Source organism: Lysinibacillus sp. UBA6686 (genome assembly GCF_002455205.1).
Classification (GTDB): Bacteria; Bacillota; Bacilli; order Bacillales_A; family Planococcaceae; genus Lysinibacillus; species Lysinibacillus pakistanensis.
Genome location: NZ_DKJS01000066.1, coordinates 1 through 57,671 on the forward strand (window position 1 = coordinate 1; position 57,671 = coordinate 57,671).

Annotated in this window: 62 protein-coding genes, 4 pseudogenes and 2 riboswitches (1 of these 68 running past the window's edge); of the genes and pseudogenes, 50 read left to right on the top strand and 16 right to left on the bottom strand. The window is 36.9% G+C overall.

Translation table 11 applies throughout. The features are described from left to right. Nucleotides 1-57 precede the first annotated feature (57 nt). From B2R82_RS17030 to B2R82_RS17050, 5 genes are all read right to left on the bottom strand, one after another. The gene (locus tag B2R82_RS17030) at nt 58-258 is read right to left on the bottom strand and encodes a hypothetical protein (RefSeq protein WP_286926066.1); all 201 of its coding nucleotides are present in this window, start codon (nt 256-258) and stop codon (nt 58-60) included. Nucleotides 259-404: 146 nt separating this feature from the next. Next, nucleotides 405-1,244 (bottom strand): energy-coupling factor ABC transporter ATP-binding protein, encoded by an 840-nt coding sequence (locus B2R82_RS17035; protein ID WP_286926067.1) that lies wholly within the window; start codon nt 1,242-1,244, stop codon nt 405-407. Further along, nucleotides 1,244-2,014, bottom strand: a complete 771-nt coding sequence (gene cbiQ, locus B2R82_RS17040) for a cobalt ECF transporter T component CbiQ (RefSeq protein WP_286926068.1) — start codon at nt 2,012-2,014, stop codon at nt 1,244-1,246. The genes B2R82_RS17035 and cbiQ overlap by 1 nt, the downstream gene beginning before the upstream one ends. Nucleotides 2,015-2,016: 2 nt before the next feature. Beyond that, complete coding sequence (locus tag B2R82_RS17045) at nt 2,017-2,289, bottom strand: energy-coupling factor ABC transporter substrate-binding protein (protein WP_286926069.1); 273 nt, start codon at nt 2,287-2,289, stop codon at nt 2,017-2,019. A 1-nt stretch (nt 2,290) separates the two neighbouring features. Beyond that, on the bottom strand, nt 2,291-3,037 hold the full coding sequence (locus tag B2R82_RS17050; protein ID WP_286926070.1) for an energy-coupling factor ABC transporter permease: 747 nt from the start codon (nt 3,035-3,037) through the stop codon (nt 2,291-2,293). 136 nt (nt 3,038-3,173) lie between these two features. Beyond that, nucleotides 3,174-3,358: riboswitch (cobalamin riboswitch) on the bottom strand. A 246-nt stretch (nt 3,359-3,604) separates the two neighbouring features. Further along, nucleotides 3,605-3,787, top strand: a riboswitch (cobalamin riboswitch). A gap of 139 nt (nt 3,788-3,926) precedes the next feature. On the opposite strand from B2R82_RS17050, the gene B2R82_RS17055 reads away from it, so the two are divergent. The 26 genes from B2R82_RS17055 to B2R82_RS17180 all read left to right on the top strand — a co-directional run bounded on the left by B2R82_RS17055 (nt 3,927) and on the right by B2R82_RS17180 (nt 27,878). Next, a complete protein-coding gene (locus tag B2R82_RS17055) occupies nt 3,927-4,298 on the top strand; it encodes a (2Fe-2S) ferredoxin domain-containing protein (RefSeq protein WP_313373222.1) in 372 nt (123 codons plus the stop codon). A gap of 5 nt (nt 4,299-4,303) precedes the next feature. Next, nucleotides 4,304-5,974, top strand: a complete 1,671-nt coding sequence (gene cobJ, locus B2R82_RS17060; protein WP_286926072.1) for a precorrin-3B C(17)-methyltransferase — start codon at nt 4,304-4,306, stop codon at nt 5,972-5,974. Nucleotides 5,975-5,988: 14 nt separating this feature from the next. Then, on the top strand, nt 5,989-6,897 hold the full coding sequence (locus tag B2R82_RS17065; protein WP_286926073.1) for a sirohydrochlorin chelatase: 909 nt from the start codon (nt 5,989-5,991) through the stop codon (nt 6,895-6,897). Next, the gene (gene cobK / locus B2R82_RS17070) at nt 6,894-7,655 is read left to right on the top strand and encodes a precorrin-6A reductase (RefSeq protein ID WP_286926074.1); all 762 of its coding nucleotides are present in this window, start codon (nt 6,894-6,896) and stop codon (nt 7,653-7,655) included. Before B2R82_RS17065 ends, cobK begins: the two co-directional genes overlap by 4 nt. Nucleotides 7,656-7,667: 12 nt before the next feature. Then, a complete protein-coding gene (locus B2R82_RS17075) occupies nt 7,668-8,327 on the top strand; it encodes a precorrin-8X methylmutase (protein WP_286926075.1) in 660 nt (219 codons plus the stop codon). Then, a complete protein-coding gene (locus B2R82_RS17080; protein ID WP_286926076.1) occupies nt 8,327-9,460 on the top strand; it encodes a cobalt-precorrin-5B (C(1))-methyltransferase in 1,134 nt (377 codons plus the stop codon). The genes B2R82_RS17075 and B2R82_RS17080 overlap by 1 nt, the downstream gene beginning before the upstream one ends. Further along, nucleotides 9,435-10,637, top strand: a complete 1,203-nt coding sequence (gene cbiE, locus B2R82_RS17085) for a precorrin-6y C5,15-methyltransferase (decarboxylating) subunit CbiE (RefSeq protein ID WP_286926077.1) — start codon at nt 9,435-9,437, stop codon at nt 10,635-10,637. The genes B2R82_RS17080 and cbiE overlap by 26 nt, the downstream gene beginning before the upstream one ends. Beyond that, on the top strand, nt 10,630-11,337 hold the full coding sequence (cobI, locus tag B2R82_RS17090) for a precorrin-2 C(20)-methyltransferase (protein WP_286926078.1): 708 nt from the start codon (nt 10,630-10,632) through the stop codon (nt 11,335-11,337). The genes cbiE and cobI overlap by 8 nt, the downstream gene beginning before the upstream one ends. Beyond that, nucleotides 11,337-12,122, top strand: coding sequence for a precorrin-4 C(11)-methyltransferase (cobM, locus tag B2R82_RS17095; RefSeq protein WP_286926079.1), 786 nt, complete (start codon nt 11,337-11,339; stop codon nt 12,120-12,122). The genes cobI and cobM overlap by 1 nt, the downstream gene beginning before the upstream one ends. After that, a complete protein-coding gene (locus tag B2R82_RS17100) occupies nt 12,115-13,236 on the top strand; it encodes a cobalt-precorrin 5A hydrolase (RefSeq protein WP_286926080.1) in 1,122 nt (373 codons plus the stop codon). Before cobM ends, B2R82_RS17100 begins: the two co-directional genes overlap by 8 nt. Nucleotides 13,237-13,247: 11 nt before the next feature. Beyond that, entirely contained in the window at nt 13,248-14,615 is a 1,368-nt protein-coding gene (locus tag B2R82_RS17105; RefSeq protein WP_286926081.1) for a cobyrinate a,c-diamide synthase, read from the top strand. Next, on the top strand, nt 14,608-15,243 hold the full coding sequence (locus B2R82_RS17110; RefSeq protein ID WP_286926082.1) for a precorrin-2 dehydrogenase/sirohydrochlorin ferrochelatase family protein: 636 nt from the start codon (nt 14,608-14,610) through the stop codon (nt 15,241-15,243). Before B2R82_RS17105 ends, B2R82_RS17110 begins: the two co-directional genes overlap by 8 nt. Beyond that, a complete protein-coding gene (gene cobA, locus B2R82_RS17115; protein WP_283868497.1) occupies nt 15,243-16,010 on the top strand; it encodes a uroporphyrinogen-III C-methyltransferase in 768 nt (255 codons plus the stop codon). Before B2R82_RS17110 ends, cobA begins: the two co-directional genes overlap by 1 nt. A 23-nt stretch (nt 16,011-16,033) precedes the next feature. Further along, the gene (locus B2R82_RS17120) at nt 16,034-16,594 is read left to right on the top strand and encodes a nitroreductase family protein (RefSeq protein ID WP_286926083.1); all 561 of its coding nucleotides are present in this window, start codon (nt 16,034-16,036) and stop codon (nt 16,592-16,594) included. 14 nt (nt 16,595-16,608) lie between these two features. Beyond that, nucleotides 16,609-17,145: a cob(I)yrinic acid a,c-diamide adenosyltransferase gene (locus B2R82_RS17125; protein ID WP_286926084.1), complete on the top strand. Its 537-nt coding sequence runs from the start codon at nt 16,609-16,611 to the stop codon at nt 17,143-17,145. Between the two features lie 66 nt (nt 17,146-17,211). Then, nucleotides 17,212-18,711 carry a cobyric acid synthase gene (locus B2R82_RS17130; protein WP_286926085.1) on the top strand — a complete coding sequence of 500 codons (1,500 nt, stop codon included), beginning with the start codon at nt 17,212-17,214 and terminating at the stop codon, nt 18,709-18,711. Further along, complete coding sequence (locus tag B2R82_RS17135; RefSeq protein ID WP_286926086.1) at nt 18,708-19,544, top strand: class I SAM-dependent methyltransferase; 837 nt, start codon at nt 18,708-18,710, stop codon at nt 19,542-19,544. The genes B2R82_RS17130 and B2R82_RS17135 overlap by 4 nt, the downstream gene beginning before the upstream one ends. A gap of 97 nt (nt 19,545-19,641) precedes the next feature. Beyond that, nucleotides 19,642-20,574, top strand: a complete 933-nt coding sequence (gene rnz, locus B2R82_RS17140; protein ID WP_286926087.1) for a ribonuclease Z — start codon at nt 19,642-19,644, stop codon at nt 20,572-20,574. Between the two features lie 360 nt (nt 20,575-20,934). Further along, nucleotides 20,935-22,929 carry a methyl-accepting chemotaxis protein gene (locus tag B2R82_RS17145; RefSeq protein ID WP_286926088.1) on the top strand — a complete coding sequence of 665 codons (1,995 nt, stop codon included), beginning with the start codon at nt 20,935-20,937 and terminating at the stop codon, nt 22,927-22,929. A gap of 89 nt (nt 22,930-23,018) precedes the next feature. Continuing rightward, on the top strand, nt 23,019-23,249 hold the full coding sequence (locus B2R82_RS17150; protein WP_286926089.1) for an acyl-phosphate glycerol 3-phosphate acyltransferase: 231 nt from the start codon (nt 23,019-23,021) through the stop codon (nt 23,247-23,249). A gap of 95 nt (nt 23,250-23,344) precedes the next feature. After that, complete coding sequence (locus B2R82_RS17155) at nt 23,345-24,742, top strand: hypothetical protein (protein WP_286926090.1); 1,398 nt, start codon at nt 23,345-23,347, stop codon at nt 24,740-24,742. A gap of 120 nt (nt 24,743-24,862) precedes the next feature. After that, nucleotides 24,863-25,483, top strand: a complete 621-nt coding sequence (gene cdaS, locus B2R82_RS17160; protein WP_054772195.1) for a sporulation-specific diadenylate cyclase CdaS — start codon at nt 24,863-24,865, stop codon at nt 25,481-25,483. 137 nt (nt 25,484-25,620) lie between these two features. Continuing rightward, on the top strand, nt 25,621-26,025 hold the full coding sequence (locus B2R82_RS17165) for a MarR family winged helix-turn-helix transcriptional regulator (RefSeq protein WP_376781234.1): 405 nt from the start codon (nt 25,621-25,623) through the stop codon (nt 26,023-26,025). A 53-nt stretch (nt 26,026-26,078) separates the two neighbouring features. Further along, entirely contained in the window at nt 26,079-27,020 is a 942-nt protein-coding gene (locus B2R82_RS17170; protein ID WP_286926092.1) for a ring-cleaving dioxygenase, read from the top strand. A gap of 178 nt (nt 27,021-27,198) precedes the next feature. Beyond that, nucleotides 27,199-27,369, top strand: a complete 171-nt coding sequence (locus B2R82_RS17175; protein ID WP_286926093.1) for a hypothetical protein — start codon at nt 27,199-27,201, stop codon at nt 27,367-27,369. 284 nt (nt 27,370-27,653) lie between these two features. Continuing rightward, nucleotides 27,654-27,878, top strand: coding sequence for a hypothetical protein (locus tag B2R82_RS17180; protein ID WP_286926095.1), 225 nt, complete (start codon nt 27,654-27,656; stop codon nt 27,876-27,878). 399 nt (nt 27,879-28,277) lie between these two features. Here B2R82_RS17180 and B2R82_RS17190 read toward each other — a convergent pair. Further along, nucleotides 28,278-28,546: pseudogene (locus B2R82_RS17190) on the bottom strand (hypothetical protein); the annotation flags it as partial. A gap of 419 nt (nt 28,547-28,965) precedes the next feature. On the opposite strand from B2R82_RS17190, the gene B2R82_RS17195 reads away from it, so the two are divergent. After that, on the top strand, nt 28,966-29,481 hold the full coding sequence (locus tag B2R82_RS17195; RefSeq protein ID WP_286926097.1) for a VanZ family protein: 516 nt from the start codon (nt 28,966-28,968) through the stop codon (nt 29,479-29,481). Nucleotides 29,482-29,868: 387 nt separating this feature from the next. On the opposite strand, the gene B2R82_RS17200 is transcribed toward B2R82_RS17195, so the two are convergent. From B2R82_RS17200 to B2R82_RS17210, 3 genes are read right to left on the bottom strand one after another with little or no spacing between them, the layout of a single operon-like run. After that, the gene (locus B2R82_RS17200) at nt 29,869-30,192 is read right to left on the bottom strand and encodes a hypothetical protein (protein WP_286926098.1); all 324 of its coding nucleotides are present in this window, start codon (nt 30,190-30,192) and stop codon (nt 29,869-29,871) included. A gap of 52 nt (nt 30,193-30,244) precedes the next feature. Further along, on the bottom strand, nt 30,245-30,697 hold the full coding sequence (locus B2R82_RS17205; RefSeq protein ID WP_286926186.1) for a DUF4879 domain-containing protein: 453 nt from the start codon (nt 30,695-30,697) through the stop codon (nt 30,245-30,247). A gap of 3 nt (nt 30,698-30,700) precedes the next feature. Further along, a complete protein-coding gene (locus B2R82_RS17210) occupies nt 30,701-30,841 on the bottom strand; it encodes a hypothetical protein (RefSeq protein WP_286926099.1) in 141 nt (46 codons plus the stop codon). Nucleotides 30,842-31,347: 506 nt separating this feature from the next. Here B2R82_RS17210 and B2R82_RS17215 point away from each other — a divergent pair. The 12 genes and pseudogenes from B2R82_RS17215 to B2R82_RS17270 form a co-directional block, all read left to right on the top strand. Then, entirely contained in the window at nt 31,348-31,932 is a 585-nt protein-coding gene (locus B2R82_RS17215; RefSeq protein WP_286926101.1) for a TetR/AcrR family transcriptional regulator, read from the top strand. Between the two features lie 15 nt (nt 31,933-31,947). Then, nucleotides 31,948-32,727, top strand: coding sequence for an aminoglycoside adenylyltransferase domain-containing protein (locus tag B2R82_RS17220; RefSeq protein WP_286926102.1), 780 nt, complete (start codon nt 31,948-31,950; stop codon nt 32,725-32,727). 374 nt (nt 32,728-33,101) lie between these two features. Beyond that, entirely contained in the window at nt 33,102-33,587 is a 486-nt protein-coding gene (locus B2R82_RS17225) for a DinB family protein (protein WP_286926103.1), read from the top strand. A 194-nt stretch (nt 33,588-33,781) separates the two neighbouring features. Further along, nucleotides 33,782-34,975 carry a winged helix-turn-helix domain-containing protein gene (locus B2R82_RS17230; RefSeq protein ID WP_286926105.1) on the top strand — a complete coding sequence of 398 codons (1,194 nt, stop codon included), beginning with the start codon at nt 33,782-33,784 and terminating at the stop codon, nt 34,973-34,975. A gap of 78 nt (nt 34,976-35,053) precedes the next feature. Next, nucleotides 35,054-35,195, top strand: a pseudogene (locus B2R82_RS17235) (VOC family protein); the annotation flags it as partial. Nucleotides 35,196-35,414: 219 nt separating this feature from the next. Next, nucleotides 35,415-36,008: a hypothetical protein gene (locus tag B2R82_RS17240; RefSeq protein ID WP_286926107.1), complete on the top strand. Its 594-nt coding sequence runs from the start codon at nt 35,415-35,417 to the stop codon at nt 36,006-36,008. An 811-nt stretch (nt 36,009-36,819) separates the two neighbouring features. Further along, on the top strand, nt 36,820-38,754 hold the full coding sequence (locus B2R82_RS17245) for a serine hydrolase domain-containing protein (protein WP_286926109.1): 1,935 nt from the start codon (nt 36,820-36,822) through the stop codon (nt 38,752-38,754). A 431-nt stretch (nt 38,755-39,185) separates the two neighbouring features. Further along, a complete protein-coding gene (locus B2R82_RS17250; protein ID WP_286926110.1) occupies nt 39,186-39,947 on the top strand; it encodes a hypothetical protein in 762 nt (253 codons plus the stop codon). Nucleotides 39,948-40,185: 238 nt separating this feature from the next. After that, nucleotides 40,186-40,410: a hypothetical protein gene (locus tag B2R82_RS17255; protein WP_286926112.1), complete on the top strand. Its 225-nt coding sequence runs from the start codon at nt 40,186-40,188 to the stop codon at nt 40,408-40,410. A 466-nt stretch (nt 40,411-40,876) separates the two neighbouring features. Beyond that, nucleotides 40,877-41,032, top strand: a complete 156-nt coding sequence (locus B2R82_RS17260) for a hypothetical protein (protein ID WP_162832712.1) — start codon at nt 40,877-40,879, stop codon at nt 41,030-41,032. 457 nt (nt 41,033-41,489) lie between these two features. Continuing rightward, a complete protein-coding gene (locus tag B2R82_RS17265; RefSeq protein WP_286926114.1) occupies nt 41,490-41,792 on the top strand; it encodes a hypothetical protein in 303 nt (100 codons plus the stop codon). Further along, nucleotides 41,793-42,255: pseudogene (locus B2R82_RS17270) on the top strand (IS1595 family transposase); the annotation flags it as partial. A gap of 568 nt (nt 42,256-42,823) precedes the next feature. Here B2R82_RS17270 and B2R82_RS17275 read toward each other — a convergent pair. Further along, the gene (locus B2R82_RS17275; RefSeq protein ID WP_286926115.1) at nt 42,824-43,471 is read right to left on the bottom strand and encodes a hypothetical protein; all 648 of its coding nucleotides are present in this window, start codon (nt 43,469-43,471) and stop codon (nt 42,824-42,826) included. A 386-nt stretch (nt 43,472-43,857) separates the two neighbouring features. Between B2R82_RS17275 and B2R82_RS17280 the strand changes: the two are divergent. From B2R82_RS17280 to B2R82_RS17300, 5 genes and pseudogenes are all read left to right on the top strand, one after another. Continuing rightward, nucleotides 43,858-44,229, top strand: a pseudogene (locus tag B2R82_RS17280) (phosphotransferase); the annotation flags it as partial. Nucleotides 44,230-44,452: 223 nt separating this feature from the next. Beyond that, nucleotides 44,453-44,623: a sigma factor gene (locus B2R82_RS17285; protein ID WP_286926116.1), complete on the top strand. Its 171-nt coding sequence runs from the start codon at nt 44,453-44,455 to the stop codon at nt 44,621-44,623. A gap of 285 nt (nt 44,624-44,908) precedes the next feature. Beyond that, complete coding sequence (locus B2R82_RS17290) at nt 44,909-45,004, top strand: zf-HC2 domain-containing protein (protein WP_286926117.1); 96 nt, start codon at nt 44,909-44,911, stop codon at nt 45,002-45,004. Between the two features lie 216 nt (nt 45,005-45,220). Then, nucleotides 45,221-45,784 carry a TetR/AcrR family transcriptional regulator gene (locus B2R82_RS17295; RefSeq protein WP_286926118.1) on the top strand — a complete coding sequence of 188 codons (564 nt, stop codon included), beginning with the start codon at nt 45,221-45,223 and terminating at the stop codon, nt 45,782-45,784. Nucleotides 45,785-45,827: 43 nt separating this feature from the next. Beyond that, nucleotides 45,828-47,234, top strand: a complete 1,407-nt coding sequence (locus tag B2R82_RS17300; RefSeq protein WP_286926119.1) for a serine hydrolase — start codon at nt 45,828-45,830, stop codon at nt 47,232-47,234. 184 nt (nt 47,235-47,418) lie between these two features. Here B2R82_RS17300 and B2R82_RS17305 read toward each other — a convergent pair whose 3' ends face one another. The 3 genes from B2R82_RS17305 to B2R82_RS17315 form a co-directional block, all read right to left on the bottom strand. Further along, on the bottom strand, nt 47,419-47,832 hold the full coding sequence (locus B2R82_RS17305) for a hypothetical protein (protein ID WP_286926120.1): 414 nt from the start codon (nt 47,830-47,832) through the stop codon (nt 47,419-47,421). 16 nt (nt 47,833-47,848) lie between these two features. Continuing rightward, nucleotides 47,849-49,084 (bottom strand): DUF6138 family protein, encoded by a 1,236-nt coding sequence (locus B2R82_RS17310; RefSeq protein WP_286926121.1) that lies wholly within the window; start codon nt 49,082-49,084, stop codon nt 47,849-47,851. Nucleotides 49,085-49,245: 161 nt separating this feature from the next. Beyond that, nucleotides 49,246-50,109 carry a YwqG family protein gene (locus tag B2R82_RS17315; protein ID WP_286926122.1) on the bottom strand — a complete coding sequence of 288 codons (864 nt, stop codon included), beginning with the start codon at nt 50,107-50,109 and terminating at the stop codon, nt 49,246-49,248. Nucleotides 50,110-50,594: 485 nt separating this feature from the next. Here B2R82_RS17315 and B2R82_RS17320 point away from each other — a divergent pair, with 485 nt between their 5' ends. Together B2R82_RS17320 and B2R82_RS17325 are read left to right on the top strand one after the other, a co-directional pair. After that, nucleotides 50,595-51,647 carry a tartrate dehydrogenase gene (locus B2R82_RS17320; protein WP_286926123.1) on the top strand — a complete coding sequence of 351 codons (1,053 nt, stop codon included), beginning with the start codon at nt 50,595-50,597 and terminating at the stop codon, nt 51,645-51,647. Nucleotides 51,648-51,680: 33 nt separating this feature from the next. After that, nucleotides 51,681-52,145, top strand: coding sequence for a DinB family protein (locus B2R82_RS17325; protein WP_286926124.1), 465 nt, complete (start codon nt 51,681-51,683; stop codon nt 52,143-52,145). Nucleotides 52,146-52,209: 64 nt separating this feature from the next. On the opposite strand, the gene B2R82_RS17330 is transcribed toward B2R82_RS17325, so the two are convergent. Further along, nucleotides 52,210-53,115 carry a glycerophosphodiester phosphodiesterase gene (locus B2R82_RS17330; protein WP_286926125.1) on the bottom strand — a complete coding sequence of 302 codons (906 nt, stop codon included), beginning with the start codon at nt 53,113-53,115 and terminating at the stop codon, nt 52,210-52,212. A gap of 273 nt (nt 53,116-53,388) precedes the next feature. Here B2R82_RS17330 and B2R82_RS17335 point away from each other — a divergent pair, with 273 nt between their 5' ends. Then, the gene (locus B2R82_RS17335; RefSeq protein WP_054770814.1) at nt 53,389-53,661 is read left to right on the top strand and encodes a YlbG family protein; all 273 of its coding nucleotides are present in this window, start codon (nt 53,389-53,391) and stop codon (nt 53,659-53,661) included. Between the two features lie 2 nt (nt 53,662-53,663). Here B2R82_RS17335 and B2R82_RS17340 read toward each other — a convergent pair whose 3' ends face one another. Then, a complete protein-coding gene (locus B2R82_RS17340) occupies nt 53,664-54,053 on the bottom strand; it encodes a DUF7147 family protein (protein WP_286926126.1) in 390 nt (129 codons plus the stop codon). Nucleotides 54,054-54,109: 56 nt separating this feature from the next. On the opposite strand from B2R82_RS17340, the gene B2R82_RS17345 reads away from it, so the two are divergent. The 3 genes from B2R82_RS17345 to coaD all read left to right on the top strand — a co-directional run bounded on the left by B2R82_RS17345 (nt 54,110) and on the right by coaD (nt 57,010). Further along, the gene (locus B2R82_RS17345) at nt 54,110-55,531 is read left to right on the top strand and encodes an RNA polymerase II (RefSeq protein ID WP_283871054.1); all 1,422 of its coding nucleotides are present in this window, start codon (nt 54,110-54,112) and stop codon (nt 55,529-55,531) included. A 334-nt stretch (nt 55,532-55,865) separates the two neighbouring features. Further along, the gene (gene rsmD / locus B2R82_RS17350; RefSeq protein ID WP_286926127.1) at nt 55,866-56,426 is read left to right on the top strand and encodes a 16S rRNA (guanine(966)-N(2))-methyltransferase RsmD; all 561 of its coding nucleotides are present in this window, start codon (nt 55,866-55,868) and stop codon (nt 56,424-56,426) included. A 92-nt stretch (nt 56,427-56,518) separates the two neighbouring features. Continuing rightward, nucleotides 56,519-57,010, top strand: coding sequence for a pantetheine-phosphate adenylyltransferase (coaD, locus tag B2R82_RS17355; RefSeq protein ID WP_283871056.1), 492 nt, complete (start codon nt 56,519-56,521; stop codon nt 57,008-57,010). Nucleotides 57,011-57,178: 168 nt separating this feature from the next. On the opposite strand, the gene B2R82_RS17360 is transcribed toward coaD, so the two are convergent. After that, on the bottom strand, nt 57,179-57,671 hold the 3' portion of the coding sequence (locus B2R82_RS17360) for a hypothetical protein (RefSeq protein WP_286926128.1). The gene runs 461 nt beyond the window's last position; the window shows 493 of its 954 coding nt (coding positions 462-954); its start codon lies beyond the right edge, outside the window; it ends in the stop codon at nt 57,179-57,181.

Sequence of the window (57,671 nt, forward strand, 5' to 3'; positions counted from 1 at the left end):
TCCCTCAAAATACGCTCAGGTGGAAAGGCAAAGAGCTCAGCTTCTCTCAAAATACGCTCAGGTGAAAACAAAGAGCTCAGCTTCCTTTAAGACTCGCTCAGGTGAAAAGTCAAAGAGCTCGGCTTCCTTCAAAATTCGATCAGGTGTGAAGTCAAAGAGCTCGGCTTCTCTCAAAATACGCTCAGGTAGAAAGCCAAAGAGCTCAGCTTCTCTCAAAATTCGCTCAGGCGAGAAGTCAAAGAGCTCAGCTTCTCTCAAAATTCGCTCAGGTGTGAAGTCAAAGAGCTCGGCTTCCCTTAAGACTCACTCAGGTAGATGCCAAAGAGCTAACATCCCCCCCAGAAAAAGTTAGGGTACTAAAGCAAAGTACTTCAATTCTCTTAAAACAGCTCAGATACAACCCCTCAAATTTGCTCAATTAGTTTCTGTAAATCCTCTTTTGAACGTGGCAACTTAATGTTTTCCATCAATAATTTTTTACTTTGTAAAGCAAGCGCCATTTCAAAGACCCAGGGACGTTCCAGATGAGCACGTTGAAGTAAATCCTCCCGATAAAACATCTCAACAGGGTCCCCATTATAGATGATTTTTCCACCTTCCATAACGATTATTTGATCTGCCCATTCATAGGCTAATGGGATGTCATGGGTGGCCAATAAAATGGTGCGATTTCCGTTTTCTAATTTCGCTAAATATTGCAAAACTTGTGCAGCATAATAATTATCGAGTCCTGCGGTTGGCTCGTCTAATAGTAATACAGATGGCTCCATTGCTAGTACGCCTGCCATGGCTACCCGTTTTTTTTGACCCACACTTAAAAAATGTATTGGTTTATCGAGTAATGCTTCCACCTCTGTTTGTGCAACTGCCCAAGCCATTTTTTCTTCTATTTTTGTAGTTGTCCAGCCGAGGTTCAAAGGTCCAAATGCAATATCCTGCTTTACTGTACCAGAAAACAGCTGATTGTCTGCATCCTGAAAAACAATGCCAACCTGTTGACGTAATTCTTTTAATGCTTTTCTACTATAATGTAGCTGCTTGCCACAAAAGGCTATCGTTCCAGTAGTTGGTTTAAGAATGCCATTAAGATGCTGAAATAATGTAGATTTTCCCGCTCCATTATGACCTAGTAAGGCAATTTTTTTGCCCTTCGGAATTTGGAGTGTAATATCTGTTAGGGCGTGTGTTCCATCTGCATAGGCGTAAGAAAGCTGATTTAGTTCAAAGTAAAAGTCTGTCGTCATTAGAAAAACCCTCCATACACGATGAGGAATAGTAAGATAGCTGCAATACCTAGCCAGTTTTTCATGCTATAGGTTGCATTCTCCTGCCAATAGACCGTTTCGCCACCTCGCGCTTGCATGGCATTATTAAGTTCGCGGCTTCGTTGGAACATTTCAGCAAATAATGCAGCAATAAGCATAGATATAGAGCGTAGCCACTGGGCAGGTGAATGATAACCAAGTCGTGCCTGCTGAGCAAGATGAATTTTTTGCATACTGTCTAAAAAAATAAAAATAAATCGGTATGTTAATTCCACTAGTTCAACAAACAAGGTAGGAATTCTACATTGTCGTAACACATGACAAATAGACTGTACAGATGTTGTTAGGATTAAAAAATATAAACAACTGACACTACCTAGAACGATGAAAAAAAGTTGCTTTGCTGTAACTAAGCTTGCATTGCCCACAAAAATTGTCCAATCATTGAAAGAAAATGCCCAAATATGTGCAGGTAATTCGTTAGCCGCTGGGGCTATTGAAATTAGAATAGATAGTAAGCTAGATAGTAAAAAAAATCCGGGTAACAATAATAGTTTTAAATAATATTTCACAGGAATTTTAGCGCCTATAATGATAAAGGCACTCATTACAATAAATGTAATGAGTGAAATTCGTTCATCTCTCATGATAAGCGACAATAATAATAGTCCAAAAGAAAACAACATTTTTTCTAGCGGATGAACAGACGCTAGCTTATTCATATATGCATACTTATCAATTAGTAACATACTTAACCTTCTTTATGTTTGCCGCGCATTAAGCCAATAAAGTATCCGATAAATCCAGCACCTATAGCAGCTTGTAGTGCAAATAGTAGGCTTTCAATTTCTCCACTTGGTGGTTCCCATAAGCTTTCAAACCATGGTTCGTAGTCAGCATTTATTTCACCGATTGCTGCCTCTGCTTCACCATCTGCTCCTTCGAATTCTGCACCCTTTTGAATGAATAGAGGGATAATTGCTAATAACACAACGATAGCTAGCAGTAATAAGTTTTTTTTCATTCTAATGTGCCTCCTTTGTTGAAAAAACACGTAATGCTTTTAATTCGCTCACATTGTATTTTTTCAAGAAGTTCATCACAACTACGGTTAAAATCCCTTCACTAACAGCAAGAGGGATTTGTGTTAATGCAAAAATACCTGCAAATTTTGTGAATGACGCCATAAAGCCACCAACCTCAGAAGGAAAAGCAAGAGCTAATTGAACAGAAGTGACAATATATGTACCTAAGTCACCAAGCATAGCAGCTAAAAACACAGCTAAGGAAAATGAAAGACCCATTTTTTGAGAGCCTTTAAATACATAATAAGCAATAATTGGACCAACTACTGCCATAGAAAAGGCATTTGCTCCTAAAGTTGTAAGCCCTCCATGCGCTAAAAGTAAAGCTTGGAATAATAATACAATTGTTCCGATTACACTCATTGCTAATGGACCAAAAAGAACTGTACCAAGTCCAACTCCTGTTGGATGCGAGCAGCTTCCAGTTACTGAAGGGATTTTTAATGCTGATAAGACGAAGGCAAAGGCACCTGATAGTCCTAAAATCATTTTTGTTTCAGGGTTTGCATCGATCGTTTTACGAATTGAACGTAATCCTAAAATAATAAATGGAATAGATACAACCCACCAGAAAATGGCCCACTCAATTGGTAAAAAGCCCTCCATTATATGCATGGCGAATGCACGATTTGGCACAAATAAAAATGCCAATAAGAAATAACTAAGCTTCCAGCCTGAGAATTTCAAAATTTCTCCTCCTTACATATAGTTTTTGAATTAGCGTGCGAAAAATAAAAAACACTTCTCCTTATGGGAAAAGTGCATAGCTAAAACAATTAGAATTCGATTCTACTAAGCCGCACACCTATCCTCGTAGGTTGAAACGTTCACATTCTTTTCGGCAGGTCTCCTGGCTTTAGTTCCTCATTTTATAGGCCTTCCCATCCGTTGGACAGTGACATTCTCTATAAAACTCCCTAGTACAGTGGCGGGACCGCGCCGGACTTGAACCGGCTTCCCTTTTAAGCGAAATGATAAGCACTTCGCACCGAAAAAAGATGAAGTTGTGAGATTTCACGACAAAGTGTAACATAATTTTCCATCATGATGCTATCTTTTTTTAGAAAAAATTTTTAAAATTGAGGTACAATCTAGAAAATTCTGATAAAATAAAAGAGAAATTTTTCTTTTTTCTACGAATTTTTTGATGAAATTTTAATGGAAATGTCACAATTTTAGAGAGAAATATTGAAATTTTAAAATTTTAAGATATGATAGAGACAGTTTTAAATTCATGTTAAACAAACAAATTTGATATAAAAACATACATAAGTGCTTGAATATTTTCAAGATAATAGGGAAATTGGTGAAAGTCCAATACAGCCCCCGCTACTGTAATAGCTGATGAAATCGCAAATGCCACTAGTGCAAACTTGGGAAGGCGCGAAAGTAAATGGAAGCTTAAGTCAGGAAACCTGCTTATGGAATGATGCATGCAAACTTTTCGGAGGGAGAAGTTGAAGCAAAGGCGAATACCTGTAATTTATTCGACTTTATTTGGCTTCTACAAAACCTTTACTCTTCGATTAGAGTAAAGGTTTTTCTTGTTCCTAAACGTATTGAGGGGAGAACAACGATGACTACTTGGAATTTAGAGGGGATGCAGACACATCTTTTTATTTGCAATGGCAGTAGCTGTATGAAAAAAGAAGCAGAGGAAATTACGCAAGCCATTCGTGATGAGATACAGTTGCAGGCACTTGATAAAAAAATACATACAACCCGGACACGTTGCAATGGCAGATGTAAGGATGCATGTGTTGTCATTGCTTATCCGCAAGGGAATTGGTACCGTGTGCCAACAACTGAACATGCGAGGGCACTTGTGCAGGATTTACATCATGAGTCACTGCACCATGAACATGTTTTTACGCTTCGTGAGGGCACATTACAGCGCACAGCACAAACAACAGCCATTAAAGGCATCGAAAAGGTGAAAGAGGGGTAACAAAAATGGCGCAAAAAGGAAAGATTTTTGTAGTTGGCTTTGGGCCTGGTGATTTTAATCATATTACACATCGGGCTGTGGAGGCATTACAACAGAGTGATATGATCATAGGCTATAAAACATATGTAGAGCTAATTCAGGACTTAGTTAGTGCAAAATCTATTGTTAGTACAGGTATGACGGAGGAAGTATCTCGTGCACAGGAAGCGGTACGCCAAGCAGAGGCAGGGAATATTGTTTCTGTTATTTCCAGCGGTGATTCTGGTGTATATGGAATGGCAGGGTTAGTGTATGAGGTATTAATCGAGCTTGGTTGGACGGAGGCAACTGGTGTAGAGGTAGAAATTGTTCCAGGTATTTCTGCTATCAACTCATGTGCAAGTTTACTAGGTGCGCCAATTATGCATGATGCTTGTACGATTAGTTTAAGTGACCACCTAACACCTTGGAATTTAATTGCGAAGCGTGTGGAAGCAGCAGCGATGGCAGATTTTGTGATTGCACTGTATAACCCAAAAAGTGGTCGACGTACAAGACAAATTGTGGAGGCCCAACGAATTTTATTAGAATATCGTTCACCTGATACACCAGTGGGACTTGTTAAAAGCGCTTATCGTGACCGTCAGGAGGTTACCATGACAACTTTAGCAGAAATGCTAGAGCATGATATTGGGATGCTGACAACGGTTATTATCGGAAATTCATCAACATTTTTCTATGATAATAAAATGATTACACCACGTGGCTATCAGCGTAAATACACACTTGGTGAGGAGAAGCAGCCATTACGTCCACACCAACGTTTAAGGGAAGAAAATGAGCCATGGGCAATGAATCAAGAAACAGGGGAGGCACGCAATGACTTTGCGGCAGATCCCAACGCTAATCGTATCGAACCCAGTTTAGCCATTTCTCCTAATCCAAAACAAAAAAAAACTTCACTTGAGATGGCGACAGCAGCCTTAGCGATGGTCAACGGAACAAGTGAGGTAAAGGCAACGCCCAAGCTTGTGCAACAAAAAATCGAATCTATCTTTGAGTTAGCTGTGAGCCCAGGAGTAGCCAATAAATTTTTCACCCCGCAACAGATGATGACGCTAGCAGAGGTTGTCGGGGAGGATGGAACGATGGAATACACGCCAGACCATCAAATCCATTTAAAAATTCCAACAACGGAGCCAGAAAAAATTACAGCAAAGCTACTTGAGGTTGGATTCTTACTGGCTCCGATTGGGGATGTACTATCATTAAAGGCTTGTGACTTCTGTTATGGGGAAAAGGCTGATTCGATTCCATATGCCGAGGAGATTCAGAAGCAGCTTGGCGGAATGTCTTTACCGAAAACGTTGAATATTGGCTTTAATGGCTGTGGTATGGCATGCTATCGAGCAGTATTTGATGATATTGGCATTGTTTATCGTAAAAGTAAGTTCGATGTTTTTATTGGGGCAAAGCCAGTTGGTCGTACAGCACATGCTGCACAGCCAGTTGTAGAGGGACTAGAGCCTGAACAACTTATTCCGCTCATTACGGACATCATCGAAGAGTATAAAGCAAATGCCCATCCAAATGAACGTTTGTTTAAGTATTTTAAGCGTGTGAAAAAGATTCTGCATTTTACGTACCAGGACATGTCTTCAAAAATAAAAGTAGAGCCCGCTCCATGCGGTGACTAGTGAGGAGTAATGAGATGAAAGCAATTTTATTTGTCGGCCACGGGAGCCGTTTAGCAGCAGGAAATGATGAGGTGCGTACATTTATCAAGCAAATGGCACCTCGTATTGATGATAGCTTCTTAGTAGAAACGTGTTTCTTGGAGTTTGCTTCTCCAAACATTGAAGAGGGTATAACAAACTGTGTCAAGAAGGGTGCAACAGAGGTGCATGTGATTCCAATCATTCTTCTTCATGCTGGACATTCAAAGCTACATATTCCAGCAGAAATTGAGCATGCGCGTGAACATTATCCACATATTACATTCACATATGGTCAAACAATCGGTGTCCATGAAGAGATATTTGCAATTTTAGAGGAACGTTTAGCTGAAATCGGCTTCAATGCTGAAGAGGAGCAACAGGATACAGCTATATTATTAATTGCACGAGGCGGCAGTGACCCATATGCAAATGGAGACTTTTATAAAATTACACGTCTGCTGTGGGAAAAATTGCCTGTGAAATATGTAGAAAGTGCCTTTATGGGGGTAACGGATCCTCGTGTCGAAGAGGGAATTGAGCGCTGTGTTAAGCTAGGTGCTAAAAAGATCATTATGCTTCCATACTTTTTATTCACGGGCATCCTAATGGAACGCATGAATGGTATGTGTCAACAATTTAACGACAAATATCCAGAGTGTGATATTCAAATTGCTGACTATTTTGGGTATCATGAACGCTTGCAAAATGTGCTACTTGAGCGTATTGAGCAGGCTGTAAATGGGACATCAACAGGGATGCAGGATTTAGAAAACTATCGAGCTTATGCAGCAGTGCATGGTCATGCGCATCATCATCACCATCATGACCACGACCATGATCACGACCACCATGATCATCATCACGAACATGACCACCACCATGAAGAGGAGTCTGTGAAATGATTTTCATGTTAGCAGGGACAAGTGATGCCAGAAACTTAGCTCTTGAAATACAGTCAGCAGGCTATCAGGTAACAGCAACAGTTGTTACTGAGTCTGCAGCCTCTAGCCTTGCTGAGGTGGGTCTACCTCATTTAGTTGGACGGTTAACAGCTGAGGAAATGGCAGCAATTATGACAGAACAAGGCTATCGTTTAGTTGTAGATGCCTCTCATCCTTTTGCTGAGGAAGCTTCAAAAAATGCCATGGCAGCAGCGGAGCAAGCAAATATACCATATATTCGCTATGAACGCGCGCATGAACATTATTCTCATCCTCTTATAACAATAGTAAAAGATTATGAGGAGGCTGCTCACTTAGCAGCAGAAAAACGTGGTGTCATAATGCTAACAACAGGCAGTAAAACGCTTGCGACATTTACGAAGGTTTTACATGGTCTGGAGAATACAAGGGTGATTGCACGTATGCTACCTAGACTCGATAACATGGAGAAATGTGAGGCACTTGGTGTGGCACAAAGGGACATAGTCGCTATACAGGGACCCTTTTCAAAGGAATTGAACGAAGCGCTCTTTCGTCAATATGATGTGACATTGATGATTACGAAGGAAAGTGGCAAGGTTGGCTCAGTGGATGAAAAGCTAGAGGCAGCACTTGCATGTGGTATTGAGACAATATTAATTGCAAGACCAAATATAAAGTATGGCCAGCAATATTCTACATTTACAGAAGTACTACAGGCAGTACAACACACACTTTAGGAGGCAATTCAGATGGATTTTAAAACAGATTTCAAACCTTTAACGGTGGATCCGGATAAAATTTACGATTACAGTTTTTCAATTATAGCAGAAGAAATGGGCGAGCATGATTTTTCAGAGGATGAGTGGAAGGTTGTTCGTCGTATTATTCATGCATCTGCTGATTTTGAGCTTGGTCGTAGCGTTATTATTACTCCAGGGGCAATTGAGGCAGGTATCAAGTCTATTCTTGCAGGTCGCCATGTGATTGCTGATGTGCAAATGATCGAAAGTGGCTCAGGAAAAAAACGTTTCCAAAAGCATGGTGGGGATCTACATTGCTATATCGCAGATGAAGATGTCTCAGTAGAAGCGAAAAAACAAAATACAACACGTGCTATTATCTCCATGCAAAAAGCTGCTAAATTACATGAAGGTGGAATTTATGCCATTGGTAATGCACCAACTGCATTATTAGAGTTAATCCGTTTAATTAAAGAAGGCTTAGCAAAACCAGATCTAATTATCGGTATGCCAGTTGGCTTTGTATCTGCAGCAGAGTCAAAAGAGGAATTATTAAAATTAGAAGGTATTCCGTATATTACGAATGTTGGCCGTAAAGGCGGTAGTACAGTGACGGTTGCCGCTTTGAATGCTATTTCACTTTTAGCGGATGAACAGGCGAAAAAATAATGGAGCGGAAGCCAAAAAAGGATCCCAAGGACATGCGTCACGGTTATACAACGGGAGCCTGTGCAACTGCGGTGGCAAAGGCAGCATTGCTAGCACTAATTACAAATGAAGAGCAGGAAACTAGTACAATTCATTTGCCAATTGGGCGAGATGCAACCTTTACTATCGAAAATTGTACGTTTGAAAACAATACGGTAAGCTGTGAAACCATAAAGGATGCTGGGGATGATCCAGATGCTACACATAAAGCACTTATTATTGGCACGGTGAGCTGGGCCGATACACCTGGCATTCATCTTGATGGTGGGATTGGTGTCGGGCGGGTAACAAAGCCCGGTTTACCTGTCCCAGTTGGAGAAGCGGCTATTAATCCCGTACCTCGTAAAATGATTCATAGCACTGTACAGGGTGTTCTTGACGATTTTCAAATTAAGCGAGGCGTCAACGTTATTATTTCTGTCCCAGATGGTGAAGAAATTGCGAAAAAGACCTTAAATGGTCGTCTGGGGATCATAGGTGGTATTTCCATTTTAGGCACAAGGGGAACCGTCGTGCCTTTTTCGAGTTCCGCTTATATGGCAAGTATAGTGCAAGCAATAAGCGTTGCTAAGGCAGCTGGCTGTGAGCATTTAGTCATTACAACAGGGGGACGCAGTGAAAAGTATGGAATGGCGCAATACCCTAATCTACCAGAGGAAGCATTTATTGAAATGGGCGATTTTGTTGGCTTTACGTTAAAGCACTGTAAACGTCTCGGCATTAAGCGAGTCTCTCTTGTTGGCATGATGGGGAAATTCTCGAAAGTGGCGCAAGGTGTGATGATGGTGCATTCCAAAAGTGCTCCGATAGATTTTAATTTTTTAGCACAACTGGCTACAGATATTGGTGCAGATAAGGACACAATAGCTGCTGTACAGGAGGCCAATACCGCTTCACAGGTAGGCGAAATTATGGCAGAAAAGGGCTATGATGCATTTTTCCATCATTTATGTGAAGCTTGCTGTTACTCCTCCCTACACCATATTAAAGGCGGTTTAACGCTTTCCACATCGATTTATTCGATGCAGGGACAATTATTAGGAAGGGCTGATGACATTGCATCGATCAATGAAATTGATTGGGATCGGGGATAACGGACTAGAAAGCTTGCTGCCGCAATATAGGCAGTGGATTGAAAACTGTGAGGTACTTGTTGGCGGGGAGCGTGTTCTGGAATTTTTCCCGACCTTTAAAGGCGAAAAAATAATGATTAAAGGTGGCCTTTCTACACTTGTTACTAGATTATCTGAAGAAACAAGAAATACTGTCATCCTAGCATCGGGTGATCCATTATTTTATGGAATCGGCAGTTACTTAGCGAAAAAGCTAGACATAGAGGTTTACCCATATATAAGCTCAGTGCAGCTTGCCTTTGCAAAGATGGGGGAAAGCTGGCAGGATGCCTATGTCACGAGTATTCATGGACGCTCCATGAAGGGCTTAGCGCAGCGTATTGATGGCAAAAAGAAAGTGGCGCTTCTAACAGATGCGGAAAACAATCCGAATGCACTAGCGCGTTATTTAAAGCATTTTGACATGACGGAATACCGAGCATTTGTTGCGGAAAACTTACAAGGTACCAATGAAAGATTCGGCTGGTATTCGCTTGATGAATTAGAAGAAGCTGATTTTTCTCCTTTAAATGTCGTTATTCTTCAGCAAATTTCAGAGCCAAAACATTATGCACTTGGCATTGATGATGAAGAATTCTCACAGCGTAAGCCAGATAAAGGGTTAATCACAAAAAAAGAAATTCGTGTATTAAGTTTGCAGGCAATGCAGCTTCAAAAGGATAGTATTATCTGGGATGTTGGGACTTGTACAGGTTCAATGGCGATTGAGGCTGGCAAGCTTGCGCCAGAAGGTCAAGTGTTTGCAGTGGAGAAAAATGCTCCGGATTTAGAAAATTGCCTGCAAAACCAGCAAAAGTTCCGTGTCGATATTACGGCAATTCATAGTAAAGCGCCAGCAGGACTTGAAAACTTCCCTGACCCGGATGCCATTTTTATCGGCGGCACAGGAGGCGAAATGGTGGAATTATTGCAATTGTGTTGTAAACGATTAAAGCGAAATGGACGTATTGTCCTAAATGCTGCAACCATCGAAAATTTATATAAGGCAGTGGAAGCATTTAAGGCATGTGGTCTTGCTGTAGACATTTTACAGGCACAGCTTGCTCGCAGTAAACCAATTCTAGATATGACACGCTTTGTTCCATTAAATCCTATTTATATTATTACGGCTTATCGAAAGGAAGAGAATCATGAGTAATCTTGGTATTTTATATGGCTTGGGCGTAGGTCCTGGCGACCCAGAATTAATTACAGTGAAGGCATTTCGTATTATCCAGGAATCGCCAGTTATTGCCTATCCAAAAAAGCTAAGAGGCAGTAAAAGCTATGCACATCGAATCGTGGATGTTTATATTAATCCAGAGGAAAAGGATATGCTAGGCCTAGTTTTTCCGATGACGAAGGATGAGGCTGTATTAGAGCGTGAATGGACAAAATCTGTTGAGCTTGTTTATGAAAAATTGAAAGAAGGCAAAGACGTCGCATTTGTTACAGAGGGAGATCCTCTATTATATAGTACGTTTATTCATATGATGAAGCTAATGCAGGACAAGTACCCAGAGGTTGAAATCCGTACAGTTCCAGGTATTTCTTCATTTAATGGTTCTGCATCACGCTTAGGAATTGCACTAGCGGATGGGGATGATAAAGTTGCTATTATACCTGCTCATGATGACTATAACGCAATGCGTGACGCCATTGAAAGTCATGATGCAGTTGTGTTTATTAAAGTGGCAAAGGTTATTGATCTAATGCTACAGGTGCTACGAGATTTAGATTTACTTGATAAGGCTTCAGTTGTCACAAAGGTAACATCTGACGAGGAAATTATTTGGGATGTACGTGAGCTAGACGGTGTCGAGCTAGAATATTTAACATTAATGGTGGTGCGTAAATAATGAAAAAAATCTATATTGTCGGCGCTGGTCCTGGTGATCCAGATTTAATTACAGTGAAAGGCTTACATATGCTACAAACGGCAGACGTGGTCATGTATACAGATTCTTTAGTCAATGAGGACCTAATTGCAAAAGCTAAGCCAGATGCTGAGGTAATCCGTACAGCAGGTATGCATTTAGAAGAAATGGTAGCTGTTATGGTGGATCGTGTTAATGCAGGGAAGGTAGTAGCTCGTATGCATACAGGAGATCCTGCCATGTACGGAGCTATTATGGAGCAGGTAGCTCTTTTAAAGAAGGAAGGCATTGGCTATGAGGTAATTCCAGGTGTGAGCTCAGTCTTCGCTTCTGCGGCAGCAATTGGTGCAGAATTAACAATTCCAGATTTAACGCAAACACTTATTTTAACACGTGCAGAAGGGCGTACACCTGTACCGGAATTTGAAAAACTACGTGATTTAGCAAGTCATCATTGTACAATTGCGCTATTCCTTAGTGCAACTTTAACGAAAAAAATCGTCAAAGAGCTACAAAGTGCAGGCTGGGCTGATGATACACCAGTAGCCGTTATTCAACGTGCATCTTGGCCAGACCAAAAAATCGTTCGTACAACATTAGTTGAATTAGATGAAGCGATGCGTGTAAATGGTATTCGGAAACATGCGATGATTTTAGCTGGCTGGGCTTTAGATCCAACTATTCATGAAAAGGATCAATATCGCTCGAAATTATATGATGCAACCTTTACACATGGCTTTAGAAAAGGTGTGAAGACAAGTGATTGAATTACAAGAGGGTGTTTTACCGGAGGTTGATCAACGAAATCCTTATGCTGTAGTCGCCATCACCAAGCATGGTGTGCAAATTGGACGTCGATTGCAGCATACCTTCGCGGCAAGTGATTTATATTATATGAGTAAATTTGAGCAGGGCGATGAAGCAGACAAGCATATACAATTGTTTACAGGTACTGTGCGCTTGCTATTACCAACTCTTTTTAAGCAATATAAAGGCTTAATTTTAATCATTTCACTAGGCGCAGTTGTACGGATGATTGCCCCCATACTAAAAGATAAAAAAACAGACCCTGGTGTTGTTGTCATTGATGATCGTGGTGAAAATGTAATTAGTGTATTATCTGGACATTTAGGCGGTGCCAATGAGCTGACACATGAAGTAGCTGCTGCACTAGGCGCAAATCCAATAATTACAACAGCTTCCGATGTACAAAAAACGATTCCTGTTGATTTATTTGGTGCACGTTTTGGTTGGGTATGGGATAGTGCAGATAAATTGACACCTGTTAGTGCATCTGTTGTGAATGAGGAGCATGTTGCTATCGTTCAGGAGACAGGTGAACGTGATTGGTGGATGCGTGATACACCAATGCCAGAACAAATTAAAATTTATCCATCCACACAGGCAGCAATAAAGGCTAAGCCACATGCGACATTGCTAATTACAGATCGCATGATAGAGCCTGAAGAAGAAGTTCTGCTTGAAAATGGTGTGATTTACCGACCAAAATCAATAGTACTAGGTATGGGCTGTAATCGCGGGACATCTCTGGATGAAATTGAGCAAGTTATTGATGAAACGCTGGCTGAGCTAAAGCTTTCGAAAAAAAGTGTGAAGGCATTATGCACAATAGAATTAAAGAAAGATGAGCAATGCTTCTTGGACATTACTAGAAACTATGATTGGGAATTTGTAACCTATTCACCGGATGAATTAAACGAAATAGATTTCCCTTCCCCGTCAGAAACAGTTTTTAAATATACAGGAGCTTATGGAGTCAGTGAACCAGCTGCTATGCGTTATGCTAAGGTAAATGCGCTCATTTTAGAAAAGAAGAAATCAGGCAATGCTACGATCTCTGTTGCTAGATTACTATTTTAAGGAGGAAGTCCATGCAAACAAATCGTTTTGTACTGGCTGGTACGGGCAGTGGCGTAGGTAAAACAACTTTCACTATTGGACTGATGAAGGCTTTACAAAATAAGGGGAAAGTTGTGCAGGGCTTTAAATGCGGTCCTGATTATATAGATCCAACCTACCACACAGCCGTAACAGGAAGAGTATCTCGGAATATTGATAGCTGGATGTTTTCACATGAAGCTGTACGAGATATTGTTGCGCGCGCAAGTATGGGTGCAGATGTTGCCATTATTGAAGGTGTTATGGGCTTCTATGATGGTAAAAGTCCTTTATCTGATGAAGGCTCTGCAGCAGACATCAGTGTTATCACAGAAAGTCCTGTCATTTTAATTGTTAATTGTGCAAGTATGGCCCGAAGTGTTGCGGCAGTTGTAAAGGGCTTCCAACTGCTGTCTGATAAGCAAAATATAGTTGGGGTGATTGCGAATCAGGTTGGTAGTGTCGGTCATTATGAGATTGCGAAAGCTGCGATTGAGCAGGAATGTGGTATCCCTGTTATTGGCTACTTAAAGCGTGAGGAAGGAATTGATATCCCTAGTCGCCATTTAGGACTAGTACCTGCGATAGAACGTGGAGAACTGAATTCTTTTTTTGAGAAGCTAGGTTCGTTAATGGCAGAGACAATAGATATAGATCAATTATTGAACCTAACAAAGGCTCCTGTTCTACAAGAAGCAGGACAGCTATTTGCAAAAGAGCCATCGCAAAACATTTGCATTGCTGTTGCAAAGGATGCGGCATTTAATTTTTATTATGAGGAAAACTTAGCGCTACTACGTGCCAAAGGTGCAACACTACAATTTTTCTCACCGCTTGCCAATGAAGCTGTGCCTGCTGAGGCTGATGGGCTATATATTGGCGGGGGTTTCCCAGAGGAATTTGCAGCAATACTGGCGAACAATGTAGAAGCAAAAAGTTCTATTCGTGAAGCAATTGCCAAAGGTTTACCAACATTAGCGGAGTGTGGGGGCTTTATGTATTTGACAGAGGCTATTTCAAATAATGATGGTATTCGTTTTGATATGGTAGGTGTTATTCCTGGTGAAGTTACCATGCAAACAAAGCTAGCAGCTCTTGGCTACCGTGAAATTTTTGGCACTCAACATAATTTCTTAATAGGTACAGACGAAGAAGCTAAAGGACATGAATTCCACTATTCAACATATTCCGGCTCTCATAATACGCCTGCCTATCAAACGAAAGGTCGTTTTGGGAAAAAGCAGGAGGGCTATCAAGAAGGAAATCTAGTAGCTGGCTATACACATTTTCATTTCGTATCAAACCCAAAGCTTGTTGACAATTGGCTATCAGCTTGTAAGAAGGTGAAAAATCATGACTAATTATTTTCCAATTCATATCAATATTGAATACAAAACCGTAGTAATTGTTGGAGGCGGACACGTAGCAACGCAGAAGGTTGCATCTTTGATTCCAGCTAAAGCAAATATTGTTGTCGTGAGTCCAACACTAGATGACTCATTATTCCCTCTTGTGGAAGCAGGGAAAATTACATGGCGTGAAAAAGAATTTGAACCACGTGATTTAGATGATGCATCATTGATTATTGCCGCGACCAATGATACATCAGTAAATGAGGCTGTTCAAGAAGCTGCTCAGCATTGGCAGCTTATCAATCGTGCGGATGCACAAGCTGAGAGTGATTTTATTACACCAGCAACTGTTCGTCGGGGTCCTTTAGTGCTCACGGTATCAACATCAGGTGCTAGTCCAGCATTAGCAAGAAAAATTAAAGCCGATCTCGAAGAACAATTTGATGAGATTTATGATGACTACGTATGCTTTTTACAACAGGCACGATTAATGATTGCTGCAAAATTTGAAAAAGGTCAGCAAAGACGTGCCGCCTTACAAGCATTACTAGAACCCAATTTACTAGAATGGACACGTCGAGGTGAGATTGATAGACGTGAAGCCTACTTACAACAATTACTGATGGGAGAAGCATAATGAAGGATGGAATGGTGTATTTAGTAGGGGCTGGACCAGGAGACCCCAAGCTTATTACAGTATATGGGCTTGAATGTATTCAGAAGGCAGATGTTATTGCCTATGATCGTCTTGTGAATCCTAAATTGCTAGAATTTGCGAAAAAGGATGCGGAGCTTGTGTACTGTGGTAAATTACCTGGCAAGCATCACCTTATTCAAGACGAGATTCATACATTACTTGTTGAAAAAGCGCAGGAGGGCAAAATTGTCACACGATTAAAGGGGGGAGACCCATTTGTTTTTGGTCGCGGTGCTGAGGAAGCCGAGGTATTAAAAAATCATGGAATTGCCTATGAAATCGTACCTGGCATAACAGCAGGAATTGCTGCCCCAGCATATGCAGGTATTCCTGTTACACATCGGGACTTTGCAACAAGCTTTGCACTCGTGACAGGTCATGGCCGTGAAGAAAAGGGACAAGACTTTTTAAACTGGTCTGCACTCGCAACAGGCATTGATACAGTGGCCTTTTATATGAGTGTTGGCAATATTGCCTATATTTCTAGAAAATTAATTGAGCATGGTCGAAAGGCATCTACCCCAGTTGCTGTCATTGAATGGGGCACAACAGATCAACAGCGTACCATTACAGGACAGCTTGATGAAATTGCTAGCATTATTGAACGAGAGGGCTATCATAACCCTTCTATGATTATTGTTGGTGATGTCGTTAATGTCCGAGAAAAAATTCAATGGTTTGAAGAGCAGGGACTTGCTTTTTCGTAGAAGATTCAATTGGAGGGAACCGCATGACTATAATAGAGGCATTAAAAAATCGTCGAGCAATTCGTAATTATACAACACAGCCAGTTGAGAAAGAGAAAATTGAACAAATTTTACAAGCAGCCACTTATGCACCAAACGACCGTATGCGTGAGCCTTGGCATTTTTATGTCATCCAAGATGATGCCATGAAACGTTATGAGGAAATGGCAAATGCTTATTTACTAGAACGCTTTCCAACTAAGCCAAATTTGGTAGAAAGCTCATTGAAAGTTGTGCAAACGACACCTGTTGCCATTGTGGTGACAGCAGATATTGTAGAAAATGATTCTGATGCAACAGAGGATAACGTTTATGCTGTTTGTAGTGCAATTATGTCCATGTGGCTTGCTGCAGAGGAGCTAGGACTTGGCTTTGTCTGGCGTACACGTGGTGTGGGGCTTGTTCATGATGAAAGAATGCATAACTTTATTGGAGCAGATCAAACGCAAAAAGTAGTAGGTACTATTTTTATAGGCTATCCAGAGGAGCAGGAGCTTAAAGACAAGAAGCGTACCCCATTTGAGGAAAAAACAACATGGCTTTAAGGGAGGCTTAAAAAATGGCGAGAAAAGGCTTGTTTTTAGTTTATACAGGGGAAGGAAAGGGCAAAACAACTGCCTCTCTTGGCGTCACATTACGCGCGGTTGGAAGAGGGCTAAATGTACGTTATATGCAATTTATTAAATCACCAGAGCGTACATATGGAGAGCAAATTGCCCTAAGTAAGCTTGGCGTGAAAATGGAGCAGCTGGGTATTGGCTTTACTTGGACAAAAACGCCAGAAGAGCATCGTGCGGCTTTAGCAAAGGCTTGGAAGAAAACAAAAGCTGCCCTGCAGGACGACACGATTGATTTACTTGTATTAGATGAGCTGAACAATGCACTTGCTATCACAAAATTTCCAATTGATGATGTGCTACCCTTAGCAGAAGTTATTGAAGCCATACAACAGCGCCCTTCTACCATGCATTTAGTCGTAACAGGACGCAGTGCAAATCCAGCACTTATTGCCATGGCAGATTTAGTTTCAACAATTGAGGCGACAAAACATTATTATGATGAGGGAATTCCAGCTGTCAAAGGTCTTGAATTTTAAGCATATAAAAAGCAGCTGAAATCTGTGTAAAAACCAGCTTCAATTATTAAGATGGAGGAAAAGATGATGCCAGCAAAATCAATCATGATTCAAGGAACAGCTTCAGATGTAGGAAAAAGTATGATTTGTACTGCGCTATGCCGTATTTTCTCAGATGATGGACTAAAGGTAGTCCCCTTTAAATCACAAAATATGGCACTTAATTCATTCGTGACACAAGATGGCGGCGAAATTGGCCGTGCCCAGGGAGTACAGGCAGAGGCTGCACGTATTGTTGCTACGACAGATATGAATCCTATACTGCTAAAACCGAAGCAGGATATGGTATCTGAAGTCATAGTGCATGGTAAGCATTTTTTAAATATGGACGCCAAAAGCTACCGCAATCAATTTGTCCAGGAAGCAATGCCCATTGTAGAAAAATCTGTACGAACTTTGCAAAATACATATGATGTCATTGTACTTGAAGGAGCAGGCAGTCCTGCAGAAATCAATTTAAAAGATCGTGATATTGCAAATATGCGAATGGCCCATTTAGCAGATGCAGCAGTTGTGCTAGTTGCAGATATTGATCGAGGTGGCGTCTTTGCATCCATAGTGGGGACACTTGCATTGCTCGATGAGGCAGAGCGCGCTCGTGTAAAGGGGCTCATCATTAATAAATTTAGAGGCTTGCGAGAATTACTAGATGATGGTATTGAATGGGTAGAACGTGAAACGGGCATCCCTGTATTGGGTGTGGTGCCATATGTCGATGTCAATATTGAAGCGGAGGATTCCCTCGCATTATCTGCTCTGCGCTTTAAAAAGCCTAAACCTGGAGAGTTCGCCATTGATGTAGCAATGATTCGTTTGCCGCGTATTTCAAATTTTACAGATGTAGACCCATTTTTTGATGAGCCAGAGGTCGGAGTTCGTTTAATTGGTAACGTTCAAGAGCTAGGTACGCCTGATTTACTAATACTACCCGGGACAAAAAATACGATGGATGATTTAGCTTGGTTAAAGGAACAGGGCTTCGACCAAGCAATCAGTAACTTACGTCAGCAAGGAACAAAAATTATGGGCATATGTGGTGGCTTTCAAATGCTTGGCGAAACATTATTAGATCCAGAGGCTGTAGAAGGAAGCGGAGATTCAGCGCTGGGGCTAGCATTATTGCCAATGGAAACAGTTTTCGTTGGAGATAAAAAAACGGTGCAAATGACTGGAACAAGAGGTCAGGATACATTTTCTGGCTATGAGATTCATCTCGGACGAACAAGGATCTTGCGTGATGAAGTGTCACCATTTTTACAATTAGCCGATGGGCGGGTAGATGGTGCAGTAAGTGCTGATGAGCAAGTAATAGGTACGTATTTTCACGGCCTATTTCATAACCGTCACTTTACACGACAGCTTATCAATAATTTGCGTATTAAAAAAGGGCTACCTGCTTTAGCAGGTGATGTTAAAAGTGATGCAGAGCGTCGGGAAGATGCCTATAATATGCTCGCTAAGCATGTTCGTGCGAATCTTGATATAAAAAAAATATACGAAATCATGAATATAGAGGTATCTGTATGACAAGAAAAGGACCATTAGCCATTGATTATGAGGCATTATGGCAGGAAGGTATGAAGGATTGGCATGGACAAATGCCTGAAAGAATGGTCGATGATCAGCTGGAAGAGCAATTCTGGGCACAGTCCATTACACGTAAAAAAACGGGACAGACAGATCCCTATGCCGCAAAGATTTTTCAAGAAATAAAAAAGAGTATTCAACCAGAGGACTCTGTATTGGAAATTGGTCCAGGCTGGGGCAATTATACTTTTCCGCTAGCAGAAAATGTGAGACAGCTAACATGTGTAGATAGTTCGGATAGCATCCTAAGCTATCTACAAAATTGCATGCAGGAACACCAACATGTCTCTTATATTCATGCAAAATGGGAAAGCCTTGCTGAGAATGAGGTGGCAGCTCACGATATCGTCATTGGCGTCAATTGTTTCTATCGTATGTATGAAATAAAATCGGCCCTTTACCAGATGAATCGACTTGCTAAAAAGCGTGCGATTATTGGCATGACAACAGGACCAATTCAACCTCATTACGAGATTCTGTACAAAAAGTATGGCTATGATATTAAATTTCCAAGAAGAGACTATATAGAATTTTTGAATTTGTTATATGAAATGGATATTTATGCAGATTGTAAAATTATACCATTAGAACGAGTCTATGACTATGAAAGCTACGAGCAGCTTGTCACGACTCAAAGTAAAAAAATACTAAATACTACATTTGATAGAGCGCATGTTGAGGAGTCGCTTAAGCCCTTTATTGAAGAAAAGAATGGTCGTTATTTTTATCGCCATGATTTTCATGCGGCCCTTGTATCATGGGAGCCGAAATAATTTTCAAACCTTTGGAGAAAGCTTGTTACCAAAGGTTTTTCTTATTGTTAACGATAAGGTACAATAAAGCGATAGACACAGAAGAGAGGTGGCATATGTGCAACTACATTTTTTAGGAACAGGCGCAGGAATGCCTTCAAAGGAACGTAATACAAGTGCACTGATGGTAAAACTTTTGGATGAAATAGGAGAAATGTGGCTGTTTGATTGTGGAGAGGCAACCCAGCATCAAATTTTGCATACCTCTCTAAAACCACGTAAAGTTACAAAAATTTTTATTACACATTTACATGGTGATCATATTTTCGGTTTACCAGGTTTTCTAAGCTCTCGATCATTCCAGGGTGGGGATGAGCCATTAACAATATTCGGTCCAAAGGGTTTACAGCAATGGATTGAGCAAACGTTTTCCTTATCAAAGACTCATTTAACATATGCCATACGGTTTATTGAGGTTCATGAGGGTGTAATTTATGAGGATGCACATTTTAAGGTAAGTGCAGGGGAGCTTCAACATGTTGTTCCATGCTTTGGCTATCGGATTGAGCAAAAAAATTTGCCGGGTGAATTGTTAATGGAAAAAGTGCAGGCTTTTGGTGTTCCTAAAGGTCCTTTACTAGGACAATTAAAAGGTGGGAAAGATGTAGAGCTTGAAGATGGCACAATTATTCATGCGAAAGATGTTGTCTCTCCGCCCAAAAAAGGCTTTACACTGACTATTTTAGGCGATACAAAATACTGTCAGGAGTCAGTGTTATTAGCAAATAAAGCCGATATTATTATTCATGAAGCTACGTTTGATGGCACTACATCTGATTTAGCAGCAAGCTATGGACATTCTACAAACGTTGAGGCAGCTAAAATTGCACAACAAGCAGATGTGAAATTTTTACTATTGAACCATTTGAGTGCACGTTTTATGCCACAGGATCTACCAATGCTTTTAGCAGAGGCACAGGCGATTTTTCCACAAACTGCTCTTACATCTGATCAAGAAGTGTATACATGGCACAATAATAAATTATTTTAATATAATATAAAAACGAGGAAGCACCTTTTGAATGAAGTTTTATTTAAAGGTGCTTTTTTCTATTCATCAAGATAAATCTAGGTAAAAACTCATATCGAATATCTTTATTAAATAACTCCTAATAGCTCAGAATTTAATTGAATTTATTCACTTCATTAAAATACTTAGCTCTAAATATAAAATAGCCCAAACTATTTAGATTTTTTTATAGCTAAAAAATGAGAATATTTATTACAAAATTGTGACAATTTATTTTACCTAGAAAATTATTATTCTAGATTTAATAAAAAAATAATGAAACCGTTTGAATTGATATTGTATGATGAAATGGAAATAATAGTATGTTTTAGGGGGAGAAATATGGGGAAATCTATGAAATGGAAAATGCTACTAGAAATTATGATGATTGTTGTCGTAATAATTGGTGCTTTTTCTATTTATATTTATCAGGCAACATACAAAAGTGTAAAAAATAATGGGGAGGCGCTTGCAAGTTCTATTGTTATGGGGATTGAGGGTGCTATTCAATCAAGAGAAAAAGCAGAAGAAATCATGGAAAAGGAAATGATTGCTGAGTCAGTCATGGCTTCTTATATTATTAATCAGGGTGCAACATATGAAGATTTAAAGGCTATTACTGAGCGTGGAGGCATGGATGAAATATGGAGTACAGATGATAAAGGAAATACAACTGTCACTTCTGTGGCACCAACAGTTGACTTTAACTTCGGCTCTGATCCAAACGGACAGGCAGCAGAATATATGCAGCTTTTAGATGGTCGTGCCAAAGAAATTGTACAAAAGGCACAAATTCGTGATGTGGATGATAAATTCTTTAAATTTGTTGGTGTGAGTAGTTGGAATCCAGCAAATCCACAGATTGTGCAAGTAGCACGGCATGGACAGCAATTATTAGATTTAGAGGAGAGCATTGGAAGTGAGTATTATATAAACGAGCTAAATAAATATTTATCCTCGACCATTCTATTTGCAGCTATTGTGAGTGACGAAGGTGAGACCATTACAGCCACGGCAGATAAAAATCTTGAATCTATTGGCTTCTCGCCAGCACAATTTTCATCATCTGATGCTGCTGAGTTTTCAGGTAAATATGATGGTACTCGTGTTACACAATATGTCAAGCCTCTATCAAATGGCACCTACTTAGCTGTAGTTGTTTCTAATGTAGTACTTTCACATATTTTAATGGGGACAATTGTTGCCTCACTTATCGTTGTATGCGTTATTTTTTTAACAACAGGTATATCCATTTCAAGGCAGGTCACTCGTATTTTAAGTGTTCGCAACTCCTTAGAAGAAATTAGCAAAGGTGAAGCCGATTTAACCAAACGCATCAACGTCAACGCTAAAGATGAAATAGGTCAGTTAGTCGCATCGTGTAACGGTATGATGGAAAATTTTCAATTTATAATGCGTGACCTAAAACAAGAGGCAAGTCAAATTAAAGAGGCAACATACATAATTCAAGAGAATGCACATCAAACACTTCATTCATCTGAAACGATACAGGAAGAGTCTAGTCAGGTTGCTCAGGCCTCGTTTCACCAGCAAAAAAATACGGAAGATAGTGCACATTCTATGGAGGAGTTGGCACGTAGTATTCAGCATATTTCAGAATCAATCGCTGAAATATCTACTATTTCTCGTAATACAGAAGAAAATGCAAGTAATGGTTTGCAAATAATGAATAATCTCCAAAACCAATTAGTACAAATTCATGATAAAACAAATCTTTCCGTTGAGAGTATACATGAATTAGAAAAATTATCTGGCATGATTGGTGAATTTACAAATGTAATTACTGGCATTTCAGATCAAACAAATTTATTGGCGTTAAATGCGTCTATTGAAGCAGCACGTGCTGGAGAGGCAGGGAAAGGATTTGCTGTAGTGGCAGAAGAGGTCCGCAAATTGGCTGAGGATTCAAAAGGAGCGGCTGATCGAATATCTCAAGTTGTGATAAATGTTCAAAGAGAGACAGCTAATATTGTATCTGTTATCCATTCAACTGCAGATGTTCTACAAGCAGGTCGTGTCATTGTCCATGAAGCACAGCATTCTTTTGAAGGCATTACGAACGATGTGCAAGTATTAGCGGAGCAGGTAGATTTAGTGTCAAGTTCTACTGAGGAAATTGCAGCAAGTACAGAGGAAGTGACGGCTACGATGGAAGACGTTTCATTACTGGCAAAACAGACGTCAGAAAGTGTTGAGGCAGTTGCCCAAAAGGCTAAAGTTCAAACTACGAGCATGAATAAAATGACATCGATTATCGATAGGCTAAATACAACAGCAGAGAATTTACAACATTCAGCAGGAAGATATAAGGTTTAAAATAGTTGACAAACATTTGGTATAAACAAGAAATATAGTGAAGTTACTAGATGATTTTCGTATAATGAAGTGAAAGGGGAGTGGTTTATATGAATCAGCAAAAAATGCCACCAGCACTTTTACGATTAATTGTAATTTTTCCGAATGTGCTGAGCTATTTATTACTTTTTGGTCTTATCATTTTTGTTTTTACAAATTATCAAACATTAAAAGCTACAGATAATTTAACAGTTTGGCTTATTTTTATTGTTGTACTTGCACCTGCTGCAGCCTACACAACCTTTAGTATTGTAAAAAAAATTCGTGCTGGACATATGTAAATGAAATCACGTGTCATCGTTAATTGGCGAAGACATGTGATTTTTCATTTGCTATACTAGTAAATAAAAAATTAGGTACTACTAGAGGAGGTCAAATGAAAAAATATAGTCTAGCGCTGCTAATTATTGTTGTCTTCTTTATTTCCCCTACCAAATCCAATGCGCAAGTTAGCTGGGATGGAGCAGAAGTCGTAAAAGGACAAACAGGTAAAATGACATTTTCCAAGGATGTCAAAGTGTATAAGAAAAATTCTAATGGTACATACAACTCTATGACAGTGAAACGAAATAATTTTTTTCGTGTCTATAATATTGAAAAATATGACCAAAAAACGTTCTATTGGATGAGCTCAGGCTACCGTGTACAAGCAACAGATTTAGTCATTTTTAAGGAAGTTCCCACTGAAATCCGCTCTTCTTTTTATAACAATCCTGCATATATTGTGAGCAATCGTCAAGGAACAAAAGCCTATTTTGAAGAAAAATACCCAATGATAGATTTAGCATATGGACAGCATTTACTGAGCGAATATGTACCAGGAAATTATTCGGCAGAGGTTACTTTTGACAAGGGAAAATTAAATTACTCTTATAGTTTAGAAGAAGGAAATGGAGTAAATGGTGTTGTTGATGGTACCGATATTAGAATTGTAGAAACAACGACAAGAGATAAAGGCTATTATGCAGTAACAACAGATACACAATTGCTAATGGGTCCAATGAATGGAGCTAGAATAATCGAATGGAATCCATCGTCTACATTAAATGATGTTAATCCCCTGAATAAAATGTTTGCTTATCCAAAGGGTTCTGCTTTTCAATCTTTAGGGATGGAGGTCAATGGTTACCTTAGGGTACAATCCATAACAGGGGAAAGAGGCTATATGCCAGCAAATCTATTAGAACCTGTGAATAATCAAGGCAAACGTTATATCCGCTATGGTGTTGTTGCTAAAGGTATGGATCATTCTCAACAGGTAGAGCTGAAACGATTTGATGAGGTATCGTTCTATACAGAAAACGAATATATCGCATTAATCGCAGTAAATGGAAAAATGTATACCGTTCCTAAAAATGTGCTAGCCATAAAAATGCCGAATGAATCGCCAGTGATTACATCCTTTTTACCAAATGAGAGGCTTCAAAAGCTAGAATATCAGAATATTGCAGGCAATAGAGTCTACAAAAGAATAGCCAATAATCATTTTAAAGCCGAGGATTTTTACTACATTACGTACCATGAAACTGACCAAGCCTTTAATTTTGATATGGATGGTGTCAAATACTCTTTTGTTAAGCCTTTAAAGGAAGGAGCAATCATTACACGCTTAAGCGGAACGACTCAAGATCAAGGATATGTACGTGCTATTCACTACTCACTCACGACCCCAGCAGGTACCTTTGAAAATGTAGTTGAAACATCCTTTGATCAGTTTTTTGCACCAGGCTATGGATTACTAGCAAATACTAGTGATCGACTAATATCTTTTTAAACAGCTGAAGGGTAGTTTCTTGGTTACATAACAAGAATCTGCCTTTTCTTTGTTGGGAACGAATAAAAACAATGTAACTAGAGAAACTAAAAAAGATATTTGAAAGTGAGGTATGCTTTTATGGATCCAATAAATTGTGATTTTTCACCAATGAAACAAACATTAAAAGATGAGCTTTTGCAGGTCATAATGACATTACAGCAAAGTGTTGAAGCCATGGATATAGATACAAATTGTTTGCTTGGGAATTTTGAAAAGATTAAAGAGAAATTTATTACAATTGAAATGAAGGCTGCAACGTTTTATTTAAATTGCTATCTTTCCCCATTTACCGAAAAATATCCGGAGCTATCGCATTGTGTACAAAATATGTCGATGCGAAGACATGGAGGATTAATTGTTATTGAACGAGAAGACCCTATAAAATCACTTATACAGCCAGGGGTTCATATAGGAGCAGAGTTAACCCATTCCTTATTAGAAGCTATTTTCTTTCCTGGAAACCCTCTTCATGATGGCGCCGTTTTAGTAAACCGAAATCAAATTGACTCGGCTGCAAATGTCTTACCTCTATCAGAACTTTATACGGGGGAGAAGAAATTAGGAACAAGACATAGAGCAGCATTAGGATTAAGTGAAGTAAGTGATGCATTAATTATGGTGGTTTCTGAAGAAACAGGAAGGATTTCGTTTGCCTTTAAAGGTAGTTTATATCCAATAACTACACATGGCATAATATAGTGTGAGCTTCACACTGAATTTTATCTCGAATTCGAGATGTTTTTCTTGCTTGTTTATCACTTGCGTGGTAAAGTGATAAATGAAGGGAGGATGAAGCGTTGCAAAAACATACACTTGGGTCACTGACTTGGATTCGAATGATGCGCTTTACAACACAAAGTAATCAGCTATCAAATGAATTTTTAAAGCGTTTTGATTTAACAACTGCCCAGTTCGATGTACTGATTCAAATTAAGACTTTTGCACCGATTACACAATCACAATTAGCAGAGAAAGCTACCGTTACGCAAGGCGGGATGTCTCGAATGCTTGCGCGGCTTGAAAAAGAAGGGCTTATTGAACGCAAGCAAAATTGGAAAACGAAGACAATTTCATTAACAGTAAAGGGAGAGCAAATAATCGATGCTGCGACCCCGAGTCAGCTACACTTTCAATCCTCATTTTTTGAAGAGATTTTAACAGAAGAAGAAATGAAATCTTTATATACACTAATGTCAAAGCTTGAAAAGCATAGTCGTGAAAAACAAATACCGCCAATGTAATTTTTTTAGATTATCACTTGCTTAGTCAAGTGAAAATAAGGAGGAAATGAATCATGAACAAATTAAGTGGACATCACCATATATCCATGCTAACGAAAAATGGCAAACGAAATAATGACTTTTATACAAAGATTCTTGGATTACGTCGAGTGAAAAAAACGGTGAATCAGGATTCGCCATCAATGTATCACTTATTTTATGGAGACTTAACAGGAGCAGCAGGTACTGAATTAACGTTTTTTGAGATGCCTGTCGCAGGACGTACAGTTCGAGGCACAAATGCTATTACTCGCATTGGCTTACTCGTGCCAAGCTATGCGAGTTTGCAATATTGGAAAGAACGTTTTCAACAGGAAGAGGTCAAACATAGTGATATTACAACCTATGCAGGAAGGGATGCATTGTTTTTTGAAGATCATGAAGGTTTAAGGATGGTCCTTTTAAACCATCACGGTCACGAAGTACCAGCTCATTGGCAGTCTTGGGATGGCAATGAAATTCCTGAAGAGCATCGTATTCTAGGAATGGGTACAGTGGAAATAACAGTTCGTTACTTACAGAGAACAGTAAATTTATTAAAGAATTTATTCGGTTATACAGTTGTTACAGAAAGTGAAAAAGAAGCAGTGCTACAATCCATTGCAGGAGAAGTATTCGGTGAAATTGTTGTCAAAGAATTAGAAGGACCAAGTGAAAAACCAGGGCGAGGCAGCATTCATCACCTTGCATTACGTGTGGCGACAGTCGAGGACTTACAGGAATGGGATGCCAAAATTAAAGAGCAAGGCTTTGATAGTACTGGTGTAGTGGATCGTTATTATTTTCAAAGTCTTTACTTTAGAGATCGTAATGGGATTTTATTTGAAATGGCGACAGACGGCCCAGGATTCACAGTTGATTCAGCAGTCGAGGATCTTGGCAAAAAGCTAGATCTACCACCATTTTTAGAAGAAAAACGCGCAGAAATTGAAGCTATTCTAGAACCATTAGAATAATAATGTCTTTGTTAATGTCTATATATAGAGGGTTGAGTGGGAGTTAGTTATGAACTAGCCCCACTTTTTTAGCCCTATTTTCAATAACAAGATCAAATATATCGATAATTTTATCTTCTCTTAACAATGCCCATATGTTGCATGGATTATTCTAGGTGTATTCCTTAGTCGTTCGGCAATGACTTTCACAGGAATTATTATTCATCAAAATTGTAGTGTGCGTGTGCCGCTATCCGTGTATAGTGGTAGCTGGCAACCTAGCTGCTGCTACAATACGGTTAAATCCCAACCAAATAAAGATTTACCTACAAATAAAAATAAAAAACAAGTAAATGTAGCTTTAGAATAAAGATTGATCAAAATGGAGTTAATCTTTATCAAACTCTATATTTCAACAATAATATCCATTGAAAACGTTCCTTAACAATCTGGCTAACCTTATATTACGATCCGGGCCATTTAATAGAATAATAAACTAAGGATATTTGCTTTTATTTACTGAGTTGTTATTAATGGACGCAGGGGGAAAATGGAAAAACAACGACTGCGAAAATGCTTCAAAATTATTTGGGAAATGGGACGTTATTGGTTTCCCAAGATGTTGTTCGCCGTGAAATGTGAAGGTCCAGAGCAATGCGTATAACAGCACCTGATTTAAACAAGCTAGGTGTCATTGATGGCATCATTCCAGAAATTACAGGTGGTGCACATCGCAATGTAGCAAAACAGGTTCTTTATGTAAAAGAATATATAAGCGTCACACTAAAAGCATTGAATACTTTAAATGCCAAAATTCATGATGTTTACAGTAATAAAAGCTCATATTTTAGTTATTCCATTAAAGAGCCAGATTGTTGAGTAAGTTTGGGTAAGTTAAATGGGTATTTATGTTAAAATAAATGAGATTTTGTATTTAAAGGGACAATAATAGTCCAGCAACTAGGTATGAGCATACTGGTGGACCAGAAGTGGAGGTATACGTAAGTGATGCTGACCCTTCTTTAGAGGATTATTATAGTGAGATATGGATACCGATTAAAAAGAAATGAAAAAAGGTACATGGACAGTCTCTGTTTATGTTATTTAACTTAGTTAAGCTAGTTAATAGAAGCTACACAATTATTCCATTCTAGGCGCGTTTCTTAAGAAAAGCGCCTTTTCATTTATGAGCCAAATTGTTAATACTTTATTATTCTGGTGGATTTTTATCCGTTTATTGCGTAAAATCTTATACTTCTCCATCTAAAAATAGGGAAGAATGAATCCAATAATAAACAATACAATAAGTCTGCTTAATAAAAGTAAATATCTACCTTTAGAGTTAGCTCTCGTCAGAAAGATATAAAATCCTACACCAAATAAGAATGAAAAGATAGTATAGAACCTACCTTCAACAAATAAATATAAAAATCGTTGATAACTCGCATCAATAGTATGATTTTCTGGTAACTCAACGCATTTACCAAAGTAATTCCTAATAATGCGAATTCTCGAATATAATCTAATTCATTGATTGTTCGCCTAATAAATTTTTTCCATGCTGTAATAAAATCTCCTTTTTTCACATTTTCTCAGAGGACTTTTCGGATTATACATACAATTTCTTAATCTTTTAATGCAAATTTTTAAGATTTATAGAGTTTATTTTGTATATTCTTAAGAAATTATGAATACGTCTGTAGATTTATGGATTTAAAAAAATATATAGATTAATATGTTGGATAAGTAAGGAGAGATAAAAAAATATTATCAATTTCGATTTTAACTTTGTTTTTTAGGGAGTATTCTAACAGGATGTAGTTTTGCTAATAAAATTATTAACGAGACTTATTATGTAAAGATTACTGATCCTGGAAAAAAGAAAATGGTGAAATTAACTACGATTTAATAGGATTAGTGAAGATGGAGACATCATGAAAGCAAGAAATTACAAAGGGGTTAAAAATTGAATTATTTTATTGATTTTACTTTATTATTATTGATTTACTTTCTGTTCTTTTATAAAAAGTGGATAAATGAATCTAAACAGGTGTTTGTAATTAAGACACTTATGTACCTTTATGTTGTAATGGTTTTATTTGTAACACTAATGCCATTTATATTACCATTTGGTGGAACAAATAATCTATTTATGCAAACAGCTAATTTAATTCCTTTTAGAGATTTACTATTGAATCATGATAGAGCTGTTAGGGAAATCATATTAAACATTATTATGATGATGCCTTTTGGATTCTTATATCCAATTATAAAGAGGAAGGGTGTCTTGGGTACAATTGTTATAACCTTTCTATTTAGTTTAACTATTGAATGTTCCCAACTATTAAGTGCATGGTGGGGTGGTATATATTCTAGAAATTTTGATGTAACTGATTTGATTACTAATACAATTGGAGGATTAATAGGTTATTATATTTTCATTACTTTAAGACCAACTCTTTACAAAGTATTAGATGACTGATTTTTAAAAATTTGAGTTTTAGCGCAAATTACCGCCTAAAGTGACACACTATGAAGTAACATAAGTAGTTTAAATTTGATAGATAAGAATCCGTTTTGAACAAATTTTTTTCAAAATGGATTCTTTTTCTTTATTGTATGAAACTAGTTTAAGAAGGTGCTTTTTATCAAACTTTATTTTAAAGCTACTGTGTACTGAAAGCAGATTTAATGGCTGTAGTTTTGAGCAAATTACAATGGATAGTTTACCAGGAGAATAAAACTTTAAATTCGAAACCTAATAAGAAAATGGTCATTATTAAGCAATTAAGGTTTACATAACAACTGAAAAAAAGCATTAACCGAAAGGATAAATCCTTATCGTTAATGCCTTTTATTTTCACTTAGCTTAAATGGATCTTTTATAAGCATTTATTGTCGAAGTATATTGGAATACTTTAGGGTTGACTAGCCCCTCACGTAAATCCATCATCCCTAATTCTCCCATTCTATTCAGTAAAGGAATCAACCAACTACCACTTGAAGCACCTTGTAACACTTTAATTTGATCAGATGATAACTTTGAAACTTTACTAGCATCAATCGGTTCTTTGGCATTTTCTATTGCTTCTTTAAAAGCTTTCACATCAGTTTTATACGTATTCTCGCCAATTTGTTCAGTAAAACCTTTATATCCGTAAGCTCCTTGAAGGATAATTAACCTTACACCCATATCTTCCATAGAAACCATTTTTACATACACCTCTCTTCAATGGATTTCTAAATTATAAATGTGGAATATTTATAGTCCTTTCAATGGTGTTCCAAGGGTAACTACTTGAAGTACAATTAAACTTATATAATGCAGAAGTTCCACTTGAGATTTTTAAGTCTGAATTAAAAGTTACTGTATAATAAAACCTATCTACAATTCTGTCATTATTAGAATCTATGGCAGCAACATTAATTTTATAATCACGATTTTGATAAGTAATACGTTCATCATCTAACCATTGATTTTCACTTCCATAACCTACTTGCATAACTGCTACAGCAACAGTGCCTGAAACTGCGTGAGAAGTTTTCTGTAAGCCAATTTTCTCAATTTGTTCATTGATTGTTCCAACTTGAGATACTACTTTGTTAATATAAAGAGCTGTTAATGGTGGCGCTGGACCTCTTAGAACTGGACTATTTTTTACTTCTTCTTTAGCCTCATCTGAAGTTACTAATGTAATTGTTCAATCAGGATGTTTTGTTTTTAGATTTTCAATTAATGGATCTACTTCAAGCATATCTTTTTCTACTTCTGAAGCTTCAGCTGTATTTAACCCCAACAAACCACTTGTTAAAATTCCAACAGCTAGTAAATATTTCTTCATATACAACTTCTGCTTTTACATTATTTGTAACACACTATAATCATCGGATGAAAAATAGAATACTTAACAATATTTAACAAAAAAATAATTGTTAAATAAACTTATTATCACATCAGAAAATGTTCATTTTTAGTAGGCTTAAAAAGTCAGTAATCATGCACTTTCATAGTGTTCAATTTAAGTTGTTTAATAATGAAAATAAAAAATACTTATAGAGGTGCCATGAGTGTATGATAATTGGTGTCACTTTAGGATTTATTTTGCACATATAACTTTAAAACCTAACTACCTTCACATGAGAAGATTTGCTGGGTTTCTTAATTATTTATATTCAGGTTTTTTGTGTATCATTAATTCTTTTGAAAAAGCGAAACAAAAGGTCGGTTTCGCTTGTTTAATAAATAAAAATCAGCTTTGTGCGTTAAAAAGTATTTACTTCCGTATGTTATTCATTTACATTAAATAAATAAACGTTTATTTATTTAATGTATTGTGAGGGATGATGAATGGCAAGAACAGTCAACAATCAACAGCGACTAGAGAAGCGAAATATCATATTAAAAGAAGCAAAAAGGCAATTTCCAAGTGAGGGGTTTTCTAAGACTACCCTTTCTAGTATAGGACAGGCAATAGGTATTAATCCTGCTACGATTTTACTGTATTTTCCTAGCAAAGAGGACTTGTTTGAGAATACCGTTAAAGAAGCATTTCAAGAGACTAGAAATGGACAACTTTATTTACCAGAAAGCTTAGAACTGTCAGAACAATTAGAGCAGATGGTGAGGCATCACGTGAGGCACTATCGTGAAGATCCATCAAACCTACGAATTTTACAATATTTATTTTCTCAATCTGGTAGGTTTCCAGAGCTAGAGCAAGAAGCAGTTTCAATCACTTATGAGTTTGTGGAGAGAATGACTGGATTGTTGAAGAAGCGCTCTAGTTTAAATGAAACCGAACAAGATCTTCGTGATAAAACGTGGGCTTATTTATCTTTCCTAAGTGGATTTACGATGATTATGCTTGAGCCTGAAAAATATCCATTATGGGAGGGAATTGTTAAACAAGGAGTTAAGCTAATTGAAACATAGAGGAGTTAAAAATACATGATCCATAACGAAGTCAAGAAGGTAATGATGCTCTATAGTAGCAAGCTGAACGAAATGTTTCCAAATCAAATTCTTGGTGTCTATTTATATGGTTCAACCGTTATAGGTGCCTTTCATTCTGAAAGCAGTGATATTGATTTTGTTACAGTATTTAGTCGAGAAGTGACAGACAAAGAGGTGAAAAAACTATCGTATCTTCATAAGAAGCTTAGAACTGAAAATCCATTGATCAAAAAGTTCGAATGTGAGTACTTATCCTTGGATGAGCAAAATCAATTACATTTACATAGATCTTTCCCGTTTTTTAACGGTACAAAGTGTAAGGGGAAAAGAAAGCTTATGAAAATTGCCGTTTATCAGCTTGTTCATGATTCATATGCTGTTTACGGTCCGAATTTTTCTACTTATTACTCAAATATAGATTGGAAGGATGTTATGCAGGAGATGGAGTACAATCTTAACCACTATATAGCGAGTAAAGCTTCCCGAAGCTATTTGTTTTTATTCGATTCTTGGATTGAGTTCATTGTATTAACCTTATGTCGAGTGTACTATACTTTGAAAACAGGAAAGATTACATCAAAAGAACTGGCCTGTGCAGAAGTGATTAAGGACTTTGATTTAAGGTATTCTGACATTCTTCATGAGGCACTTAGAATTAGAGGGAGAGTTCAAGCCAAGTGCAATTATAAAAATCGTTGGGAACGAAAGAATGCAACGATCCATTTTATAAATTCTTTAAGAGAGTATTGTAATCAAGCTTTTTTATCTAGATAAATATGGAATTGATCCTGCTTTTTTTCACAAAAGTCAATTTCATTAATCTTGCTGCTTTAACTAAACTGCCAAATAGTTTAAGTGTAAATCTTCACAATATCCAATTTGCTTTAAAATTGTATTAAACAAATATGCCCCATTGCTAAACAAAATTAAAAAAGCACACATTTAATAAATAGGTTATTTATTTGTTCCAAAACTCTTGTTTTTTGGTATTTTTTTCATTACTCAAATCGCTCATCTCACTTTTGATGGTATTCTCAAGTTTAGCGGAGGTAATTTTTATACGAACCTTTTATAGAGAACGTATGTTTGTGTCTTTTCTATAAATTTTGTATAATAAACTAGAAGTGAAAGATTATGGAGGAGTTTTGATGTATCGACAAGTTGATGATTTTTTAAAGGATTGGGCAGTGGCTGTGGAAGGGACATTGCAAGTATTACAAGCCGTAACAGATGACAAATTAGGACAAAGTATTTTGGAAGGGCATAGTACACTTGGTTGGTTAGGCTGGCATTTAGTAGAAACAACAGGTTATTTTAGCCATTTAGCAGGTTTAACTGTACCAATGATTGGTCAAGATGAACCAGTTCCAGCGACAGCAAGAGAAATTATAGCAGCATACGAAAAAGCAGCAGAGGCGGTCAAGGAAGAGGTAGCTAAGCTATCAGATGTGGACTTGCTAACAGAAACAGGCATTGCGAGTGTGGCAACAAAAGGTGCATTATTGCGTTTCTTAATTGACCACCAAACACATCACCGCGGCCAAATGATGGTGCTATTACGTCAAGCAGGCTTACCAGTTCCCCCTGTGATGGGCCCAACAAAAGAAAATGCCCTCCTGGGTAGTATTACTTAAAGTTAGAGTTTTTAATATGCAGCTAATTGGTTGGTTTGTGTTTGGTATTGTACTGGACTCGAGCCAACCAATAAAAAGTCCAAGAAACACCCCAGCGAGGAAGTAAACAAATTTCCCTTCACGTCATCGTTTTTCTTTTCCCCATCATCCCCACTGTAATATAAAAAGAAACTAAACTAGAGGTAGGTGTGTACATGATCCAATTAACAAACCGTCAGGCACGGCAATTTCTGTTGTTGAAACACGGACTTTTGGACGAATATAAATTTAGCGGGAAGCAGGGCGTACTGGATTTTGCTCGGCAGGTTGGCTGTATTCAATACGACCCCATCGATGTTTGCGGAAAAAACGCCGAATTGGTGTTACAGTCGCGAATCAAAGGATTTACTAAGGGAATGCTGGCCGATTTGCTGTATGAGGATAGAAGCCTTGTCGATTATCCCGACAAGAATCTGGCCATTATCCCTGTTGAGGACTGGCCGTATTTTGAGCGATACAGGCAGGCTGCCCGACAACATGCCGAACGCTATCCCGAAATGGAAGCGTTGACAGCTCAAGTACTAGCTCATATCCAAAATCAAGGTGCACTATGTTCGGATGATTTAAAATTGGATGGAGATTTCTCTTGGCAATCGGCCATCCATTGGAGCAGTGGAAACAATTCATCTCGTTCAGTCCTGGAACAGATGTACTCGACGGGTGAGTTGATTATCCATCATAAAAAAGGAACGCGTAAATATTACGATATAGCCAAGAAGTACATACAGCCAAATCTACTGAATGCATCAGAGCCGCTGGTTGATGAACTTGAACATTATAAGTGGCGGGTACTACGTCGAATCGGCTCTGTTGGTCTCTTATGGAATCGTGCGTCAGATGCATGGTTGAATATTTGGGGGCTGAAAGCAGCACAACGCAAAGAGGTTTTCCGCCAGCTATTACACGAAACTCGCATTGTTGCTGTTGCCGTGGAGCAAATGAAGGATATGCTGTACTGCCTCGCGGAGGATTTACCGCTTATTGAAGCCGTTCTGCAAAATCAGGAACCGAAATTGCGTTGCGAGCTTATTGCTCCACTAGATAATTTCATTTGGGACAGAAAACTTATCAACGAATTGTTTGACTTTGATTACACCTGGGAGATTTACACGCCTGCAATCAAACGAAAATTTGGCTATTATGTGCTGCCTCTGATATATGGAGAGAGCTTTATTGGACGAGCGGAGATTATCGCGGAGAGAAAAACTGAAACACTCGTTGTTAAAAATATATGGTACGAGAACGGTGTGAAGCAAACAGCACAATTGCGAACAGCTTTGAACAGTTGTTTCCAAAGGTTTGCACTATTCAATGGGTGTGAGACAATTTCGGCAGATTCTTTGAACTGATATTTCCTATATTTGTAGGGATAATAAAGTTGTTTACTTTTGAAGTAAAATTCAAGTGAAGGTATAAATAAAACCTTTAAAGAATTGCTTGAAAAGGGAGTTTCTTTTATCGACCAACCACATGTTGTTGCGAAAATGGGAAATACAAAAAACGTGGATGACTTTCTTTAAAGATACTGAAGGAAATACACATGCTTTAATGTGCAAAGTACAAATTTAATTCGCATGTCTTCATTATCATACTATCGGGGGGCTTTACTTGAAGATCATAAAGTTGCATATCAGCTCAATATCCAAACCGTTGTTAGTTTATTTCCAAAAAATTATACTATAGATGCTAATTTATTGTTAGAAAAAAGAATTTAATGATTGGTTTGCAGGTTGTGAAAGCAAAAAAATATAAAGGTGGTATAAAGGAAAATGGTGATGATAGAACAATATGGACACTAAAAAAAATATTGAAAATATTAGCCTATTAAAAGAGAAAATTTCTAATTGTCATAAATTGAGTGATGAAGAGCTGTTTCTTGCTGTAAAAGAGTTTGAGAAAACACCCAGGTTAGAAGTTTCAAATTATTATCAAGATTTATTTAATGATCTGAAGTTTTCTAAAACCCTTCTTGATATCTATAATAATCATAAGGAAAATACTAAACTTGTAGTTCTGCTTGTTTCAGCAATTGGGAATATGATTCAGAGATATGATCTTCCGGAAACAAAGGAGATTTACGAATTCATGTTGGAAAATTCGGATAAAAGTAACATAGGACCTTATGTCGCGATATTCCTGCCTAGATTAAAACATTTTGAAAATTATGATAAAAAGTGGGAATATTTTATGAATGTCAAAAAAATGTCCCCCAAAAAAGTAGCCGAAAGTTCTTTTGAAAATATAATGGATTTGTATTTAGAAAAAATTCCGGAACAATATAAAAATGAGGCCATAGAATATTTTAACAAAAAATCAGAAGAGTCTAATAATGAATATGGCAAACAATATTATCAAGATATCATCAATAAAATCAAGAGTTAATATCAACGAGAACTGGGCAAGTTGACGTTTTCAGTGGGATTACCGTAAATTACATCGCCGTAGGATAGCAAGCGGTGAGAAAGTGGAATCTCGTTTTCAGTCTGTGCTGTTCCTATCTGACAATTGAAACCTGTTTGGCAGGGTGTCATAATATTCTCACCAAGCGGATTCAAAATTCTTTAGTCAGATTTGACTAATACTTGATAAACTTACAACTAACCTTCAACTCTTAGAACGCTTGTTTTGCCTGTATTGGGCGACAAGTGTTTTTTTACGTCTAAAGACCTGTATCATAAAAGTACTGAATATCTTCAGCAAAGTAATCCTTATTTACTGTCATTTTAGAAACTTAAAGGCATTGTTAGTGCCTATATTTAGCGGTTTGAGTGGGGGTTAGTTAAGAACCAGCCCACTTTCAATAGCACGGTCAAACGTGTCAATAATTTTATCTTCCATTTCTCTTAGTACATGCCTGTATGTTGTATGGATTATTTCAGGCGTATTCCTTAATCGTTTGGCAATGGCATTCATAGGAATATCATTATTCATCAAAATTGTAGCGTGTGTCGTTATCCGTGTATAGAACAGTAGCGTGGAAAATGTTCGTTCCCGCTATGATAATATTGTGTCTATACGCAAATATTAGGAAATAAACTTTTACTGGACTTAAGTCGGAGAAAATATCCGTCTTCAGGTGGTTTTTCCATTTACCGATTCCCATTATCATTTAATTAAATCTAATAGGGTTAGGAAGGAAAGATCATTAGAAAAAAAATTGTCGTTTTCACACAGAACTTTAGGAGGACTTTATTTGAAAAATAATTTTATATTGAAAACTATTTTTTGCATGATGGTCTTGTTCATTTTAGGTATGATAGGAAGTTCTAATGTTCCTATTTCCGCCAAAGTACCCAATTTAGAAAGAACGCCCTCAGGTATCCCACTGTCAGAATTAGATAAGGAAATTGATCATTTTGTTAAGCCTTTTATTGGCAGTTCTGTTCCAGGTGCTGCAATCGTAATAACGAAAGATAATAAGATTGTTTTTTCAAAAGGCTATGGATATGGGAATGTAGCTGACAAAACTCACGTTGATCCAGCAAAAACCGTATTTGAGTATGGTTCTATTAACAAAACTTTTGTGTGGACAGCAATCATGCAACTTGTTGAGCAAGGCAAGATAGAGCTTGATCGGGATATTAAGGCCTATCTGCCACTATCCTTTTCTGCCAAACTTAAATATGACAAACCCATTACAATGCTACATATTATGAACCATACTGCAGGATTTGAGGATTATATGTTTGAAGCGGCAGTCCAATCACCAGATAAGTTGATCTCTTTACCTGACGCATTAATAGCTGGTGAGCCCAACCAAACCTTTGAGCCAGGGACTGTTATTTCTTATTCCAATTTTGCCACAGCTCTTGCTGCCTATGTAGTAGAATGCGTGAGTGGCCAAATGTTTTCGGATTATGAGATGAACCAAATCTTGGTGCCATTAGAAATGCAGCATACTTCTGGACATCCTGCCTTACAAGATCATCAGGATTTATCTGGTAACAAGGCTATCGGATATAGTTCTTCCGAAAATGGAGGATTTAAGGCAGGAGATTGGACCTATATCCCACTATATCCGTCTGGAGGAATGAACGGCACGGCTGAGGATTTGGCTAAGTTCTCTATGGCATTAGCAACAACCGATGCAACCCCATTATTTTCTAATCCAAATACGTTACAAATGATGTTTAAGCAGAGCTATTCACCACATAAGGGAATCCGTTCTATCGCACATGGTTTTTGGGAGATAAGAAGCCAACCACGTGTACTTGCACATGATGGAAATACATTGAATTTCTCTAGTAATCTTGCGATAGTTCCTGAGGAAAAGTTAAGTATTGTTGTACTCACTAATATGGCCTCAGAAGGCGACATTACCAACGGAATTGTGAATATGCTGATTGGAGAGGATAAACAGAATCCTCTACCTACACAGAATCATTTGCCAACTTTTAATGAAGTGATAGGTCAATATGTATTTGCACGTAATTCACATTCAACTATACATGAGATTCTAGGCTATCTAACGCCAATAGAAGCAAAGGTAAGTGGTGAGAATGAGTTGACCTTGAATATAGGAGAGATGACAGCAACCTATCAACAAATCTCACCTTATTTATTTAAATTATACCAGACAGAGTACGCATCATTTAAGGAAATGGCACCCGTTCTTTATATCGATAAACAAGATGGGAAACTGATAAGATTGACTACTGGACAATCAATGGATATGATTCCGGTTAAAGCAAGCCGTACTACCCCCATGTTAATCATGTATATGATTATCGCTATTACGTCAATTGTATTTTTCCTTATTACACCATTTGTATTAGGTATTCGGCATTTGGTTAGAAAATTGGGCAAAGGGAAAATCTCACCGATTCATGCTTGGGCAAATGCCTTCTTGTTATGTGGTTCGGCAATCTCTCTTAACTTCATATTTATCTTGGTACGTAGTACGTCTGATGTCTATATAACGGCTACAGAAATTAATATCAGTATCATGTTAAATTGGATACTCGCTATCCTTTCACTGGCCTTTATCATTCTTCATTTACGAAAAGTCCGAAAAACTGCTTTAACATTGACAAAGACTCATGTTGTGTTTGTTATTTCAACTGGATTGTTACTATTTGCTTTCATTGCATTACTAATAGATTGGAACTTCTTTCACTTTGTTCCCTAACCATCAAACACTTAACTATCTTAAATACTCTTCCAAAGAAAGAAGAAATTTAATAAAGAAAGGGTAAGGAGATAAAAAATAGGTCTTCTTAATTTCAAAAAAATTGAAATATTTAAAAATGGGAGGAGTACTTTCTAATTCAAAATTTTATAGTTATTCCCATCCTAGAGTGAGCCATCTATAAAGCAGGCTAACAAGACCTTAGCTTATTACCTTTATGGAATAAAGTATGTATACTTATTGAAGTAATAGAGGGCTTTAGTTAAACAAGAAATATGCTTATGATCTTCCACAATCGAGCCAGATTGTTGAGTAACGTCCTTTAAGTAGTTTGGGTATTTATGGTAAAATTCGAGTGAGTGATGAAGTAATGTACTTAAACTATAGTGCAGGAAAGTTTAATAAGTGTAAATACACAATGGGGGAAATTTATGATTAAAGAGGAATTTTTAAAGAACGTAAAATCATTGATAAAAATGCACTCTGACGGATTACTTGGAGGGGAAGTAATGCCAGAAGATGTTCTAATTGGTGTTGTTAAGGAAGATGATTTAATGGATGTTTTAACATTGGCTATGGCTTTGAACTATCAAAGAAATTCATATAAATTGTGGGAAGCAGTTTTAAAAGCATATCAAGATGAAGAAACAAAATGGATTTTCAACACGAAGGTAGTTGCTAATTGTAATATAGATATTTTACGAGATGCTTTACTTCTGCATCGTGTAGCATTACAACCTAATCGACATCCAGAAATTTGGCAGCGAGTAGCAAAAGGAATTATGAATTCTTCTGAAGAAGGGAATGTTCAAGGTCTTATTGAATCTGTTCACTTTGATATTCTTCCTTTAAAAGGATTAATGCAAGGTACTCGAAAAGCAGATTTCCCTTATTTATCTGGACCGAAAATTTTTAATTACTGGCTTTATGTCTTGGAAAGTTACACCAATATTTCTTGGAGTTCTCGTGAACTTATCACAATAGCACCAGATACTCACATCTTGAAGGCTACGGTTAGATTAGGTTTATGTTCCGAGGAAATATTAAATGGTGGAGCAGATGATAGAAAAGTTGTTGCAGACGCCTGGGAGACTGTACTTAAAGGAACAGGATTAGCACCAATTGATGTCCATACACCATTATGGCTTTGGTCTCGTGCTGGATTTCCTTCATTATTAGAATTTCAAAGATAATTTTTAAAATCTCTTGAAGTAATGGGGCTTTAGGTTAATAAGTAAAAAACAGTAATCATTATCTTGATATTCCACAATCGGGCGCTTTTCTGTAATAAGGAAAGCGTCTTTATTCATGGAAAGGGCCAGATTGTGACATAAAAATACACTTCGTAATTGGGTATTAATGTTAAAATATAAAAAGTTATGAAATAATGAACTAAAACTAAAGTCTTTCTTCAATTGAGGGGGAACTACGTTGAAAATTATTAAAATAATGCTTGCTTTAGTTGTAGTAGCGATTTCAATGTACGGATTAATGACAAAGGATTTTTCATATGGTCCAATATCATCTTTATTGCTTGGAATTCTCTTTGCAATTATGGGAATTGAAGAATATAAAATGAAAGGAAAAAATGGTTGGGGAATGTTTCTTATAATAGGATCTTTGTTAATTATTGTGATGGCTCTTTTTAGTTTTTAATTATGTTTGAGTGGCATTAACAACTAATGGAGTACTAATGAACAATTCGAAAACATTGTAAGTAAAAAGTGGCAATCACCATATTTTGTTAAAATGGAAGCTACTACTAGTTTATCAATTCATGAGCTATTAAAATTATACTCCTTCTAAAATTAGATATCATTAACTGTGTCATTCAAATATTTACTGTACATTTCGAGGGCATATGCAGTAGCTCATTCCACAATTGGGCGCAATTCTTTAATAAAGAATGCGTCTTTTTCCATTAAAGGGCCATTTAACGAAATAAATCATGTTAAAATTGAATCAATTAAAAAGCGAAGGTGGGAGGGTTCTAATAATATGAACCCTCACAATCAATTTTTCCTTATTTTTACAAGGATCTTTTTGTGGTATTAATATATATTTGAAACTAAATGGTTAAAGTAGTCGTATAAGGTATTATAGATTAGAGGAGGTCGGAAAAATGGATTATACTAAAATCTATAATGAGGAACTGATTGCCTTAGTAAAAGAGAAAATAAAGTCCGTCGGTGAAATTAAAGCGGTGAAGTTTGTGAGAGAACAAACAGATATGTCTTTAATACAGGCAAAAAAATTTGTAGATTTTTGTAAAGAATAGACATAAAAATTAGAGTCACTAAACTGTGGCTCTAATTTTTATTAAAAGTATCTTCAATAGTCATTGAACTACTAAATAATAAACTTCGACAGACGTAACTACGATATGTTTCTGTCATTTTTTTGTGCTTTCATTGCTATGACTATCAATGTTTTAAACGTGAATGTAGTCCGTTCACAATAAAAAATGGTTTAAAAAAAGAAAAAGAGATTTTATTAAACGAGAAAATTGTTAGTATATATACTACCTAAAATAGATATAGAAATATATGAGAAAACGCTATTAATAATAAAAAATAGTTATTCAACAATTGGGCGCGATACTGTAATAAGGATCAGCGCTTATTTTCATTAAAGGGCATATTATTGAATAACAACCTTTCAAATCGTTATCAAACGAGCGTTTGGGAACAATTTGATTACAACTTATGTCTATATTGTAAAAGGGAGGTATCATTATGTGGTTAATATTAGGTCTTATTGCTATAGTAGCAACTTTTATAAATCTTTATATGTATACAACAGGTAAAGATTATAAACTTGCGATGGCAATAGGGTTATCATTTACAGCATTGACACTCTGTGCAGAACATAGCCTTGTATCTAATTGGGTAAAAGTTGAAGATTGGGCGGCTTTATTGGATGTTGTACCTACTATGGAAAAGGTGTTATGGTTTCTGACAATTGTTTCTATTTTGCTAAATGTAGCACCTATACTTTTAGAACTAAAAAATAAAGGCTCTGTTAAAGGGAATTGTTGATATTTGATAAATGTCAGGATTCAACGTGGAATTACTGAACGGAAGCCTCGTAAAAGAGGTGGGAAATCTAAACATAGGGGAATAAGCAAAGAACAAGTCTGTGTTCTCGTTGCCAGAGACCGAACCAATGCAACTGTCTCAAAAGTTGCTTGTATGGGGCGTATTGTTAAAACAAAAGGGCTTAGAGTATTATCTGATTAAATCAAACGATGGAAAGCACATTATTAAGGGCTTGTATCACATCCAAAATGTCAACGGTCTCCATTCTTGCTTAAAAACAATAGACGTTTTAAAGGTGTAGCTACGAAATATCTTGATAATTACCTTGTTTGGTTCTTATTTTGTCGATAGTCGCAGTAACGAAAATATCAATCAACATAATAAAGAATTTTTATTATCATCATTAGTATTTGAAATGATTGACACCTACGATAGTTTGAGACTATCAAAATTTAGTGCGTAGTCCTTATTTAAAATAGAAAATTACGGAAATTCGTCAAGTTATTACATTTACTATTACAATTGAAACAAAAAATGAAAGGAGGTAATATATTGAAACAACATAAAGAGTTTTATCCAATCATTTTAACTTTAGTTTTGTTCTTAGTTGCATTATTTATTTTCTTTGTATTTAGGTCTCCGAATATAAATCTATGGATTCCAATTTTCTTATATGTTTTGATAGACATTGGGTTTATTGTGTCGTTAATTTTAGGGGTCAAGTCTAAAAATATAACTGTAAAGGTGTTCAGTATTCTTTCAAACATTACATTTATGATACCGTTATCAATATTTATATTTCTGTTACTGTTGGCAAATGGAATTTCTGGACCATAAATCAAGGAAACTCGTTAGGGCTTCCTTAATTTATTATTCGATATTTTACAGAGCCAAAATAAAAATTTTTTAGCTACAACCAAACTAGCTTCAGTTCAAAAAACATAGGCGCCGACATCTTACTTTCGTAAAATGCTAGCACCTATGTTGAGAAATGGTTTTTCCCAACCTCTATCAAATTTCCATACCGCTAATTAAAAGCCCTTTGCAGCTTCCTTCAAGCCGAGTACGACGTCTAATTGCTCCTCATACTTATCTTGCGTTGTATACTTACGATTCAATTCAATATGTGCTAGCATTTTCTCCACTAGCTTTGTATACGAAAAATCCGGTTGCTCAAAAATATTAATATAACCCGGCTCATCTCGGTGTCGAATACGCCAATGCCCATTCCCATCCTGATACGCATTCGCTATAATTTCCTGTACCGCCACCTGCGTAAACATAACTATGTGTTCCTTCATCGATAGCCCACTCATATAGCTTTTCACCGACTGTGGTGCATCCTCTGGGAAAATCCCATTATCCATATTCGCCTCTGCTGCCTGAGCCTCTGCCGCCGCATTCACTCTCTCTAGCGACCCTTGATGACCACTTAGCTCTTTCATATAACGCTCATGACCAATCAAATCGCCCTGCCTGAAAGCGACAATCGCCTTATGCTCGAGTTCAATCATTTCTTTAAACGATAACTCGCGTACTTCCTCATTCTGACTATTATCACGCTGCTCTGCTGCCTGCTGTGTCGCAACAAGTAGATTACCAAAATTCGCATCGTATCCTTGCTTCGCCACCTGCGGATAAATATTCATTACCCCACCTTGTACCGCCTGCATCTTCATCCATTCACACCTACCAATAATATATTAATTATTATATACATCGACAAACACACAATAATTTCCATATGAATTAGTAATCCTTTTTAAAGAATTTAGTGATTAAATTTATTTGTTTTATACAACCCAAATACAATTAACGTTCCCAAAGCAAAGTTTGGAAACTCATTAAAAGGCCACGAATGCTGTTAAATCAGTGTTTTGTGGCTTTTTGTAAGAACAGTATCTAGACAATTTTTTAACGATGAAATCCGCATTTTCAACCGGCTCCTCAACTTCAACTAATAGGGCTTAAGTTGATTAAGCATCTCTGTTCTTCTTCCACTCCCATGAAAATAAAATCTCTGGGACTACAAACGCGACCTTTATATTTAAAAAAATGGTAGCGCCTAACTTCATACATTATTACCCCTGATACTTTCGGACTTATTCATAATGATTATCATCAAGGAAACTTAATTATTACTGGGGAAGGTAGTATAACTACAATTGATTTTGATGACTGCTCATTTAATTGGTATGCTCAAGATATTGCAGTAGCTTTCTATTATACAAATTCCCTTTTTATGGATACTGGTATTTTAGAAGGATGGCAAGGATAAACCTTACAAAGCTTAAAAGACAAAATCAGATATCAAGTACCATATGCAGGTATTAACGATTTTTTTATTTTTTTTTTAGTTTCAACATGCACATTACATTTTGTTGATACACTTATTCATAATGAGGATATTTCGAAGAGAACGAGAAACTTTCATTAGAGAATGACTATATGAGTATAGGATTGATAAATATCTTAGTTATTCCATTAAAGGGCACGATACTGTAATAAGAAGCAGCGTTTATTTTCATTAAAGGGCCATTTAATTGAATAAATGAATATCTGCATCTGTTATAAAGATGCATTTTTTTAAAAATGTTGTAACGAAATCAATAATTTTGTGATACATAGTTGAATGGCCAGACGGAAAAGGGAGGGTGGCAGTGGATAAGGACAATATATACCAAGATTATGGGGATTTTATTTTTAAATACTTGTTAACTTTGACAAACAACCTTGATTTAGCAGAGGAGCTAACTCAAGAAACATTTTATCAAGCGATTAAATCCATTAATAACTTTCACGATAATGGTAAAGCCAAGTTTTCCGCGTGACTCTGTGCAATTGCTAAAAACGTATGGCTGCAAGAATTAAACCATAAAAATAAAAACCAACAATTGAAGGACTCAATAAAAAATGAAAGTACAACATTTTACGACTTGGAAGATGAGTATAAAAAAAACGAGGATAAAGTTATGTTTTTTAAAAAGTACTTTATTTAAGATTGTTGGGTGACTTATCGTTCAAAGAAATTGGTTCAATTTTTGAAAGGACAGAAAATTGGGCAAGAGTAACTTTTTATAGAGCAAAACTTGAAATCAGAAAGGGTGAGTAGGGTTATGAAACATAGTGTATTTAAGGATTTGGCTCCTGCTTATATTGATAAATTAACAAGTGAAGAAACAAACGAACAGATAGAAAAACATATGGATTAATGGTGAAGAATGGCGAAATTATTTAAATGAAGGGAGATTTATTTTCNNGCTCCAAAAATAGAAAAAAGATCTTAGTGATCGTATCATCACTTAATTTGATAAAACGCTACTTTATATTAATAAAGGTAAACAACATTTTTTGGGATATTCAATTGACTTTTTGCTACGATACGAAATATAATTTGGTTGGTCAACCAAACAAAAAGGAGAGATAAAATGAGTGTTAAGGATAAACGTCAAAGATTAATTGATGCGGCATATAAAGTGTTTAGCAGGAAGGGATTTAATAATGCCTCTATAAAAGATATTGCTCACGAAGCTGGCATTACTCCTGGACTTGTTCATTATTATTTTAAGAATAAGGAAGAGTTATTATTTTCCGTCCAGAGTGATATTCAAGAACGATACCATATTCAATATGATGGCAAAAAAGAGGCGGAAATGAATCCATTAGATGTTTTGTTTGAAATTAAATCAAGAGTAGAAAAAGATCCTGATTGGTATCGTTGGAGATATGAGCTTTATTCTTTAGGATTAAAAAATGATCCATATAAACAAGAAGTAGCAAACATTTTACAAAACGGGAGGGAGAGTCTTTCTAATCCTTTAAAGAACCTAAACGTTGAAGCCAAAGAAACGGATGCTCTTGCCGGTATTTTATTGGCTTGCTTCGATGGACTAGCTCTCCAAAAAATGTTCGATGACGAATTTGACCTTGATCAAACGTATAAATTGTTAATTGATTTATTAGAGAACTATTTGAAAAAAAGAAAAAATTAGAGTTTTAATAAAAAGTTTGATTGTTCATATGAGGAGAAAAACAATGAAAAAAGCAATCTTTTTTTTAGGGAGCTTACTACTCCTACTAACCCCTTTTGCTGCTTCTGCTAAAACGGAAGATACGAAAGAAAAAATAACAAAATTTATGGAGAAATCCTTAGATATGTATAATATTCCTGGCACATCGTTGGCAATATTAGAAAACGGGGAAATGATTTATCAAAATCAATGGGGTATTTTAAGTGATGGGTCAAATGTAACAGCAGACACACCGTTTCTTATTGGTTCTTTAAGCAAACCAATTACATCTCTGGCTATTATGATGTTAGTGGAAGATAGCAAAATAAAGCTTGATGAACCGATACAGTCCTATATTCCAACGTTTACATATCAAACAGACAGTTCAAAACAAATTACAGTTTTGCATCTTTTAGAACAAACAAGTGGTATTAGTGAGCTTGAAGGTCTTAAAGTGACGGACAAGGATTGGCCGAAAGAGGGGGCAATCAATCAAGCTATAAAAGAACTTAGTGGTGTAGTGTTATCTCACGAGCCTGGAGAGGTTTATGAATATAACTCTGCTAACTATTTACTCTTAGGGGCAATTGTTGAAAATGTTTCGAACCAAACCTTTTCAGATTTTTTGAATACGAATATTTTTACCCCACTTGGTATGGAAAATTCCGCTGCTGATTATGAAAGTGCGGTAGAAAAAGGATACATACCTGGTTTCGAGTCATGGTTTGGTAGGCCCGTTGTCAGTGATGGATTCTATGATCATGCGGGAGCACCTTATGGCTATATTGCTTCAAGTTCAAATGATTTAGCGAAATTTTTAAAATTTATGCTAGAGGGCGGAGACTTATTATCAGAACAAAACCTTGAGTTATTAAAAACTCCTCCAGAAGAAGGTAAAACATACGGTTACGGTTGGCATTTTTCTAAAACAGAACATTACCCTTTCCACGGTGGGGCAACATCTGATTTTAGAGCGCAAATGTTTTTAATACCTGAAGAAAATATTGCAGCAGTACTTTTAACCAATAAATATAATTTTATAGAAGATGCTCAAGTCTCTCATATAATGAATGGAATTCAATCTATCCTGAACGGAAAAGAACCAGATGAATTGCCTGTACAGAGCTATAGTATTCAATGGAGTATATTGGGGATTACATTACTCTTTGCTATTTTAACGATAATCCATTTCTTCAGACTTAGAAGAAAGAAGGTTCTAAACAAAAAAATACCGTTTACTTTTGGAGTCATTTCGCTCCTCCTAGCTGTGGGATTGATTCCACTATTTGTTTATGTTATTGGTACCCCATGGAAAAGTATTCGTTTCTTCGCACCGGACATATCATTATTAATTTATTGTTTGGTAGTAATATTTGCTCTTCATGGAATTACGACTTTAATCATAACAATTTTTAAAAAGAAAATTACCTAAGCTTATCCTTGTGCTAAGTCTACAAATCAATTACACTAAGACGAAATTGATAGTAAGAGCATGTTTTGACCAATCTTTTTTCAAAACATGCTTTTTCTTATTGTTCATTTATCAAGGTTATTCATATCAATTTGATCAAATTTTATTTTTTTATAGGTGAATGATTAATTTAAACTTCTATTTTCTACTTTAATTTTCCCTCCAACAACCTTGCAACAAGCACGTAATTTTCTTCATTATAAATAGCTGCATACCTAGAATCATAGCCATCAAAAAGCTGTAATGGGAGGTTTTCATAGTCAGTTAAATAGGCATCGTAATAGGTAGATGCAAAAGCAGCTCCTTCTTCTGTTAAATCTTCATCTAACAAAACCCCATCGTAAAATTCAATGAAAAAATCGAGCGCTGTTATTTGACCTTGCATTAGCTGTTCATAAAGCTCTGGGTCATCCTCTTCAATGATAGTCGTATTTGCTAATTGATGCTCCAACATCCAACGGTAAAAAAAAGCGATATGCACTGCACCTTGATTAGTAGGTAACTGCTGTGGAAAGTCCTCTGCATCAGAATGCCATTTCATTTTGTCATAGGCTGTCATAAATTCTCCTGTCCTCTTATATAAGCTCTTTAATAATCAGCTCAAAGCGCGTGCGATATGGCTCTGGAATATGCATAAATTCTGAGCTAGTAAAGTCATTCATATGGATGATGCCAAAACATGTATATAAAAGCTGCGCTACAACCATATCTTTATATTCTTCAATGTGTTCACTTTGTTCAAGTGGAATAAATGGGCAAAGCTCTATAAATGGTGTCGTCATAAATTTTTCGAACCATTGCAAATTGTTATCTGTACTCATAGCTTTTTCAAAGAATGCATCGTAAGGAACTTCTTGAACAGCTAGCACAGTACATACAAAGACAGGCAATGTTTCAGGCGTTAAACCGAATTTTTCCACATAGGCTTTTGCAAAGTATTCAGGCATTAGCGAATGGTCGCCATCACATTCATACATATAGTCGATTACGAGCTTGCCATAACTTTTATCGTATAAACCAAGACCGAAAACAGCGAATGTACTTGGCATTGCTGCTTCTTCATCATCAACATCTTGATAAAAATGATACTGTGCCATCGCCTTATAACTATATTCAACTAGCGCAGTATGTAGGCTAGGATAGCTGAGAGCTTTAGTAAAGAAGTGATGTGATGATGTGACAGGTAAATGCTCGATTGGCAACCCTAAGTCGCTTTTACCTTCATAATAAATGCCATAGCTTTTAGGGAAATCTTCTTCTAATAAAGCATTTAAGTAAGCTAATGCTTGACGATAAGCTTCTTCGCTCTCTTCTTTAATTTTAATCGTAATCGTGGCTAGTACATCATTTGCTTGGCAGAAAATTAGGTCGGATGCCATTTGCTGTTTATGTGTTGGCAAAGTACCAGAGCCGACTGTGATTAATGAGTTATATGCTTCTGCATCTAATTCTTTGATTGTTGCCAGCAGCTCTTTGACTGTTAAATAAGAATAGCTTGCGCCGTATTTACTTAAATTCACTGCGTAGTAGCATAGCAATGGTAAGTAAGTTAATGATTGATGCTCGTCGATAAAGTGAGAAAGACAATAGCGCTGTGTTTCAAAGTCTAGCTCTTGACGAAATTCATCAAGCAAGACAAGCTGCTGATAATGGCAGAGCACTTCATGCAGCGTGAAGGCGTCTAGTAAAAAAGACAAGGTGATGATTTTAGAAGGATAACCATCTGTATCAATTTTATATTGTTTAGAAAGTAGTTCTTGCTCAAGCTGTAGCCATAATGCTTCGTTTTCGGTAAATTGTTTAGTTTTCATGGAATGACCTCCCTTTTATGAAAGAACAACTACACTATTAAAATTAACTTTCGTGCATAAATATTGTAAATTTCAAATTTATTAATGCATCAGAAAGTTCATTAGGGAAAGAAAAATCTAGTGTAATCAATTAAAAATCGCTCAAATCATTACATACATAGTCAATAGCACTGCAAAATAGTCCATACTTTATCAAATTCTTTGTTTTTGCAGTCCTCTTCACGAATCCAGAAATATAGTTTGCCGCTATCGCCCCACATATAGCCTAGGTCATCTTCCGAATCAAGCTGTAATAGCAGCTGCCAATCCTTTACGTGTGGTTCAAGCTCCTTGCGTAACGGGTGATTGTAGGCTGTTGAATCCCCACAATATAAACCGTTTGTGACAAGTTGGCATTCTAAATACATATCCCCTTGAATCGTATCAGGATGACCATCTATACGATGTGTCGTTTGTTCCTGTGCTTCTTCATCGACCCAATCATAAAAAAAATCATTGTAGGCATCTTGTTGTTCCTCTGCTAAAATAGTTTCTAAATTTTTGCTATAAGGAGATGCCCATGAAGGGAGTGTCCATTCATTTCTAAAGTGTAGTGCCGCACTATCAATATACTCCGTTAAAACTGCGGGTTGCTGCATTCGCTTTAAACTGTCAGGTGCTTGTGTGAAGTGGAAAACGTGAAAGCCATCGCCATCATTTGGATCATAGCCCCAAGGTTGTCCAATGACATCATAGAAAAAGGATAATAGTCCATCAGCAGGCAGCAAGTTGTTGGAATCATACGACTTTACTTCTGTTAAATTAAGCTGACATAGAAAGTATAATGGCTGGTTATTATTTGTATGTGGCCATATAAAATCTGTCGGTACATCGGGGTTGCCACCGATTTTGGACTGTCCAATTTGAATGGCATCATCTACTGTCGGTATTGCCGAAGCACGAATTGACTTTTTAGCGAACTGCAAAATTTGTTCTGCCACCTCTCCAAGCTCAAAATCAAATAATGCTGTTCGTAACTTTTCCATGTTTATTCCCCCTTATTTTTATCTAATTTCAATATAGTACATACGTTCCCTTGTGTAAAGCCTGTATTTGGAATTATTTAAATATTATTGAATCAACAGGTTTAGAAAGCATAGCAATTACGAGGTCTTCTTGAATTTTTACTGACTTTTGATACAGTAAAGGTTATGATAGTGAGCCTGATTAGCAATTTTTACCCCTATTTTAAGTGATTGAAGAGCAGATGAGCTTTAATTAAGCGAAGTAAGGAAAAGGGCAGTATTCCATCTCACTTCTTACACCCCATATTGGATTACATTAATAATGAAGTAGCCTAGTTTACGATTTTTAGAGATTTTCATTTAAAAATAACACGCTGTTTGTCATTTTCACACAATAAAATTTACCGAACCTTCTCATCAAATGATGAATAATTGAAGAACTAGAAAAAACTATGGTAAAAGATTGTGATAAAAAATTATCAACATTTATTAGGGAGGATTACTAGATGAAAACGTATCGAATTGCTGTAATACCAGGGGATGGCATTGGAAAAGAGGTTGTTCCTGCTGCGATAGAGGTTCTCGATCAGGCTGCACATCTTGATGGAAGCTTTCAATTTGAATGGACTACATTTCCTTGGGGCTGTGACTATTACTTAGAGACAGGTAAAATGATGCCAGATAATGGCATTGAAATATTAAAAGACTTCGATCAAATTTTCTTAGGGGCAGTAGGGATGCCTAATTTAGTACCTGATCACATTTCTTTATGGGGGCTACTGATTAAAATTCGCCGTGAGATGAAGCAGTCTATAAATGTACGTCCAGCAAAGCTATTACAAGGCTTATCTTCACCATTGCGCAACCCAAATGACTTTGATTTAATAGTTGTACGGGAAAACTCAGAGGGAGAATATGCTGAAAGCGGTGGCAGAATACATAGTGGTCAGGATGAGGTTGCTATCCAAAATGCTATATTTACAAGGAAGGGTACAGAGCGTGCGATGCGTTATGCATTTGAAATAGCAAAAACACGACGTCAGCATGTGACAAGTGCCACGAAGTCAAATGGAATTACCTATAGCATGCCATTTTGGGACGAGGTTTTTGTACAAGTAGGGAAAGATTTTAAAGATATTGGGCAAGTTTCTACGCATATTGATGCTTTAGCTGCCTTCTTCGTCATGAAACCAGAAAGCTTTGATGTTATTGTTGCATCCAATCTATTTGGTGATATATTAACAGATTTAGGTGGGGCTATTATGGGTAGCATTGGAATTGCTCCAGCAGCAAATTTAAATATTGAACGACAATATCCGTCTATGTTTGAACCTGTTCATGGCTCTGCTCCAGATATTGCTGGCCAGGGGATAGCCAATCCACTTGGACAAATTTGGACTGGTAAAATGATGCTTGATTTCTTAGGCTATCATGAGCTTGGCACAAGAGTGCTAAATGCGATAGAAGCAACATTAGCACAAGGGATCAAGACAGCAGATTTAGGTGGAACTTCAACATTACGCGATGTAACAAGCGCAGTACTAAATCATTTGCGATAAGGCATATGAAAAAATGATTGGAGTGAAGCGCTTATGAAAAACCTTTTTGCTTATAATTGGCAAGTCAGAGATGAATGGTTTGAGTGGTGCAATCAGCTAAGCCCAGAGGAATTATTGAAGGAAAGGCAAGGCGGAGTAGGGAGTTTCCTTTATACACTTTTTCATATTATAGACGTTGAATATAGCTGGATTCGTGGCATCCAACGCGAAAAAGACAGAATATTCGATTTTAGTGATTATCAAACATTAGAGCAAGTGAAAAAACTTTCTGATGAACTACGAATTGACAATATCGAATTTTTAAAAGTCAATGAGGGCTTTAATAATGGCATTGTAAAAGTCGCTTGGGATGATAAGGAATATAGAAAAATTGATATTATCCATCATATTATTGTGCATGAAATCCATCATATAGGTCAACTTTCCGTTTGGGCAAAGGAATTAGCCCTACCTTCTGTATCTGCGAATTTTATTGGTAGAGAATTAAAGACTTATTAATCTAATTTTTATATACAGCAAGGAAAAAGGTAAGGGCATGATAAAATGACCCTTACCTCTATAACTATTCTTGTGTTTGTAAGTATTCTACAGCAACATCTGGTCGATCTGTAATAATGCCCTTTGCACCGTTACGGATTAATTTCTTCATCGTCTCTCCGTCATTGATGGTCCAATAGTGAACAGGAATGTTTAAGTTGCTTAAAAACTGAATAAACTTCGGTGAATCTAATGCAATAACACCTGATTTAGGTGGTATTTGGAACACGTCTACCCTTGGATGATATAGATGTCCAAATTGGCTGGAGAAGGAAGCGAATGCTTTTCGAACATCTATCTCACCAGCACCGAGGGCTACTTGATTTTGTGCATATAGATTAAAACGGTCTATCTGCTCCCCGTAAAAGCTTGTAACAACTACACGATTCTCAGCGCCAAGCTCTTCAATTAAACGCCATAATTTTGAAGGCATTAAGCTTCCTTCATACGTATCTGGTGCGTCTTTAATATCAATATTGACCAACATATTTGGATATGCTTCTAGTAATTCCCGTAAAGTAACAACATCTACTTTTTCATTTCGATAAGGAAATTCCCCATTTAAATCTTCAAATTGATAACCGTGGTTTAAGGCATTAATTTCTGCTAAAGTCATATCTGCAATAAGACCATAGCCATCTGTTGTACGATGGACAGTATCATCATGAAAGACGATAATTTCCTCATCTTTCGTTAAGCGAATGTCTATTTCAAAGCCATCTACTCCTAATTGTGCAGCTTTTTTAAAAGCAGGCATTGTATGCTCAGGTGCTAGTAGTGCACCACCACGATGTGCGAGAATAATAGGGTGATCAAATTGTAATGCTTGTTTACTTTCACGCTGCTGAGGTTTAGAAATTGCTTTACTACCTGCCCAAGCAGCCGCACTTGCTGCTGCGATTGCAAGCGCGATCTTCGTTTTTTTACCCATATTCGTCCTCCTTAAAAAATTTAGATGATATAAAAGGTACTGGCGAATTCATTTTTGAATTTGAAAGTTTTGAGCAAACAAAATCAGAGAAACTGTGATTATGGACGTCTAAACTAATGTCTTATTAACTTGCTTAAGTGAATGTTCAACTCTTAATGAATATTGTATGCTTTACCATTATAACGGAAAAATGAGCGTTCTGTCAGCTAAACTCTGTTGCTATCATTTTCCGGTCTATGGTATTCTTTTATGTAAGAAATGAGGGAATACTATATGAACGAACGACAAGGACTAATCGTGTACGTCCATCAATTAAAACATGCAAAGTCTCTTCGAAAATATGGTCATGTTCTTTATATTTCTCGGAGGCAAAAATATGTAGTGCTCTATTGCGATCGAGAGGAAATTGAAATGATGACAACAAAACTACAACGCCTTCCTTTTGTAAAAGACGTTGTAAAGTCTTATCGTCCATTCGTGAAAACTGAGTATGAAAATGCAAAACCTGATAAAGCCAAGGAATATGACTACAAAGCAGGTCTATAATATTACGTTAATGCAGGAATATAGTGATGAAGTCTCATTATTCCAATTAAGTATTGATAAAATAGTTTTGATTCCGAAAATATAGATGAGTGCTTTATTTCTACAACAACTGCTTTTCGACCTAGTTGCTCAATACTTTCTTCGAATATTTTTTGTCGCTTAGAAGGCTTGTCTTCTATATAAGGAATGCCCTCTCGACAAATATAAATCGGCATAAATTTACTTTCACCGACTGGTTTGAAGGCAACTGCTAAAGAAGCAACTTTTTTTTCTTCTTTTGAGGAAGTTAGTATAAAGGCTTGGTGAAAGCGACTTTGATTGGTATTCACTAGTTCAAGAAGCTCATAAACATCACCATAGCCTTCACCTAATTCAATAAATTGTTGTGGCATAAAAATTGCACATCCTTTCCAATATACATAGTATCATGCTGTGGGAGGTCAAGCATATGAAATTTGCAATGAGTTTTTTTTCAGTACTTGCTTTAATTATTACAGGTATAATTTTTTTCCAGTATCATGCATATTCTTCTGACTTAGAGACTGGTAATGGTGATTTTCTTTACTCACAAGAGATAGAAATTTTCTATCGCGAAAATAGCTTAGATATAAGGCAGCATTTTAAAAATCTTCCTGATCAAAAGGTGAAAATTAAGTGGCCAGAAAATGCCATTAACCTTAGCTGCTTTATGGAAACTGAAAAAAGCTGTGATCGTTTATCAGATGAAGCTTCCTACTTTGCTAAGGGAGAAATAAAATCCCAATCTGTTTCATACATAATTCCAATTGAGGGTGGCTTAAAAGATAAAATGCTTATCCAAAATGTTTTAGCCACATTATTAAATGGTGAAGCTACTTATTCGATTGTCCATATTTCCACAGATAGTAAAATTGCTGGTCAATGGATTACAGGTTTACCTTTAATTGGACAGCAACAGCTAGCACTTGTTAACTATACAATGTTTAGTGGGAATGGTACAATCCGTGATATTTATTGGCAATCAGCTAACCTCAAAGTTCAAGAACAAAGTCCTATTTTATCTATTTATGCACCAGGAGCTATTGCAAAGGATTTTTTGAAATCATTGGAAAATTTACAGTTTTTAAATGACCAGCATATTGCGATTATTCAAGAAAAAAATCCAATGAAAGAACATGATGATCGACTTTTATTTTTACCGACTTTAACCGCACAAGCAGTGGAGCAGGAAGTGGTGCTGTCACAAATAAAATCGCAATATAAGTTCGATAATTCTCCTGAATGGTTGCCAGAGGTTGTGGCATCCTATTTAGTGAAGGATACGATAGGCTCTGAAAAAACGAAGGAAATCGTGGCAACATTAAAGGAATATATGACTACAGATCAGGAGGCAGCTTGGCAGGAAGCGATGAATAAACTTGGAGAAGAACCAATTACTCCTGCTTCAATGGATGATCTTTTAACAGCGGTTTTAGGTGCAAAAACTTCTTATTTCAAGTTAAATACTGAACAAAAGAACGGGACATATCCATTATTTTTTGAAGATGATCGTGATATTTATGTAAATGATGCCTTGAAAAAAGATGTTCAATTTATTCACTATGAAGGGCAATCTTTATATACAGCCGATACATTGTTGCCGTATCTTGGTTATAGTGCCACTGAAGGGGAAAATGGCTATTATGTAAAAAGTGAAAATCGTTCATTCAGATTCCCGAAAGAACCAGGATTCTACGTATTTAATCAACGTAGATACTCTACTATTTCAGAACCGATTATTAAAATAGCTGGCCATTATTATGTTGAAGAAGCTTGGCTCCAACGCTTATTCTTAGTAGAATTACAAAAAAATGATGGTCGTATCCAAGTAATAACACAAGGGCAAGAATAATTTTTTTTGCAGCGGAGGTTTTTCTTCCGCTGCAAAAATGCTTTTATCTTGATTTAGCCGATCCTTACCATGCGAAAGCGAAGCGTCAGAATACTTCCATCTCTATTAATGGCGAGATGAAAGCAGTTTTTATCTATTCAACGAGCCTACAAACACCCGCTGAAATAGAGAAACCAAAGACACGTGTAGTGACCAACATCGTGTTGGCCTACATTCCCTGGCGAATGTCACTGATTTTGAAGGGGAGCTTTTAGAGAGAGCTCGAAAAAAATATAAACTCAATTATGCTGGGGTGTAATTGATATGGAAGAAGAAAGTACGGTGATTGACATAAATGAGAGTTGTAGCAGGAGAAAGAAAAGGAATGCCATTAAAGGCGATTGCGGGAAATACAACGAGACCTACAACTGACAAAGTAAAGGAATCCATTTTTAATATTATTGGTCCTTTTTTTGATGGAGGGATTGCCCTCGATTTATTTGCGGGGAGCGGTGGTTTAGGCATCGAAGCTTTAAGCAGAGGTGCTGAACGAGCTATATTTATTGAAAAGGATGCTAAGGCGTTTCAGATGCTACAGGAGAATATAAAAAAATGTCGGTATGAGGATTGTTCTGAGCTCTTTCGGATAGATGCTAAACGAGCTGTGAAAGCGCTATTAAAACGAGATATTACCTTTAAATTAGCTTTTTTAGATCCACCTTATCACCATAAGGAATATTATGATCTAGTACAAGTACTTATCGATAATCATAAAATCCAACAAGATGGCATTATTTTGTGTGAACATGCAACAGAAGTAGAACTACCACAAAGTTTTGGAGACTTTGTATTAAAGAGACAAGAAACATATGGCGGAACGATTATTTCTGTTTATCTTTATTCAGAGGGTGTCTAAATATCATTGAATAAAGGAAAAGCCTCTGGCGGATGCCATGATATTACGCCAAGGCAAAATTGATTGTTGTGCAGAGGAAGAGGGAGAATAAGTTGTCAGAGAAAATTGCTGTAGTTCCTGGAAGTTTTGATCCTGTAACATTTGGTCACTTAGATATTATTAAACGTGCGGCAGATGTTTTCGATACTGTTTATGTAGCAGTGTTAAATAATTCATCGAAGCAGCCACTGTTTTCTGTAGAAGAACGCATGGCTTTAATGGCAGAGGTGACGAAAACATTGCCAAACGTGCGTATTGAAAGCTCATCTGGTTTGTTGATAGACTATGCGAAAGAAAAAAAAGCAAAGGCTATTGTTCGCGGTTTACGAGCTGTATCAGATTTTGAATATGAGATGCAAATTACTTCGATGAACCGTTTTCTAGATGAAACCATTGAAACATTTTTTATCATGACAAAAAATCAATATTCATTCTTAAGCTCAAGCATTGTAAAAGAAGTAGCGAAATATGGTAGCGATGTCAAAGAGCTCGTTCCTACATGTGTTGTAGCTGCCTTAAAAGAAAAATATGGGTTTACGAAATGAAAAACAAAGGGGATGTCAGTATTTGGGCGTCTCCTTTTTTATTTTATGATAGGAATGAGGCTACTCGACTATTGAGCTAATGGAGTAGCCTAGAAAGAAAATTACGCTCAGTCCACTACATTTCTTCATAATTTGGAAAAAATGAGTGCAAGAAAAAAGCTGCTTACATTATTTTAAGAAAAAAAGAGCATAAATAGTTGGCACAATGATTATGCTAAGTAGGCGGAATTTTATATACGGCCGAACAGAAAGCTTGGCTGATTTAGCAATAACAAAAATTTGCAAATGTATACTAATGCTTTGCATAGTAAGTAATAGAACTACTAGCAATGGTAAATAGGAATGACTGGGAAAGGCTGTGACAGTCATTTTAAGACCATTTGTAACTTCTAGTATGGCCGCAATAGAAAGCTCAGCTGTATGGGGTAATTTTGGTATGAGTTTATCTAAGCCTTGTTGTACAATCGTTTGGATCGTAGTGAAAAAGATAATGGTTGTTCCAACTAAAAGAATCGTCGGTGCTGTCTCTTTAATGCTTTCTGAGAAAGGTGCTGAATATAAAGGCGTATTATGAATAGAAATGCTAGGAAGGTCAGATTTTCTGAATAAAAAATAACCAGTTATTAAACAACAAATATTAAAACTATGTAGTAAACATAAA

Bases quoted from the DNA above. Each gene is read 5' to 3' on its own strand.
- B2R82_RS17035 (WP_286926067.1), bottom strand. From the start codon at position 1,244: ATGACGACAGACTTTTACTTTGAACTAAATCAGCTTTCTTACGCCTAT.
- cbiQ (WP_286926068.1), bottom strand. From the start codon at position 2,014: ATGTTACTAATTGATAAGTATGCATATATGAATAAGCTAGCGTCTGTT.
- B2R82_RS17045 (WP_286926069.1), bottom strand. From the start codon at position 2,289: ATGAAAAAAAACTTATTACTGCTAGCTATCGTTGTGTTATTAGCAATT.
- B2R82_RS17055 (WP_313373222.1), top strand. From the start codon at position 3,927: ATGACTACTTGGAATTTAGAGGGGATGCAGACACATCTTTTTATTTGC.
- cobJ (WP_286926072.1), top strand. From the start codon at position 4,304: ATGGCGCAAAAAGGAAAGATTTTTGTAGTTGGCTTTGGGCCTGGTGAT.
- B2R82_RS17065 (WP_286926073.1), top strand. From the start codon at position 5,989: ATGAAAGCAATTTTATTTGTCGGCCACGGGAGCCGTTTAGCAGCAGGA.
- cobK (WP_286926074.1), top strand. From the start codon at position 6,894: ATGATTTTCATGTTAGCAGGGACAAGTGATGCCAGAAACTTAGCTCTT.
- B2R82_RS17075 (WP_286926075.1), top strand. From the start codon at position 7,668: ATGGATTTTAAAACAGATTTCAAACCTTTAACGGTGGATCCGGATAAA.
- B2R82_RS17080 (WP_286926076.1), top strand. From the start codon at position 8,327: ATGGAGCGGAAGCCAAAAAAGGATCCCAAGGACATGCGTCACGGTTAT.
- cbiE (WP_286926077.1), top strand. From the start codon at position 9,435: ATGAAATTGATTGGGATCGGGGATAACGGACTAGAAAGCTTGCTGCCG.
- cobI (WP_286926078.1), top strand. From the start codon at position 10,630: ATGAGTAATCTTGGTATTTTATATGGCTTGGGCGTAGGTCCTGGCGAC.
- cobM (WP_286926079.1), top strand. From the start codon at position 11,337: ATGAAAAAAATCTATATTGTCGGCGCTGGTCCTGGTGATCCAGATTTA.
- B2R82_RS17105 (WP_286926081.1), top strand. From the start codon at position 13,248: ATGCAAACAAATCGTTTTGTACTGGCTGGTACGGGCAGTGGCGTAGGT.
- B2R82_RS17110 (WP_286926082.1), top strand. From the start codon at position 14,608: ATGACTAATTATTTTCCAATTCATATCAATATTGAATACAAAACCGTA.
- cobA (WP_283868497.1), top strand. From the start codon at position 15,243: ATGAAGGATGGAATGGTGTATTTAGTAGGGGCTGGACCAGGAGACCCC.
- B2R82_RS17120 (WP_286926083.1), top strand. From the start codon at position 16,034: ATGACTATAATAGAGGCATTAAAAAATCGTCGAGCAATTCGTAATTAT.
- B2R82_RS17125 (WP_286926084.1), top strand. From the start codon at position 16,609: ATGGCGAGAAAAGGCTTGTTTTTAGTTTATACAGGGGAAGGAAAGGGC.
- B2R82_RS17130 (WP_286926085.1), top strand. From the start codon at position 17,212: ATGCCAGCAAAATCAATCATGATTCAAGGAACAGCTTCAGATGTAGGA.
- B2R82_RS17135 (WP_286926086.1), top strand. From the start codon at position 18,708: ATGACAAGAAAAGGACCATTAGCCATTGATTATGAGGCATTATGGCAG.
- B2R82_RS17145 (WP_286926088.1), top strand. From the start codon at position 20,935: ATGGGGAAATCTATGAAATGGAAAATGCTACTAGAAATTATGATGATT.
- B2R82_RS17150 (WP_286926089.1), top strand. From the start codon at position 23,019: ATGAATCAGCAAAAAATGCCACCAGCACTTTTACGATTAATTGTAATT.
- B2R82_RS17155 (WP_286926090.1), top strand. From the start codon at position 23,345: ATGAAAAAATATAGTCTAGCGCTGCTAATTATTGTTGTCTTCTTTATT.
- cdaS (WP_054772195.1), top strand. From the start codon at position 24,863: ATGGATCCAATAAATTGTGATTTTTCACCAATGAAACAAACATTAAAA.
- B2R82_RS17165 (WP_376781234.1), top strand. From the start codon at position 25,621: ATGATGCGCTTTACAACACAAAGTAATCAGCTATCAAATGAATTTTTA.
- B2R82_RS17170 (WP_286926092.1), top strand. From the start codon at position 26,079: ATGAACAAATTAAGTGGACATCACCATATATCCATGCTAACGAAAAAT.
- B2R82_RS17175 (WP_286926093.1), top strand. From the start codon at position 27,199: ATGACTTTCACAGGAATTATTATTCATCAAAATTGTAGTGTGCGTGTG.
- B2R82_RS17180 (WP_286926095.1), top strand. From the start codon at position 27,654: ATGCGTATAACAGCACCTGATTTAAACAAGCTAGGTGTCATTGATGGC.
- B2R82_RS17200 (WP_286926098.1), bottom strand. From the start codon at position 30,192: ATGGGTGTAAGGTTAATTATCCTTCAAGGAGCTTACGGATATAAAGGT.
- B2R82_RS17210 (WP_286926099.1), bottom strand. From the start codon at position 30,841: ATGAAGAAATATTTACTAGCTGTTGGAATTTTAACAAGTGGTTTGTTG.
- B2R82_RS17215 (WP_286926101.1), top strand. From the start codon at position 31,348: ATGGCAAGAACAGTCAACAATCAACAGCGACTAGAGAAGCGAAATATC.
- B2R82_RS17220 (WP_286926102.1), top strand. From the start codon at position 31,948: ATGATCCATAACGAAGTCAAGAAGGTAATGATGCTCTATAGTAGCAAG.
- B2R82_RS17225 (WP_286926103.1), top strand. From the start codon at position 33,102: ATGTATCGACAAGTTGATGATTTTTTAAAGGATTGGGCAGTGGCTGTG.
- B2R82_RS17230 (WP_286926105.1), top strand. From the start codon at position 33,782: ATGATCCAATTAACAAACCGTCAGGCACGGCAATTTCTGTTGTTGAAA.
- B2R82_RS17240 (WP_286926107.1), top strand. From the start codon at position 35,415: ATGGACACTAAAAAAAATATTGAAAATATTAGCCTATTAAAAGAGAAA.
- B2R82_RS17250 (WP_286926110.1), top strand. From the start codon at position 39,186: ATGATTAAAGAGGAATTTTTAAAGAACGTAAAATCATTGATAAAAATG.
- B2R82_RS17260 (WP_162832712.1), top strand. From the start codon at position 40,877: ATGGATTATACTAAAATCTATAATGAGGAACTGATTGCCTTAGTAAAA.
- B2R82_RS17265 (WP_286926114.1), top strand. From the start codon at position 41,490: ATGTGGTTAATATTAGGTCTTATTGCTATAGTAGCAACTTTTATAAAT.
- B2R82_RS17275 (WP_286926115.1), bottom strand. From the start codon at position 43,471: ATGAAGATGCAGGCGGTACAAGGTGGGGTAATGAATATTTATCCGCAG.
- B2R82_RS17290 (WP_286926117.1), top strand. From the start codon at position 44,909: ATGAAACATAGTGTATTTAAGGATTTGGCTCCTGCTTATATTGATAAA.
- B2R82_RS17295 (WP_286926118.1), top strand. From the start codon at position 45,221: ATGAGTGTTAAGGATAAACGTCAAAGATTAATTGATGCGGCATATAAA.
- B2R82_RS17300 (WP_286926119.1), top strand. From the start codon at position 45,828: ATGAAAAAAGCAATCTTTTTTTTAGGGAGCTTACTACTCCTACTAACC.
- B2R82_RS17305 (WP_286926120.1), bottom strand. From the start codon at position 47,832: ATGACAGCCTATGACAAAATGAAATGGCATTCTGATGCAGAGGACTTT.
- B2R82_RS17310 (WP_286926121.1), bottom strand. From the start codon at position 49,084: ATGAAAACTAAACAATTTACCGAAAACGAAGCATTATGGCTACAGCTT.
- B2R82_RS17315 (WP_286926122.1), bottom strand. From the start codon at position 50,109: ATGGAAAAGTTACGAACAGCATTATTTGATTTTGAGCTTGGAGAGGTG.
- B2R82_RS17320 (WP_286926123.1), top strand. From the start codon at position 50,595: ATGAAAACGTATCGAATTGCTGTAATACCAGGGGATGGCATTGGAAAA.
- B2R82_RS17325 (WP_286926124.1), top strand. From the start codon at position 51,681: ATGAAAAACCTTTTTGCTTATAATTGGCAAGTCAGAGATGAATGGTTT.
- B2R82_RS17330 (WP_286926125.1), bottom strand. From the start codon at position 53,115: ATGGGTAAAAAAACGAAGATCGCGCTTGCAATCGCAGCAGCAAGTGCG.
- B2R82_RS17335 (WP_054770814.1), top strand. From the start codon at position 53,389: ATGAACGAACGACAAGGACTAATCGTGTACGTCCATCAATTAAAACAT.
- B2R82_RS17340 (WP_286926126.1), bottom strand. From the start codon at position 54,053: ATGCCACAACAATTTATTGAATTAGGTGAAGGCTATGGTGATGTTTAT.
- B2R82_RS17345 (WP_283871054.1), top strand. From the start codon at position 54,110: ATGAAATTTGCAATGAGTTTTTTTTCAGTACTTGCTTTAATTATTACA.
- rsmD (WP_286926127.1), top strand. From the start codon at position 55,866: ATGAGAGTTGTAGCAGGAGAAAGAAAAGGAATGCCATTAAAGGCGATT.